Annotated in this window: 46 protein-coding genes (2 of these 46 only partly in view); 29 read left to right on the forward strand and 17 right to left on the reverse strand. The window is 47.7% G+C overall.

Features of this window, described 5'->3' with window-relative positions:
* The 4 genes in view from ABD014_RS17375 to ABD014_RS17390 are tightly spaced (at most 3 nt apart) and all read left to right on the forward strand, a layout consistent with a single transcriptional unit that may run on beyond the window.
* Positions 1 to 320 carry the 3' end of a glycosyltransferase family 4 protein gene (locus tag ABD014_RS17375; protein ID WP_343863108.1) on the forward strand. Its footprint begins 766 nt before the window's first position, so 320 of the gene's 1,086 nt are visible here — the last part of the coding sequence; the start codon falls outside the window, past its left edge; its stop codon occupies positions 318 to 320.
* On the forward strand, positions 317 to 1,594 hold the full coding sequence (locus tag ABD014_RS17380; protein WP_343863109.1) for an O-antigen ligase family protein: 1,278 nt from the start codon (positions 317 to 319) through the stop codon (positions 1,592 to 1,594). The genes ABD014_RS17375 and ABD014_RS17380 overlap by 4 nt, the downstream gene beginning before the upstream one ends.
* Complete coding sequence (locus tag ABD014_RS17385) at positions 1,560 to 2,678, forward strand: glycosyltransferase (RefSeq protein ID WP_343863110.1); 1,119 nt, start codon at positions 1,560 to 1,562, stop codon at positions 2,676 to 2,678. The genes ABD014_RS17380 and ABD014_RS17385 overlap by 35 nt, the downstream gene beginning before the upstream one ends.
* Before the next feature lie 3 nt (positions 2,679 to 2,681).
* On the forward strand, positions 2,682 to 4,100 hold the full coding sequence (locus tag ABD014_RS17390) for a sugar transferase (RefSeq protein ID WP_343863111.1): 1,419 nt from the start codon (positions 2,682 to 2,684) through the stop codon (positions 4,098 to 4,100).
* Positions 4,101 to 4,112: 12 nt separating this feature from the next.
* On the opposite strand, the gene ABD014_RS17395 is transcribed toward ABD014_RS17390, so the two are convergent.
* The 3 genes from ABD014_RS17395 to ABD014_RS17405 form a co-directional block, all read right to left on the reverse strand.
* On the reverse strand, positions 4,113 to 5,480 hold the full coding sequence (locus ABD014_RS17395; RefSeq protein ID WP_343863112.1) for a right-handed parallel beta-helix repeat-containing protein: 1,368 nt from the start codon (positions 5,478 to 5,480) through the stop codon (positions 4,113 to 4,115).
* Between the two features lie 3 nt (positions 5,481 to 5,483).
* Positions 5,484 to 6,494 (reverse strand): LCP family protein, encoded by a 1,011-nt coding sequence (locus ABD014_RS17400; RefSeq protein ID WP_343863113.1) that lies wholly within the window; start codon positions 6,492 to 6,494, stop codon positions 5,484 to 5,486.
* 123 nt (positions 6,495 to 6,617) lie between these two features.
* On the reverse strand, positions 6,618 to 9,320 hold the full coding sequence (locus ABD014_RS17405; RefSeq protein ID WP_343863114.1) for an EAL domain-containing protein: 2,703 nt from the start codon (positions 9,318 to 9,320) through the stop codon (positions 6,618 to 6,620).
* A gap of 223 nt (positions 9,321 to 9,543) precedes the next feature.
* Between ABD014_RS17405 and ABD014_RS17410 the strand changes: the two genes are divergently transcribed.
* The gene (locus tag ABD014_RS17410) at positions 9,544 to 10,491 is read left to right on the forward strand and encodes a 1,4-dihydroxy-2-naphthoate polyprenyltransferase (protein WP_343863115.1); all 948 of its coding nucleotides are present in this window, start codon (positions 9,544 to 9,546) and stop codon (positions 10,489 to 10,491) included.
* Positions 10,492 to 10,554: 63 nt separating this feature from the next.
* On the opposite strand, the gene ABD014_RS17415 is transcribed toward ABD014_RS17410, so the two are convergent.
* A complete protein-coding gene (locus tag ABD014_RS17415) occupies positions 10,555 to 11,058 on the reverse strand; it encodes a hypothetical protein (protein ID WP_127003551.1) in 504 nt (167 codons plus the stop codon).
* 482 nt (positions 11,059 to 11,540) lie between these two features.
* Here ABD014_RS17415 and ABD014_RS17420 point away from each other — a divergent pair, with 482 nt between their 5' ends.
* From ABD014_RS17420 to ABD014_RS17430, 3 genes are all read left to right on the forward strand, one after another.
* Complete coding sequence (locus ABD014_RS17420; RefSeq protein ID WP_285860447.1) at positions 11,541 to 12,407, forward strand: prenyltransferase; 867 nt, start codon at positions 11,541 to 11,543, stop codon at positions 12,405 to 12,407.
* Positions 12,408 to 12,435: 28 nt separating this feature from the next.
* Entirely contained in the window at positions 12,436 to 13,164 is a 729-nt protein-coding gene (locus ABD014_RS17425) for a DUF6081 family protein (RefSeq protein WP_343863116.1), read from the forward strand.
* A gap of 78 nt (positions 13,165 to 13,242) precedes the next feature.
* Positions 13,243 to 13,416 carry a hypothetical protein gene (locus ABD014_RS17430; protein ID WP_343863117.1) on the forward strand — a complete coding sequence of 58 codons (174 nt, stop codon included), beginning with the start codon at positions 13,243 to 13,245 and terminating at the stop codon, positions 13,414 to 13,416.
* Positions 13,417 to 13,483: 67 nt separating this feature from the next.
* Here the strand turns inward: ABD014_RS17430 and ABD014_RS17435 are convergent, their stop codons facing one another.
* From ABD014_RS17435 to ABD014_RS17445, 3 genes are all read right to left on the reverse strand, one after another.
* The gene (locus tag ABD014_RS17435) at positions 13,484 to 13,615 is read right to left on the reverse strand and encodes a DUF4023 domain-containing protein (RefSeq protein ID WP_343863118.1); all 132 of its coding nucleotides are present in this window, start codon (positions 13,613 to 13,615) and stop codon (positions 13,484 to 13,486) included.
* Positions 13,616 to 13,688: 73 nt separating this feature from the next.
* Positions 13,689 to 15,518, reverse strand: a complete 1,830-nt coding sequence (locus ABD014_RS17440; RefSeq protein ID WP_343863119.1) for an ABC transporter ATP-binding protein — start codon at positions 15,516 to 15,518, stop codon at positions 13,689 to 13,691.
* On the reverse strand, positions 15,515 to 17,305 hold the full coding sequence (locus tag ABD014_RS17445) for an ABC transporter ATP-binding protein (RefSeq protein WP_379339675.1): 1,791 nt from the start codon (positions 17,303 to 17,305) through the stop codon (positions 15,515 to 15,517). The genes ABD014_RS17440 and ABD014_RS17445 overlap by 4 nt, the downstream gene beginning before the upstream one ends.
* Positions 17,306 to 17,736: 431 nt before the next feature.
* Between ABD014_RS17445 and ABD014_RS17450 the strand changes: the two genes are divergently transcribed.
* The 11 genes from ABD014_RS17450 to cydC all read left to right on the forward strand — a co-directional run bounded on the left by ABD014_RS17450 (position 17,737) and on the right by cydC (position 32,185).
* Positions 17,737 to 18,744, forward strand: a complete 1,008-nt coding sequence (locus ABD014_RS17450) for a siderophore ABC transporter substrate-binding protein (RefSeq protein WP_343863120.1) — start codon at positions 17,737 to 17,739, stop codon at positions 18,742 to 18,744.
* Between the two features lie 20 nt (positions 18,745 to 18,764).
* Positions 18,765 to 19,772, forward strand: coding sequence for an ABC transporter permease (locus ABD014_RS17455; RefSeq protein WP_343863121.1), 1,008 nt, complete (start codon positions 18,765 to 18,767; stop codon positions 19,770 to 19,772).
* Positions 19,769 to 20,833, forward strand: a complete 1,065-nt coding sequence (locus ABD014_RS17460) for an iron chelate uptake ABC transporter family permease subunit (protein ID WP_343863122.1) — start codon at positions 19,769 to 19,771, stop codon at positions 20,831 to 20,833. Before ABD014_RS17455 ends, ABD014_RS17460 begins: the two co-directional genes overlap by 4 nt.
* Positions 20,830 to 21,582, forward strand: a complete 753-nt coding sequence (locus ABD014_RS17465; protein WP_343863124.1) for an iron ABC transporter ATP-binding protein — start codon at positions 20,830 to 20,832, stop codon at positions 21,580 to 21,582. The genes ABD014_RS17460 and ABD014_RS17465 overlap by 4 nt, the downstream gene beginning before the upstream one ends.
* A gap of 200 nt (positions 21,583 to 21,782) precedes the next feature.
* A complete protein-coding gene (locus tag ABD014_RS17470; protein ID WP_343863125.1) occupies positions 21,783 to 23,249 on the forward strand; it encodes a catalase in 1,467 nt (488 codons plus the stop codon).
* A gap of 228 nt (positions 23,250 to 23,477) precedes the next feature.
* Positions 23,478 to 24,272, forward strand: a complete 795-nt coding sequence (locus tag ABD014_RS17475; RefSeq protein ID WP_343863126.1) for an ABC transporter ATP-binding protein — start codon at positions 23,478 to 23,480, stop codon at positions 24,270 to 24,272.
* On the forward strand, positions 24,265 to 25,929 hold the full coding sequence (locus ABD014_RS17480) for a hypothetical protein (protein WP_343863127.1): 1,665 nt from the start codon (positions 24,265 to 24,267) through the stop codon (positions 25,927 to 25,929). The genes ABD014_RS17475 and ABD014_RS17480 overlap by 8 nt, the downstream gene beginning before the upstream one ends.
* A gap of 279 nt (positions 25,930 to 26,208) precedes the next feature.
* The gene (locus ABD014_RS17485) at positions 26,209 to 27,609 is read left to right on the forward strand and encodes a cytochrome ubiquinol oxidase subunit I (RefSeq protein ID WP_343863128.1); all 1,401 of its coding nucleotides are present in this window, start codon (positions 26,209 to 26,211) and stop codon (positions 27,607 to 27,609) included.
* On the forward strand, positions 27,599 to 28,612 hold the full coding sequence (gene cydB / locus ABD014_RS17490; protein ID WP_251413725.1) for a cytochrome d ubiquinol oxidase subunit II: 1,014 nt from the start codon (positions 27,599 to 27,601) through the stop codon (positions 28,610 to 28,612). The genes ABD014_RS17485 and cydB overlap by 11 nt, the downstream gene beginning before the upstream one ends.
* Positions 28,612 to 30,354, forward strand: a complete 1,743-nt coding sequence (cydD, locus tag ABD014_RS17495) for a thiol reductant ABC exporter subunit CydD (protein ID WP_343863129.1) — start codon at positions 28,612 to 28,614, stop codon at positions 30,352 to 30,354. The genes cydB and cydD overlap by 1 nt, the downstream gene beginning before the upstream one ends.
* Positions 30,341 to 32,185, forward strand: coding sequence for a thiol reductant ABC exporter subunit CydC (gene cydC / locus ABD014_RS17500; protein ID WP_379339687.1), 1,845 nt, complete (start codon positions 30,341 to 30,343; stop codon positions 32,183 to 32,185). Before cydD ends, cydC begins: the two co-directional genes overlap by 14 nt.
* A gap of 159 nt (positions 32,186 to 32,344) precedes the next feature.
* Here cydC and ABD014_RS17505 read toward each other — a convergent pair whose 3' ends face one another.
* On the reverse strand, positions 32,345 to 35,413 hold the full coding sequence (locus tag ABD014_RS17505; RefSeq protein WP_379339690.1) for a cellulose binding domain-containing protein: 3,069 nt from the start codon (positions 35,411 to 35,413) through the stop codon (positions 32,345 to 32,347).
* Between the two features lie 487 nt (positions 35,414 to 35,900).
* Here ABD014_RS17505 and gltC point away from each other — a divergent pair, with 487 nt between their 5' ends.
* The 3 genes from gltC (at position 35,901) to ABD014_RS17520 (ending at position 38,780) form a co-directional block, all read left to right on the forward strand.
* Entirely contained in the window at positions 35,901 to 36,812 is a 912-nt protein-coding gene (gene gltC, locus ABD014_RS17510) for a glutamate biosynthesis transcriptional regulator GltC (protein ID WP_343863130.1), read from the forward strand.
* A gap of 293 nt (positions 36,813 to 37,105) precedes the next feature.
* Complete coding sequence (locus ABD014_RS17515) at positions 37,106 to 37,543, forward strand: DUF1641 domain-containing protein (protein WP_251413712.1); 438 nt, start codon at positions 37,106 to 37,108, stop codon at positions 37,541 to 37,543.
* A 58-nt stretch (positions 37,544 to 37,601) separates the two neighbouring features.
* A complete protein-coding gene (locus tag ABD014_RS17520; RefSeq protein WP_343863131.1) occupies positions 37,602 to 38,780 on the forward strand; it encodes an NAD(P)/FAD-dependent oxidoreductase in 1,179 nt (392 codons plus the stop codon).
* A 196-nt stretch (positions 38,781 to 38,976) separates the two neighbouring features.
* Here ABD014_RS17520 and gdhA read toward each other — a convergent pair whose 3' ends face one another.
* From gdhA to ABD014_RS17535, 3 genes are all read right to left on the reverse strand, one after another.
* Positions 38,977 to 40,359, reverse strand: coding sequence for an NADP-specific glutamate dehydrogenase (gene gdhA / locus ABD014_RS17525; RefSeq protein WP_343863132.1), 1,383 nt, complete (start codon positions 40,357 to 40,359; stop codon positions 38,977 to 38,979).
* 397 nt (positions 40,360 to 40,756) lie between these two features.
* Complete coding sequence (locus ABD014_RS17530) at positions 40,757 to 41,437, reverse strand: CidB/LrgB family autolysis modulator (protein ID WP_343863238.1); 681 nt, start codon at positions 41,435 to 41,437, stop codon at positions 40,757 to 40,759.
* Entirely contained in the window at positions 41,437 to 41,817 is a 381-nt protein-coding gene (locus ABD014_RS17535; RefSeq protein WP_343863133.1) for a CidA/LrgA family protein, read from the reverse strand. The genes ABD014_RS17530 and ABD014_RS17535 overlap by 1 nt, the downstream gene beginning before the upstream one ends.
* 133 nt (positions 41,818 to 41,950) lie before the next feature.
* On the opposite strand from ABD014_RS17535, the gene cidR reads away from it, so the two are divergent.
* The 5 genes from cidR to ABD014_RS17560 all read left to right on the forward strand — a co-directional run bounded on the left by cidR (position 41,951) and on the right by ABD014_RS17560 (position 48,326).
* Positions 41,951 to 42,835, forward strand: coding sequence for a cidABC operon transcriptional activator CidR (gene cidR, locus ABD014_RS17540; RefSeq protein ID WP_343863134.1), 885 nt, complete (start codon positions 41,951 to 41,953; stop codon positions 42,833 to 42,835).
* 214 nt (positions 42,836 to 43,049) lie between these two features.
* Positions 43,050 to 43,871, forward strand: a complete 822-nt coding sequence (gene pdaA / locus ABD014_RS17545; RefSeq protein WP_343863135.1) for a delta-lactam-biosynthetic de-N-acetylase — start codon at positions 43,050 to 43,052, stop codon at positions 43,869 to 43,871.
* A gap of 164 nt (positions 43,872 to 44,035) precedes the next feature.
* On the forward strand, positions 44,036 to 44,497 hold the full coding sequence (locus ABD014_RS17550) for a MarR family winged helix-turn-helix transcriptional regulator (RefSeq protein WP_343863136.1): 462 nt from the start codon (positions 44,036 to 44,038) through the stop codon (positions 44,495 to 44,497).
* A 212-nt stretch (positions 44,498 to 44,709) separates the two neighbouring features.
* A complete protein-coding gene (locus tag ABD014_RS17555) occupies positions 44,710 to 46,440 on the forward strand; it encodes an ABC transporter ATP-binding protein (RefSeq protein WP_343863137.1) in 1,731 nt (576 codons plus the stop codon).
* Positions 46,437 to 48,326, forward strand: coding sequence for an ABC transporter ATP-binding protein (locus tag ABD014_RS17560; protein WP_343863138.1), 1,890 nt, complete (start codon positions 46,437 to 46,439; stop codon positions 48,324 to 48,326). The genes ABD014_RS17555 and ABD014_RS17560 overlap by 4 nt, the downstream gene beginning before the upstream one ends.
* Before the next feature lie 103 nt (positions 48,327 to 48,429).
* On the opposite strand, the gene ABD014_RS17565 is transcribed toward ABD014_RS17560, so the two are convergent.
* The 5 genes from ABD014_RS17565 to ABD014_RS17585 all read right to left on the reverse strand — a co-directional run bounded on the left by ABD014_RS17565 (position 48,430) and on the right by ABD014_RS17585 (position 55,141).
* Complete coding sequence (locus tag ABD014_RS17565) at positions 48,430 to 49,305, reverse strand: carbohydrate ABC transporter permease (RefSeq protein WP_343863139.1); 876 nt, start codon at positions 49,303 to 49,305, stop codon at positions 48,430 to 48,432.
* A gap of 17 nt (positions 49,306 to 49,322) precedes the next feature.
* Complete coding sequence (locus ABD014_RS17570) at positions 49,323 to 50,198, reverse strand: carbohydrate ABC transporter permease (RefSeq protein WP_343863140.1); 876 nt, start codon at positions 50,196 to 50,198, stop codon at positions 49,323 to 49,325.
* A gap of 93 nt (positions 50,199 to 50,291) precedes the next feature.
* Positions 50,292 to 51,611: an extracellular solute-binding protein gene (locus ABD014_RS17575; protein ID WP_343863240.1), complete on the reverse strand. Its 1,320-nt coding sequence runs from the start codon at positions 51,609 to 51,611 to the stop codon at positions 50,292 to 50,294.
* Between the two features lie 204 nt (positions 51,612 to 51,815).
* Positions 51,816 to 53,378 carry a helix-turn-helix domain-containing protein gene (locus ABD014_RS17580; RefSeq protein WP_343863141.1) on the reverse strand — a complete coding sequence of 521 codons (1,563 nt, stop codon included), beginning with the start codon at positions 53,376 to 53,378 and terminating at the stop codon, positions 51,816 to 51,818.
* Positions 53,375 to 55,141 carry a sensor histidine kinase gene (locus tag ABD014_RS17585; RefSeq protein WP_343863142.1) on the reverse strand — a complete coding sequence of 589 codons (1,767 nt, stop codon included), beginning with the start codon at positions 55,139 to 55,141 and terminating at the stop codon, positions 53,375 to 53,377. The genes ABD014_RS17580 and ABD014_RS17585 overlap by 4 nt, the downstream gene beginning before the upstream one ends.
* Positions 55,142 to 55,328: 187 nt before the next feature.
* On the opposite strand from ABD014_RS17585, the gene ABD014_RS17590 reads away from it, so the two are divergent.
* Both ABD014_RS17590 and ABD014_RS17595 read left to right on the forward strand, forming a co-directional pair.
* Positions 55,329 to 56,240: a hypothetical protein gene (locus ABD014_RS17590; RefSeq protein WP_343863143.1), complete on the forward strand. Its 912-nt coding sequence runs from the start codon at positions 55,329 to 55,331 to the stop codon at positions 56,238 to 56,240.
* A complete protein-coding gene (locus ABD014_RS17595) occupies positions 56,237 to 57,298 on the forward strand; it encodes a stalk domain-containing protein (RefSeq protein WP_343863144.1) in 1,062 nt (353 codons plus the stop codon). The genes ABD014_RS17590 and ABD014_RS17595 overlap by 4 nt, the downstream gene beginning before the upstream one ends.
* 77 nt (positions 57,299 to 57,375) lie before the next feature.
* Here the strand turns inward: ABD014_RS17595 and ABD014_RS17600 are convergent, their stop codons facing one another.
* Positions 57,376 to 57,671 carry the 3' portion of an EamA family transporter gene (locus ABD014_RS17600; protein WP_343863145.1) on the reverse strand. It continues 52 nt past the right edge of the window, so the window shows 296 of its 348 coding nt (coding positions 53-348); the start codon falls outside the window, past its right edge; it ends in the stop codon at positions 57,376 to 57,378.

A 57,671-nucleotide genomic window follows, 5' to 3' on the forward strand; every position in this document is an offset into this window, starting at 1 on the left:
CTATCGGAACATTGGCCTTATATCGCAAACGAATGGCTGAAGCCTCTCCGCTTAAAGTAAGAGAATATCTGGCATATGGGCTGCCCGTCATTATTGGCTATAAGGATACGGATTTCCCGGAACCAGTTCCTTTCATTCTTGAGTTGAAGAATGTGCCGGATAGCACAAGCCTGGATCAGGAACGAATCGAAGGTTTTATTGAGAAATGGCGTGGAAACAGGGTAGACCGAAGCTTGATCAAGCATCTGGACACAGCAGCGAAAGAAGCGGAAAGGGTGGACTATATGGAGCGGATTGCGAAGAAGGACGGCCCAAGATGAGTCTGCATATAGCATTGCTGTTAGTGCTGGCTGCGATAATCTTCCTCTTCCTGCTGCAATGCATCCTGTATTTTAAGCTGAAGATCGATGCTGCTTATGTGATCGGATTCTGTCTTTATTTTGATATGTTCGGGTATTTCTATAAGCAGGTGTTCCCCGGTAATGCTCTATTCTTGCTGCTAGCTATTCCCTTCGTACCTGCGGTCATTGCCTGGTTCAGTCGGGAGAGAGAGGCTCATGTGCTGCTTAAGGACCAAGGCGTGTGGTTATGGGGGATCTGGTTCTTCTATGGGTTGGCTAGTCTGGTCTGGACCGTACCAGGCTCGGCGGGGCTCAACAAGCTGGTTATTCTTGCCGTCCATGCCGTCATTCCTGGGCTGTACGCCTATATCATCTACAAGAAATATCGCAGGTTCTCCTGGACCGTGCTGGCGCTATTCGGCCTCGCTTTTGCGCTTGTTCATCTCCTGTTTGGAGAATACTCGGAGATGTATCCGGGTCGGTTGTCGCTGCCGAACAGCAATCCGATCTTTAATGCCCGCATGTCGCTGATCACGATAACCGTCTGTATATGGGGCAGGAGGATTCCGTGGCCAATTCGGATCGTTACAATCGCTGCAGCGGGCGTATCGGCATTTGCTACACAATCCCGTGGCCCGATTGCTGCATTTGTGATCGCTAACGGCTTGGCTGTTGCCTACATCTTATACGGAAAATATAAGCGCGGCGAACTTCGATATTTACGCAGATATATTACCGGAACGCTATTTGTGCTATGTATCGGCGGTCTAGTGGCGGCTCATTATGCAGATGAGCTTCAGACCTTGGTGAGTACAAGCAGATTTACTATATTTTTTGATCGTAGTCAGCTGGTGGGCGACGCCAATTATATCGGACGGCTTGATTTACAGTCCAAGGCGATGGATCAATGGAGCGCCCATCCCTTTATGGGTGCCGGTATAGGGAGCGTGACCCCTCCGCTGGCTCGCGATTTCCCTCATAACGTGGTGCTGGAGATCGCCTCCGAGCTGGGAATCATCGGGTTTGGCCTCTGGTTTCTGGCGTATGTCTTCTCACTAGTGTCAGCCCGCCATTCGCTTGCTCTGGCTGTATTGCTACTGCAGACACTGGGAACGGCGCTGCTTAGCGGAGATATGGGCTTTAACTTCGAATATCTGCTATTCGCTCTGCTGGCTTGTGCACTTGCCCCGGGCAAAGATAAGGAGGTCAGTCAGGATCATGCTCAAAATTATGTTCATACTCACCGGTCTTAATTATGCCGGGGCGGAGAATCAGGTGGTTCAGCTCTGCAGGGGATTCCTGAATAGGGGCCACCAGCCTATGATCGTCAGCATGATTAAGCCGGAAGCCTACCTGGATGAGCTTGGTGAACTTGGTGTAGAAGTTCGTACGCTTGGCATGACGAAGGGGATACCCGACCCGCGGGCAGTATTCCGATTGCGGCGGATTGTACAGGAATTTCGGCCGGATATCGTGCACAGTCATCTGGTTCATGCCAACATATTGGCGAGGGTGACTCGTCTATTCGTATCGATGCCGGTACTAATCTGCACCGCCCATAATGTCAATGAAGGGGGGAGAGCTCGCGAGTGGCTCTATCGTATTACGGATCCGCTCTGTGAGCTGACAACAAATGTGAGTGAAGAGGCAGTCAGACAGTATGTGGCGCGCAAGGTTGTTCCTGCACACAAGATCAGGTTCGTTCCGAACGGTATCACACTGGACAGCTTCGGTCAGGAACAAGCTAGTGAGTCATTGAACAAGGAGCTGGGGATTGAACCTGGCCAGTTCGTATGGTTGGCGGTCGGGCGGCTTGTTCCAGAGAAGGATTATCCGAATATGCTGGATGCCTTCACGGCCGTACTTGCAAGGCACCCCGATAGCGTACTGCTTATAGCTGGGACGGGACCGGAGCGGTCGGCGCTTGAGCAGTATAGCAGTGAACTGGGGATCGAACGGAATGTGAAGTTTCTCGGGATACGCAGAGATATCCCCGCTTTGATGAATTTTGCCGATGCCTATGTGATGTCCTCGAAATGGGAGGGCTTCCCTATGGTGCTACTGGAGGCATCCGCTAGCGGTCTTCCAATGGTTGTGACGGATGTAGGCGGCAATCGGGAAGCGGTGCAAGATGGCATCACAGGCTTGCTGGCTCCATCTGGGGACAGCCGTCAGTTAAGCGAACGTATGCTTACATTGATGTCGTCGTCCTTAGCCGAGCTTGAGGAGATGGGGGAACGGTCGCGGAAATATGTGAAGGAACGTTTTGATATAGAGGTTATTGTTACGCAGTGGACCAGTATATATGAACAAAAGGGTTTATCGCCGGGGGTATGAACCGTGATTAAGTTGATTCGGTTAAGCGGCTCGAAGGTCGTCGTGTTGATTTTGGATTGCTTATTTATTTATGTCAGCTATTTGCTGGCCTATAATCTGAAATTTCAGGGAAATGTTCCGCAGGAGCAATGGCAGTCCTTCTTCCACTATGCTCCTTGGTTAGGCTTGTTCACCGCCATTACATATTATTTCTTCAATCTATATGATTTTGCCGGTAGGCAGAAGCCGACCAAATGGCTGTTCAATTTGATCGTTGCCCATGTGGTCTTCGTCGTTGAGCTGATTGTATTGAACTATTGGGTTAGAACCTTCAGTCTGCCACGAAGCGTCGTCGTGATCGCTTTTCTTATTCAGCTCGTGCTGACATTCAGCCTGAGGCTGCTGTTGTTCTTCGTTCAGATTCGCGGCTTCGGCAAGAAGCGGGTGCTGCTCGTTGTTAATGCCGATCCGTCGTCCATCCATACGCTTCGTAAGGTGATAACCGGGGGGCAGATATGGTTCCGTATCCAGCGGGTGTTCATTGTAGGCAATGGAGAGAGGGAACTGAACTCTTCCTTCTGGGAGGAGATCGACGTGCTGATGTTTGGACCAGATATTCCGGATCAAGTAAAGACAGAGCTGATTCAGGCCGCAGGCCAGCGCAACATCGAGGTTCTGCTGATTCCTGATTTCTATGAGCTATATTTAATGAAAGCCGAGATGCAGCAGATTGACGATCTGATGGTCTATTCGATGATGCCGCCCGAGCTGACAATCTGGGAGCGGTTCGCCAAGCGCTGCATCGATCTCGTGATTTCTTCGCTGCTGTTATTGATAGCCTCACCGATCATGCTGCTGATGTGGGTGATCATCCCGATGACGTCGCAGGGCAAGGCGCTGTTCATGCAAGAGCGGGTCGGTCTGCATGGCCGGGAGTTCCGTGTATTTAAGTTCCGCAGCATGGTCGATAATGCGGAGCAGCATACAGGGCCGGTTCTGGCCGGGGCTGGAGACGCAAGAATTACCCGCTTCGGACAATTCATTCGCGCGACTCGGCTTGATGAGCTTCCGCAATTGATTAATGTGCTGCGTGGTGAAATGAGCCTAGTGGGTCCCAGGCCGGAACGGGCCTACTTCGTGGAGCAGTTCAAGCTAGAATTGCCTCATTATACGTACCGTTTAATGGTGAAGCCAGGACTTACCGGTCTGGCCCAGGTCATGGCCAATTACACGACGACACCATCGGATAAACTGCGGTATGACATGATGTATATCAAGAATTATTCACCGATCCTGGACTTGAAGATCCTGGTTCAGACGATTGGAGTGGTTCTACGCCGGGATCAGTCTAAGGGATTGGAGACCCCGGAAGCTTCGGCGCCCCTGGATGTGGCGCAGTATCTGCAGGACGCCGAGCTTGAGATTGCTGCAGTGGGGGAATAAGGTTGGTTCTGATTAATCCAGATTAGCGAGTGAGAGAATACGGTCCTGATTGGCCTTGATCTTATTATCTTTGACCTGTACCTTTGATTCGGTATAGGACATCGTAGGAGCGAGGAACAAAATGCCGTATTCCACATTAGTGATCGTATTATTCGATATAATGCCGCTCTGGCTCTGACTGATCGGTGAGAAGATTCCTGAGCGCATGTTGGAGATGGTATTATTGGCAATTTTGAAATTGCGGATGCTCCCCAAGCGTATGCCATTGGTGTCAGTAAGATCGGTGTTTGCACCATTGGATATTTTATTATTTTCAATTACGATGTCCGTCAAGCTCCCCATGTCTGCTTCGATTGCTGAGTAGTAGCTGCCTACGCCATCGACCGTATTGTTCGTGACCTGCACATGACTGGCATACACGGATATAGCAGCGAACATGTCCTGCGGAATTGGGTCCTGAACCGGGAAGAAGCGGTATGGATTATCTCCGTCATAGGAATTCGTGATGTGATTGTCCTTGACCGTAACGCCGGGGGCTGCAATCTTGATGCCTCTCTTGGCTACATGGTGAATACGATTTCCTTGGATCAACGAGTCTGACCGGCTGGCTCCCGCGGGAGTCTTGTCGAAGTAGATAGCGTCTGCATCTTCACGGGGAGTAATGTAGGAGAAGATGTTATTAATAATGTTCACGTTACGGGCAAAAGGCTGTCCAGGTTCGCTCCACACTAAAATCCCCCGGGCGATCGGATCGCTGTGAATCGCGGAGATACCGGTGATCGTCGACTGTTTTATTGTAATACGTTCGGTATTGCCATAGATCAGGATCCCAGAGATCAAGGCATTGTACTGCGGCAGCTTCGGATCATCCGACTGGGTAATGTTCTTAATAGAGGAATTGGTGATCGTCACATCCTTCGAGCCGGTGTGGACGCCAATTCCTCTTATTAATTTGTGATTCCCATCAATATGGATCCCATCGATGCGGATATGCTGTCCAGTGACCCAGAAGGCTTCATAACCAAAAGAAGCGGAGGAGGAGAACCTGGTAAATTTCAGTACTGGCTTGCCCTTGCCAATCACTTGGACATGGCTCTCTACACGGAGAGGCTCATCCAAATCAATAAGGTATGTTCCTTCGGGAACGAGGACCTTGCCTCCCCCAGGCTTGTTTGCCACGGTCTCCAACGCGACTAAGAAGGCTTCGGTATCATTAGCGATTCCATCCCCCTTGGCCCCTGCATCTTTTACGTTAATCGTAAATAGGGCTGTCTGCTCCGCGGCTAGAGCGCTTCCCGATGCGGGAATGAGATAACAGAAGGTCATGATGATCAACAATACGATAAAAGATTTAGAATTTCGCATTTCATGTCCTTTCATTTTTTAATCCTCCAATAAGTGCTGTGAAGATTCAGCCCATTCCTCCATATCGGGAATCCAATAGTACAGATTCGATTTGACGATCGGATCCATGGCTCTAGCGCTATGCCCGGGCAGCTGTACATACTGGAAGTCGTCTTCCTTCATGTCTTTGGCCATCCAGGCCAGGCTGATGATATCGCTGTCGCTTAAGTTTGTATCGAGAATATCCTCCCTAACCTGGCTGATCAGGGAAGGAAGCTTGGTAATGTTCTGAGGTCTGATGACCGTGCGAACAATTTCCTTCAACACCATCGCTTGATTGGCCTGTCTGCCGGAATCGCCTCCCGGTAGCGATTTGCGCTCACGTACGAGATCCAGCGCTTCAGCACCACTGAGGTGATTATCCCCTGCAGGGAAGGTCTTATGGCCATACGTCAACTTAACGGGTTTATCGAGATTGATATCAAGTCCGCCGATCGTATCAATGAAATGTTCAAAGCCTTCAAAGTCAGTCTTGATATAGTAGTTAATCGAACAGGAGAAGAGATTACTGACGGCCTGAATCGAAGCAATTGTACCGGTATGGGTATCGCCGTTCATCTCTCCGAGGATATGGGCGTGGTTAATCTTGGTGTAGCCGACCCCGGGAATGTTCACCTGGGTATCGCGGGGAATGGAGATTAGGCTAATCGTGTTCTTATCAGAATTCACGTGAGCGAGCATGATGACATCGGTTCGTGATGCTTCATTGTCTCTGGCATCGGTTCCGAGAATGAGAATATTGAAGCTGGTCTGTTTGGAATCAGTTGGGGTAGGATTCTGAGGTGAAGGGTCCGTCTGCCCTGTCTCGTTCTGTGTTGTTGGGGCGGCCGCCTCCTGCTCTGGTACAGCCAGTACTGGAATAGCGGCATTGCGGAAGTGGGCAGAGGGCTCGAACTTCCAATACGTATAGAGGCCTGCTCCTATGAGTAGAAGCAAGGCTGCGCTTAAATAAATATACATCTTCTTGACTTTCCAACTTCCTAATTTCATGCCGCTAAATAAGCCTCCCTTGGCCGAATAATAAGATGCCGAGCATAACGGCATGGGTTGCATGGCACATGAGATGCTTATCTAATCTGGATTGTAACTGATGGCAGCCCTATCCGTAAACTATTATCCTGCAGAGGCTGGTCCATCTGCTGGCATCGAGCTTCCATCCCACCGCAGCACGAATCGGGAGAACTCCAACTCTGGCAGAGGCTTGCTGAACAGATAACCCTGAAATTGATCGCATTCCAGATCGGTCAAATATTTAAGCTCATCCGGCGATTCGATTCCTTCGGCAACAACCCGCAGATCCATATGATGCCCGAGTTCAATAACAGCACGTACGATCGAGGATTTCCGGCTGTCTTCGGTAATGCCTTGAATGAAGGAGCGATCCAGCTTCATCTCGCTGATCGGCAGGCGGTCCAACTGACTGAGCGAGGAATAACCGGTTCCGAAATCGTCCATAGAAATATGGATCCCCATCTGCTTCAGATCCTCCATCATCCGCACGCCATACTCTACATTTCTAATCAGCGTCCCCTCGGTAATTTCAAGCAAGAGGTACTGTGGCTCCAAGCCGGTCTCATGGAGAATCCGGGTAATTGTTGGAATCAAGTTGCTCTGGTAGAAATGCCGGGCGGAAATATTGACGGCGACCGGGAAGCGAGGCATTCCTTCCAGCTGCCAGATCTTGTTCTGTCGGCAGGCTTCCTGTAGCACCCATTCGTCGATATCAAGTATGACCCCGGAATTCTCCGCGAGCGGGATGAACTTGGCCGGAGACACCATGCCGTATTCCGGATGGAGCCAACGAATCAAGGCTTCCGCTCCGATTACTTCGCCTGAAGAGGCATCGATCTTAGGCTGGTAATAAAGCTTGAATTGACCTTCCAGAAGAGCAGCCTTCAGCTCATTCTCGAGCCGCATATTCTCCTCGCGCTGGTTCTCAATCAGACTATCGTAGAAATGATATAGACCGTCGCCTTGCTCCTTGGCTACATACATTGCGATATCGGCGTTGCGCATGACGGCATCGATATCGTCTCCATCGTAAGGGTATACGCTGATGCCGACGCTGACTGACATATAGAGCGCCCGTCCATTAATTTCGAACGGTTCCTCGCATATATCGCAGATGGTCTGGGCGATTTGCTGAACATCGGAAATATGCTCGTAATGAAGAATGAACAAGAACTCATCTCCACTAAGTCGGAACACCTTACATTGCTCCGAAATAATTCGGGAGAAGCGCTGGGCTATGTCATGCAGCAGTTCATTACCAATGGCATGTCCGAGCGTGTCGTTGACCTGTTTGAAACGGTTCAAGTCGGCGAACATAATAGCAAAGGCGGGCGAATCCTCCGAGGTGTCGTCGATCGGTTTATCGAGCCCCAGCGTCTTGATGTATTCCTGGAAGTGAAGACGATTAGGCAGTCCAGTCAATTCATCATAGTACGCCAAATGATGCAGCTTCTTCTCTGATTTCATGAGTCGGGTCGTCTGTTCCTCCAACAGTCTAGTATTCTTAAGGGAGTTCTGGAACATATGAATCAAATTGCCGGACATATATTTGAAGTTGTGGATCAGTGAGCGGATCTCGTAGATCGAGCTCTCCGGCCACTTGATCTTCTGGACGGTATACAGCTTGTCGGGCAGATCTGTCGTCAGGGTAGCGAGCTGTGTCAATCCGCGCAGCAGGCGATGGTTCAGCCATTGGCCGATCGTTGAGCCGCAGATGACGAACAGCAGCAGGCTCAGAAACTGAATTAGAAATTGTTTATAGATCAGTTCCTGGTCATGCGTCATCGGAACATAAACGAATAATTGCAGTGCTTCTGAGGACTGAATCTCCAGCGGTATTTTATACACATAAGATGCTTCGTTCCACCCTTGAATCGGGAAGATCCGGGTTTCATAGGCAGGAACGTTCATATAGAACTCATGTTTGCTTGATGTGTGAGGTGGATCGATATCGTAGTGATGGGAGCCTTCTGATGGAATCGGAGTATGACTGGAAGCGATGATGGAGTTGTTATGGTCGATGATGGCGATCTGATAATATCCGTCCGACACTGGCTGCTGAGTAAGCTCCTGAATATAAATTCGGTAATCCTCTGTGGACAGCGGCTCGCTTTTCATTTGCTCCAAGGCGGATAATTCTTTGGAAATCGAGCTAGCTACACTGGTTGCCAGCTTGTAAGAATACTGCGATACTGAAGCATAGCTGCTCCAGCTGTTATTTAAGATAAAGATGAGAAACGGCAGTGCAATAGATACAATGATGATATGGAACAACACTTTACTGAAAAATAACGGCTCGATCCGGAATGAAATTCCCGGCTTAAGCCAGCGCTTGGGCAAGTATTTCCATATGATGTCGGCGAACATCACATTGAACAGCCCGTTGGTTGCAGAAATCGTGATCAGCAGCCATAGCTCCATGGAGACGGTGTGGTACATCGTCCAATAAACCAGGAAAACAGCTGGGATCCCGATCACCATCCAGAACAATGCATCCGTGCGCAGCATCCGGTCTCTCTTGCTCCACTTTAGTGAAAGGCCGATAGCGATGATCTCAAGCAGAGACAGCAGTACAATATAAGGTCTGCCCCACATGAATATGGACACGCCATAGACAAGAATGGCCGCAGCAAGACCATATATATTGCCATAGCAACGAAGCAATAGCAGCAGGATGACGTTTGTGAACGACAATGAGATGCTGAAAATAAGGTGCAGCTCATGCGACTCGCAATAGAAGGCGAGCGCTAGGCCGGCCAGATAAGCCACGGCGAGCAGCAGGTTTCGTGATCTCCTTTGCATCATTTAGTGCCCCCCATGGAACAGAGAATTATTGGAAATATAGGAGATTAGTGTATCAAACACACCTCATTTAATTTCTACATGTTTACAGAATTATCCTCCATCATCATCAAATTACTCGGAAAAAATAGAAAAAAGTATGGATGGAAAACTGGATTCATGTCGAAAAGTGTGTAATTATTATGAATTGTTATGGATATTTAGAATAGAGGGAATGACACTAAGTATGGCGATTAAGAAATTTTTGCAGCTAGTAGAGATCAAGACGAAGACGGCGAGTATGATACCCTTCCTGTTCGGAACGGTATATGCGATATTTCGTTTTCAGGAATTCAAGCTAGAGCATTTTTTGTTCATGCTGTTCTCATTGCTCAGCTTCGACATGGCCACAACGGCCTTGAACAATTTTTACGACTATAAAAAAGCAGCCCGGAAGCATGGCTATGGCTATGAGATCCATAATCCGATCGTGAGCCATCATATGAAGCCAGCTCGGGTCGTATTGCTGATTGGTATATTGCTGCTAATTGCGGTAAGCGCAGGTCTCGCTTTAGTGTTACAGACAGATCTGCTAATCCTGCTGCTGGGCGGACTTTCCTTCGCGGTAGGGATTCTCTATTCGTTCGGGCCGATCCCAATTTCAAGAATGCCGCTGGGGGAGATCTTCTCGGGTTTGTTCATGGGCTTTGTCATTATGTTCATATCTGCTTATATTCAGGCCGGGGATCGATTGGCCTCTCTGACGCTGGAGGGGGGAGTGGCTGTACTTCAGGTGCATCTTTTGGAGGTCGTGCTTCTCTTCCTCGTATCGGTTCCGGCGATTCTCGGTATAGCGAACATTATGCTGGCCAACAACATCTGTGATATCGAAGAGGATATTGAGAACAAGAGATATACACTTCCAGTCTATATTGGCAGAGCGAATGCTTTAATGCTGTTCAGACTGATGTATTACGCGGCCTTCATCGATCTGATCGTCCTGATCTTCCTGGGGGTTAACCCGCTGCTCTGTCTGCTGACTTTAGTAACCTTGATTCCCATCAATAAAAATATTAGACGTTTCACCAAGCTTCAGACGAAGAAGGATACGTTTGGACTCGCGGTCAAGAACTTCATGATGATGAATGGAGCGAGGATAATCATCCTTATTGCAGCCATCCTTATATCCCTATAAAGGGGTATTCAAGCTGAAAACAGGTCTATTTGAACACATAGCTGAAATAAAAAAGCGGATCGTTTAGATCCGCTTTTTTGGTGCAATCATAATTCCGGCGCCGATGACCACGAGGGCAATGGCTAACACAGGTTGTCCGAAGATCATACGATTGTACAGCGCTCCGAGCGAGAATACAGCGAAGAACAGCAAGGAGAGACCGGCCAGAATGTTAATCGGGATGAGCAGGTACTTGTTACGGTTGCCGAACCAGTAGAATTCGAACAGTCCGACTGCAGGAGCCAGGATGAAGCCTGGCCATAAATACTGCCAGCTATCGAACAGGGTGGAGATTTGGCAGACAAGTCCTACGGTGAACAAAATGCCGCCAGGGATTAATAGTCCGATTGCTCTGCGGCTGGTTACAGAGAAGTACATCCAGTGGAAGAATAGACCGAGGGGCAACACGAACATCGTCGGCCAGAATTGCCCGAACAGGGTGCCAGCACTAATCGCTTCTCTGCGGAAGAAGAGCAGGTACAAGCCGAGTAGAATGAGCACCGGGCCAAACCATGATTTCTTATTCATTTATTTCCGTCCTTTCAAGAGGTAGTTCAAAAAGTCCGCTTTTGATCACGAAGTGAATCAGGGAGTGAACTCGGCGTCGAATCTTGAATTCAGCCGGGTCAAGCAGATGCTTACGAAGTCATGTTTCCTGCGGAAACATCTTAGGTGCTCACGTACCCAAAACGTACGCTCCGCTCCTCAGACCCTAGCTTCATTCAACCTTCTCGGTGCTGAAAACCGCACTTTTTGAACACACACTTCAAATATTATCTGGTAGTATCGTACCATAAAAGTCCATGCCTCACTTCGGTCTCGGGGGAAGAAAAAATCTAGACTTTAGTCCAGTTGCTAGGTGAACTATTTTTCCACTATCCCTCTCCATGAAAAGGTGTATAATTAAAAGTGATAAATATCACATTCACAACTATGAAAGGAGCGTGGAGTAGCTGGTTAGCGTATGGACAAGATTCAAAAAGGCTTCACGGTTCAAAGTCATTCCCGTCATGCTGGTTCCTGTATTCCTCGGAGCACTTGGGGCCTACGTGTGGAAGGGCATATTTCATCCGGTGCTTTTTATAATTACATTAATCGGTGCAGGTGCGGCGCATTTGTTCTCGAATATGATCAATGATCTATGGGATTACCGCAGTGGTGCAGATACGGCAGCCAATAACACTCCAGAGGTGATCTCGACCAATTCGGGTTATCTGGATAACGGTACAATGTCTGAGAGAACCTTTGCCATCATCACCTGGTCATTGCTCGGCTTGGCTGTACTCTGCGGCGTCGTGCTTAGTATATTCAGCGGCTGGCCTATTCTCGTCTTCTCGGCACTGGGAGGACTGATCGCGTATTACTATGTGGCGCCTCCTATCCAGTTTGGATACAGGGGTAAAGGCCTTAGTGAACTGGCAATCCTGCTCTCTTTTGGCGTTCTGCCTATTATGGGATCATATTACGTGCAGACAGGCGATTTGAGCTTTCGCTCAGCCCTGTTGTCGCTACCGATCGGGATTCTGACGACACTGCTCTTGTTTAATCACCATTTCCTACACTGGCAAGCGGACAAGCAGGCCGGCAAAAATACATTGGTCGTCGTATGGGGAGAGAAACGGGCCTTGGCCTTCTCCAAAATGTTACTGCTGCTTGCTTATGCTTCACTGGTACTCTGTGTAGTACTACGAATCCTGCCGTTCTATTCCTTGATTGGGCTAATAACGGCGATTCCGTTATATCGAGTATATGGCAGATTGAAGGAGCATAATCCTTCTACGGCATATTTGCCGTTAATGGGGGCTTCACAGAAGGCATCGGTCCGCTGTGGCCTGATTATGATCGTAACATTGTTGATCCAAGGTATTATTCAATAATTTCTAAGAGAAAGAGAGACGAACCTACATGGAAGAGCAAAAAATATTCGGAGATTTTCATACGATTTTAAATGAAGGACAAGTCTGGAAAATGGGCGGTTTTCCGCTGCCCGACGGTTCGTTCTGGGAATACCGTGAGCCTGAGGCGGTTGTCATTGTACGCAATGGAATTCTGTATGTCCGTGCACCATTAAGCCGTCAGAACAATCAAATTCAAATTCTCGACAATGCCAAGCATATGTATTATTCCGTTGAGGATGTCGTTGTTCCAGAAGAGGGCGAGGTCAGCTTCGAATTGCAAATTCGTGCCCGTACACAGAATACGGTGCCTGGCGATCTATACGATGGTTATGTGTCGCTGAACCTGCTTGACTTCACGACGGGTGCGGCGCTGGATTTCTTCGCAGGTAATGATAAATACGCGAGTGTCTACGCAGTATTGCCATTCCCGGGTGTGAAGGTGCCGGACAGTGACAAGACGAAGTACTTTTGCGTGTTCAAGGAGGATACGGACTTCAAAGCCCGTGAATTCAATACTTATAAAATCACTTATAATCGTGCTGAAGATGAGGTTATCTTCTATCTCAACGGGAAAGAAGTGCGCCGGGAGAGTGGTGTTCCGATTAAGTTCAACCGCTTTACAATTGCCTTGGGCATCATGACTGAGAAGGATATTTCACCAGAAGGCAGTGTATCCGTTCACGGTCAAACCGTAATCGCTGAATATTCACCAGTGACAGTGACGATTAAGGAATAGGCTTTGTAAGAATAAAAACCGCTGCCGGAGCAGACGCTAATTAGCGATTCCATTCATTATATGGAGGTGAACCGTAACATGGCAAAGCGTGAGCGGAAAGCTGGCAATGGCAGCAGCAATGGGCAGAATGCTTCAACCGGGAATGGCGGAGAAGGCGGGGCTGGACGTCTTAGCCAGATGAAGAACCATTCCAAGCGCGGAAATGGAACTGTTGACGATTTTATATCAGGGACAGATAAGTTTCGCGGTTAATGATTAAGAATGAAGGAGCCGTTCTTGCTGCTTAGCTGCAAGGCGGCTCCTCGTTACTTTCCATCAATTATTTTTGTGTACCGTGTCTTTTAGTGGGAAGCTGCCCGGCAGGATTTCCCTTACCTTGGCGCCGTTTATTAGCCTCGTCTTTGGCTTGTTTATCATGCAGCTTCTCGACAAATTCATGCGTATTATCCATCTGAAAGATCCTCCCTAATTCGCGTATTCGAAAGATCAGTATCAGACGTTACTATGCCTCAATTAGCTGCTTTTCATCCCGAATGGTTCTTCGTAATTATGTCTTGTTCCGTATTCTCGCCGTACCAGAGTTCACGGAAGCTCTGACTGGTTTCAAGCAGGAGATCAACAGTGCCTTCCGCTTCGATTGTTCCATCCTTAAGCACGATGATGTGATCGGCATGTGTGAGCGCCGCTTTGCGATGGGATACGACTAAATAGGTGGCATCGCTGCGTTCACTAAATATCCGCTCCCATAGGATCCGTTCTGTCTCGACATCGAGCGCGCTGGATAGGTCATCGAACACATAGAGCTGTGCATCACGTGCAAGCATGCGTGCGGTCGCTGTCCGTTGAGCCTGACCACCCGACAGCTTGACGCCGCGTGGACCAACCATCGTATCCAGGCCATCCTGCAGGTTGCTGATATCGTCCTCCATGACAGCGGTATAAATAGACTGCTCTAATTTATCTGCGGTCTCCGGTTCGCCAAGCAAAATGTTATGTTTCAACTTGTCGCTATACAAGCGCGGAATTTGCGAAGTATACGCGCTATGCGGAGGGACGAAGAAGTCGGCTGGGTTGGATACGGTCTGTCCGTTCCAGATGATCTCACCGGATTCAGCCGGTAACAGTCCAAGCAGGGAGCGGACCAATGTCGTCTTACCTGAACCGATCATGCCGGTGATGACCGTAAATGAACCGCGGGTCAAGTTAAGATCAATGTTATGGATACCACGTCCGGTCTCAGGATAGCGGTAAGTCAGCGAACGTGTCTGCAAATGCTCTAGCGGCTTGAATTCAACTTGGTTCTTTTCATTAATCGGCCCATTCTGAATATAGTTAGATGCTTCAGCATCTTTCTCATGGTCCTTGCCAATGCCGATATAAGCTGGCTTAGTTAGCGCAGAAGCATGAGTACCTTGCAGCATATTCTTCAAACGTCCAAAGCTGATAGTCATCTGCTTGTAGTATGTCATGAAGTTACCTACATTACCAATGAGCTGAGTAACGAAGGTTAAATAATATATAAATAGGGACAAGTCGCCTACTGTAAAAGCTCCGCTGCGCATTTTGTAACCCGCCAAGATGAGGATCAGGCCAGTTCCAAGATTGACAGAATTAGTAAAAATAGAGGACAAAGCTTCTGTAATCAGTTTATCCTTAACCATCGTCTTTCTGCGCTGATCGCTAAGCTTGACAAACCGCCCAACGATGCGCGCTTCTGCACCAGCCACTTGAATGGCCTGAACATTGCCGAACATTTCACTGATCGAACCGGTGACTTTCGCTGTAGCTTCCCTGCTGGCGGCACGATACTTCTGAATTCGCGAGGTTGCGAATTGGGCCGTACAGACGACCAGAATCAGTGGAACAAATACGAAGAAGGTCATCTGTGCATCGATCGATATAAGAATAAAGCTAGCGACGATCGCGAAACCAGCCAAGCCCAATCCATCTACTGACCAGCTTACCGCTTCCTCCGTTTGATCGATATCATCACGGAAGTTACTAATTCCTTCGCCCGGTGAGCAAGGAATGGCCCTGGCTCCAGGCTGTTTCAATACGTGCGCCAGCAGGTTGCGGCGCATCAACATGCTGATGCGAAACCGGAACCGTGCATCAGTCAGAAATCCTAGTGCAATGAACATGATTCTTGCCAGTGTGGCACTAATCAGCAGGGCGACGATTCCCCATACCCCATATGGAAAGGTAATATTACCTTCCAACTGATCGAAAAAGGCTTTAGTAGCTAGCCCTGGCAGCAACGGAATCATATGCACGATCGTCCACATCAATAGGTTCGTCAGGTAGAGGATAGGACGATAGGTTAGCAATCTCCAGAAAAAGTGACGTGTCTTCATGCCAGCACCTCCTCTAATCCAACAGCCAACATGCGGCTGAACCGGGAATCTGGATCCGCGGCCAGTTCTTTCCGCTCGCCCTTCTCCAATATTCGGCCATTCTCAAGAATAAGGATTTGATCGGCGCGCTGCACGGTAGATAAGCGATGTGCGATTATGATGCAGGTTCGCTCCTCAAGCAGCTTGCTGATCGCCGCTTCAATTCGATTCTCCGTTAACGGATCAAGCCGGGATGAAGCTTCATCTAGGATGACCAGTCCGGGATTTGTAAGAAATACCCGGGCGAAGGCGAGCAGTTGAGCTTCTCCTGCTGATAAGCTACCGCCGCCAGAAGCCAGTATGGTATCAAGGCCATCCGGCAGCGCTGCGTACCATTCCTTAAGGCCCAGCTCTTCTAGAACGGACACAATGGTCTCATCCTGAATATCAGTATCGAACAGGGTTAGATTGTCCCTCACGGTTCCTTCCATGATCTCAATATTTTGTGTCACCATCGCGACTCCCTGTCTTAATTCATGCAGCTTGCAATCTCTAATATCGATACCGGACAGCTTGATGCGTCCTTCCTGCGGATCATAGAAGCGCAGCAGAAGGCGGGCAATGGTAGTCTTGCCGCTCCCCGTTCTTCCGAGCAGGCCCATCGTTTGGCCAGGTTTCAAATCGAAGCTGAGCCTATGTAATGTAGGATCTCCGTCCTCTTCATAGGAGAAGGTGAGACTATCAAATTCGACGCTTAGCGGGGCCTGCGGTAGAGGTGCACCTGGGCCGTCGATAATCTTCGATTTTGTATTTAGCAGCTCGCGGACACGGACTAGGCTGGCATCAGCTTTTTGCAGGTCTTCGAGTTGGGTACGAATCTTCTCAATCGGCTTGGCCAGTAGCTCGGTATAGTAGAACACAAGATATACGGAACCGATGGTCAGTTCTCCTCGTTTCCATAAGTAATAACAGATTATAAAGGCGGCAGCGTTTCCAAGTGTGAACACGAGTATGGTTGTGCTCCACATCATGCAGAACCCCATAAAGGCACGAACCCGCACGGGCAGCATCCGACGGGAGAGATTATAGAAGCGATTCATTACATAGCCCGCCGCACCGTTGGCCCGTGTATCCTCAGTGCCTTCGAGCTGCTCGCCGATGAAACCGTAGAACTCTGCGTTTAAGCTCCTCCAGCGTGTCCAGACAGGGACTGTGAATTTGCGGATCTTCTGAATCACGAACATGGCACTTACGACGAACAGGCACATTGCCATGCCAATCCAAATATTCTCGCGGAACAGGAGCAGCAGGATTCCCAGCATCAGCACGATATTGCCCAGTAGGTGAATGATGAAGCTGGAGAAGAAGTTCGCCAGCGCGTTCACGTCGCCATCGACCCGCTCTATAAGCGAACCTGAAGTGTGTGTCTTATGAAACGACATATCGAGCCCGAGGCAGTGTTCCACTAGATCGGCTCTAAGTTGGTTAGTTGTCGTCCAGCCCAGATTCTCACTGAAATACGCGGCGCATACTGACACGATCTGCTGAAATAACGAGAAGCCGATAAATAGAGCTGCGGCATAGTACAGATTGTACAAGCTTCCCTGTCCTTGGGCAGCATCAATGAAATAGCGGATAATTTGTGGATTAATAAGTTGGAGTCCGATCGAAAAGATCAGCAGCAGGGTGAGCCAGAACATAAGTTTGCGGTGCGGTAGTACATATTTTCCTAACATCTCGTAATAATCTCCCCAAGCACGCCGTTTGCGTCCTGTGATTGAAGCAGGGGAGGATTGAATCTCGGCCATCGCGACGCTCCTCTCAAATATAGACATCATGGTAGGAGCGTTATCTGATATTCAGCACGTCCCTTTTTTTACCTATTAGAATTGTAATAGAAAACATACGTTCCCACAATAGATCTGAAAAATTTTAAATGGTTGACAATGTAAAAAAGGTGACAGTATAATTTGATTAATTGATAATGATTATCATTATTGATTTATCGGATCCGTCTGTCTTGCCGGCAGCATCAACTTTGACTTCCTCCAGGCCAGGGGAAGGAAAGTAAGGGTTAAATACTTACCACCATAAGACGTTGGTCTTCGGCGCTGCCTTGATCAGTTTAATCGCTCTCGTCAGCGGCCAACTGAATAAGCACATAAAAATATAACATAGATATTAATTTCATTAATTCAATAATTTGCTTGCCTATTAAGCTTATATCTTAGGAGGATATATGAGAAAATCTAATTACTTTAAATTAACGGTTGCCATGCTTGCCATTTTTGCTTTGGTCTTATCAGCTTGCTCGAATTCAAATAATCAACCTGCCGCATCGAATCAATCTGAGAAACCTTCCACGGTTGAAATCACTGATGCTTATGGAACTGTTACTGTTCCTGTAAACCCAAAAAATGTAATTTCTTTGGATAGTAGGACTTTTGAAACTTTATCTGATTGGGGAATTAAATTAGCGGCTGCTCCAAAGGATGTAATGCCTGCGGATTCACCATATGTAAAGGATGATTCGGTTCAAAATATTGGAAATCATCGTGAACCAAATCTTGAAATTTTAGCTGCGGCAGACCCTGAACTTGTAATTATCGGTCAAAGATTTGCTAGCTACTATGAAGAGATAAAAAAATTAGTGCCAAATGCAGCTGTTATTGATCTTAATTTTGATGTTTCTGAGAAAGCTGCTACACCGGGAGAAAACTTAATAAATGGACTTAAGGATTCTACAATCTCTTTGGGGAAAATTTTTGATAAAAATGAAGAGGCTAAACAATTGGTAGCTGATTTTGATAAAGCTGTTGAAGGTGCTAAGTCTGCATATAATGGAACAGATACAGTTATGAGTGTTGTAGTTTCTGGTGGAAATATTGGTTTTTCAGCTCCTCATTCTGGACGTGTTTGGGGACCAATGTATGAAATCTTCGGATGGGTTCCAGCATTAGAAGTTGACGGTTCCTCTTCAGATCATCAAGGTGATGAAGTTTCTGTTGAAGCTATTGCGCAAAGTAATCCTGATTGGCTTTTCGTACTAGATCGTGATGCTGCAGTATCTTCTACAACGGATGCCGTTCCGGCTCAGGATGTTATTGATCATTCACCTGCTCTTAAAAACGTAACGGCTGTTTCTAAAGGGCAGATTGTTTATGCACCAAATGACACTTACACAAATGAATCCATCCAAACTTTTATAGAGGTATTTGAAAACCTTGCAAATACTTTAGCTAAGTAGTTTAAAGGAGCATAACCATAGTGCCGAAAAATATAATTGTCGGGGTTGAGAATAATTCTCAGCCCCAGCTTTATAACCACAATAAAATATGGACAAAGCCTTTTATATTAGCGATTATAGTTGTTATTATTTTAGGAATTATATCACTGTTTACTGGAGCTTATGATATAAAGGGACAAGAGGATGGAATGGATATGTTCTTCATAACTCGTGTTCCAAGAACAGCTGCACTAATGCTTACTGGAGCTGCCATGTCCATGGCAGGACTCGTAATGCAGCTTATTACACAGAATCGTTTAGTCGAACCTACCACAACAGGAACAATTGAATGGTCAGGTTTGGGACTTCTTCTTGTTTATATATTATTTCCTGCCCCATCTTTAGTTCTAAGAATGACAGGTGCAATCCTCTTTTCTTTTGTAGGAACGATGATTTTCTTTTTGTTTTTAAGAAGAGTTAGACTTCGTTCGTCTTTAATTGTTCCGATTATTGGGATGATGCTTGGAGCAATTATTTCTGCAGTTTCCACTTTTGTTGGCCTCGTTTTTAAAATGACGCAAAATATTGAAACTTGGTTTGTAGGTTCTTTTGCACCAGTCCAAGTTGGGAGATATGAATATTTATGGTTCATTATTATCATTACTTTTCTTATTTTTATGTTTGCTGATCGGTTGACTATAGCTGGACTAGGGGAAGATGTTTCAACAAGTCTTGGAGTAAATTATAATAGGATCGTTCTTCTAGGTACGGGTCTCATTTCTTTTGCAGTTGGAATTGTTGCAGCTGTTATTGGGAATCTACCTTTTTTAGGGCTAATTGTACCCAATATTGTTTCAATGTATAGAGGAGATGATCTGAGGAGTAATTTGCCTTGGGTATGTGTGTTAGGAATGGGTACTATAACGGTTTGTGACATTATTTCTCGAACAATTATAATGCCTTTTGAAGTACCTGTCTCTTTAATTCTTGGAACAGTTGGAGCAGTCGTATTTATTGTTATTTTATTGAGACAACGGAGGCTAAGATGAGCACATTAGAATATAGCAATAAAGAAAATGTCAAAATCAATCCTAGCCTTCATCATAAAAATAGATCAGCTAGAGCTTTTCGTTCTAAGAAGGAAGAAAAACGTTATTGGATTTTGCTGATAGCATTGATTGCTTTGGGCATTCTTTCAGCGTATGGACTTTTGGTTTATAACAATCCAGTCCCAGTAGATTCTCCTTCTTTCATTCCAGTTGTTAAAAGAAGGATGGTAGCTGTTGGTGCAATGATTATTGCAGCAATTTGTCAGAGTTTGGCGACCGTTGCTTTCCAATCAATTACGAATAATAGGATTATAACTCCTTCACTTTTAGGTTTTGAATCACTTTACTCAGCAATTCATACTAGTACCATGTTTTTCTTTGGTGTTAGTGCATTTATAAGTTTTACTGGTGTTGGATCATTCGTATTTCAAGTTGTGCTTATGGTTTTGCTTTCTTTGATACTATATGGATGGTTGCTTTCTGGAAAGTATGGAAATTTACAAATTATGCTTTTGGTCGGAATTATTATTGGAATTGGGCTGAAGTCTGTATCATCTTTTATGAGAAGACTTCTTGCGCCGTCTGAGTTTGATATTTTACAGGCAAGATTGTTTGCTTCTGTCAATAATGCGGATGCTGGCTATTTTCCTATTGCAATTCCGATTGTAATCATTGTAGCATTCCTTATTTTTGCTTATTCCAAGAAATTAAATGTATTGTCACTTGGGAAAGATGTCTCCCCTTCTTTGGGAGTTAATCATAGATTTGGCGTAATTTATACTCTTGTATTAGTTGCTATTTTGATGTCCATTTCAACGGCTTTAGTTGGACCACTTACTTTCTATGGATTTTTAGTTGCAACTTTGAGTTATCTAGCAGCACCAACGTATGATCACAAATATATTTTTCCAATGGCTTTTGCTATCGGATTTCTGATAATCACAGCTGCATACTTTTTTATGTACCATATATTCAATGCTCAAGGTGTGGTTTCAGTTATTATTGAACTGTTTGGTGGAATAACATTTCTAATTGTAGTCTTAAGGAAGAGGGCTCTATGATAAAAATTGATAATGTTAGAAAGTTGTATAATAATGAGGTAAACATAGGACCTTTGAATATTGAAATACCAAAAGCGGGTCTTACTTCGTTAATTGGGCCAAATGGCGCTGGAAAGTCCACGACACTTCTGATGATCGGAAGACTTTTGGGTATGGATGAGGGCCAAATTAAAGTGGCCAACATGGATGTTTCTAAATCGAAATCAGAAGACTTAGCAAAGATCGTGACTATATTGCGACAAGAAAATCATTTTGTAACGAAGCTTACTGTTAGACAACTAGCTGGGTTTGGACGTTTTCCTTATTCAAAGGGAAGACTAACTAAAGAGGATGAGGCTATTATTTCTAAATATATCGATTTTTTAGACTTGACTGATCTGGAGAATAGATATTTAGATGAGCTTTCTGGTGGTCAAAGGCAAAGGGCATATGTAGCAATGGTGTTGTGCCAAGAGACGGAATACGTCCTTTTAGATGAGCCTCTGAACAATCTTGATGTTGCCCGCTCTGTTCAAATGATGGAGCATTTGAGGCTTGCTGCTAATGAATTTGGAAGAACAATTCTGACGGTTATGCATGATATCAATTTTGCAGCCAAATATTCTGATAGAATTTGTGCTATGAAAGATGGACAAATTGCCGCTTTTGGAACAGTAGAAGAGGTTATGGATCCAAAAGTTTTGACAGATATTTTTGAAACGAAAATAGAAATTATCGATGGTCCTTATGGGCCAATAGCGATTTATTAGTGGATACACAAATGTAGGGCGGAGCCAGGGGCTTCGCTCTTTTTTTTATAAATAGAATTTATAAATCTTCATGGATCTTCATCTGACCTACATATGAATTACATATGATCTACACGCAAAATTTCAGGTGAAAATGTTAGAATTTATTTTAGAACTTAGAATAAGTCTAAATATAGAAAATCTGAAAGGATGAATTATATATGAATAACCGATTAACGACAAATCAAGGCGCTCCGGTTGGCGATAATCAGAACTCACGTACAGCAGGACAGAGAGGGCCGACATTGCTCGAGGATTATCACCTGCTGGAGAAGCTGGGACATTTCGATCGTGAACGAATTCCAGAGCGTGTCGTTCATGCCCGGGGCGCGGGGGCGCACGGCGTATTTGTGACGGAACAGAGCATGTCGGAGTATACGAAGGCTCATTTCCTGCAAGAGGCTGGCCGTGAGACTCCAGTATTCGTCCGTTTCTCTACAGTCATTCATGGAACAGGCTCACCGGAGACGGCCCGTGATCCACGGGGCTTCGCAGTCAAGTTCTATACGGAGGAGGGCAACTACGATCTGGTCGGGAACCATCTTCCTGTCTTCTTCATCCGCGACGCGATCAAATTCCCGGATATGGTACACTCGCTGAAGCCGGCCCCGAATACGAATATTCAGGATCCGGCTCGCTACTGGGACTTCATGACTTTATCTACGGAATCGACGCATATGATGACCTGGTTATTCTCGGATAACGGCACTCCTGCTAATTACCGGCAAATGGACGGCTTTGGTGTTCACGCTTTTAAATGGATCAATGCTGAGGGCAAGATGACGTATGTGAAGTATACGTGGAGATCAAAGCAAGGTGTAAGAAATCTGTCGGCTGCGCAGGTACAGGAGGTACAGGGGCGTGATTTCAACCATGCGACCCGTGATCTGCACGATCATATTGAACAAGGGGATTTCCCGCAATGGGAGCTAAATGTGCAGTTGATGCCGGTGGAGGATCTGGACCGCTGGGGCTTCGATCCGCTTGATCCTACCAAGGTATGGCCGGAGGATCATTACCCGCTCGTTAAGGTTGGCGCGATGACGTTGAACCGGAATCCAGTCAATTATTTTGCTGAAGTCGAACAGGTTGCCTTCTCACCGAGCGTACTCGTGCCGGGAATTGAGCCCTCTGAGGATAAGCTGCTGCAAGGGCGTCTGTTCTCTTATCCGGATACACAGCGCTACCGTCTTGGAGCTAACTATTTGCAGATTCCGGTGAATTGCCCATATGCTCCAGTACGCAATCATCAGCGTGACGGCTTGATGAATGTGAAGCAGGACCCTTCACCTGTCAACTACGAACCGAATAGCTTCGAGGACAGTCCTAAGGAAGCGCCAGAGTATCAGGATAGTGTAGCGCCGCTGAGTGGTCAGGCGAGCCGTGAACGGATTGCCAAGACAGACGATTTCACGCAGGCAGGGGAACTGTACCGCAGCTTCACAGCCGAGGAACGAGACCACCTGTTCTCTAATCTGGTGAGTGACCTGCGCCAGACAAATGAGCAGATTCAATTGCGGGCGATCTGCAATTTCTTCCGCGCTGACAATGGATATGGCATGCGATTGGCCCAAGAGCTTGGCGTTGACATTAGTGGATTTATGCCTCAAGGGAAAAGATACAGGTAGAATATATTGAATTAATAAATCGATATTAGAATCGAGAAGAACCGCCGATAATTCTCGGCGGTTCTTTGCTGTATATCCTCCTATCGGTAACTGAATTATCCTAATTCGATCCTACGAAACTATCTGAAGTCATGATATAGTGAAGCAAGATTGAACCAAGAACGTATAATCTAACATAATGATCCAAATGGAACTATCCCTCCAATTCGATTTAAAGGAGATGAAGCGATGAACAGTGTAATGCCAATCATAACCATTCGTGATTTGCGTAAGCGCTACGGGGATCGTTACGTACTTAACGGGGTCGATCTGGATGTCTACCCTGGACAAATTATCGGGTACATTGGACCGAATGGGGCTGGGAAGAGCACGACTGTGAAGATCATGCTCGGCCTTGTGGGTGAATATTCAGGTGAAGTCAGCATAATAGGCCAGAGCCCTGACGCTGGAGACATAGAGTATAAACGCAGAATCGGTTATGTACCGGAGGTTGCTGAGATGTACGATACACTAACACCTCGAGAGTACTTGACCTTCATTGGAGAGTTGTATGGTCTATCTATGGAAGAAGCGGAGTATAAGGCGCAAAAATTGATGAATCGTTTCGGGCTGGAACAGGTGTTCAATCAGCGCATTGCATCCTTCTCCAAAGGGATGAAGCAGAAGGTGCTGATCATATCCAGCCTGCTGCATAATCCGGATATTCTGTTTCTGGATGAGCCGCTTAGCGGCCTTGACGCTAACAGCGTTATGGTAGTGAAGGAGATATTGGCGTTGCTGGCTGCGTCGGGCAAGACGATCTTTTATTCCTCGCACATGATGGATGTAGTGGAGAAGATTAGCAACCGCATTATTCTGCTCGATGGGGGACGAGTTGTCGCGGATGGCAGCTTCGAAGAGCTGAAGGGAAAGAGTCAGGAGGGATCACTGGAGCAGATATTCAATCAGTTGACAGGCTTCAATGAGCATAAACAGATTGCTGAGCAATTCGTAGCCATTGTGAGAGGTGAGGCGGATGTATGAGCCAAGGTCCCTGAAGCTTCTTGATCGGCTTCAAGGCTTATTCTCTCGGCTAGGCATCGATTATCCTGTCATGCGGCGCATTCTACAAGTGAAGCTGACGATGGATGCTCGGAGAGTACCTACGATAGTAGGCAAGTCGAAGCAATCAAGCGATAGTTCGACCATGAACGAGCGGAATCAATTTGTGCGCTCTTTATGGGTTTACGCCATTTATGGCGCACTATGCTCTGTTTTCATGTGGGTGGGAGATAACTACTTTTTTCAGATGAGCCTGACCTTCGGCATCCTGATGTTTATCATTATGACTTCGCTCATTTCCGACTTTTCATCCGTACTGCTGGATATTCGTGATCGCAACATACTGGCCACGAAACCGGTGCATCGTCGGACATTGGCGATGGCCAAGGCGCTGCATATATGTATTTACTTGATCATGCTGACAGGGGCGATTGCTTCTATACCACTTGCTACGGCATTAATTAAGTATGGGATCGTATTTTTTCTAATATTTGTGGTTGAGCTTATTCTTATGAATCTGCTCATTGTAGCTCTCACTGCATTGATCTATTTAACCGTACTTAAATTTTTTGATGGCGAGAAGCTGAAGGATATTATCAACTATGTCCAAATTGGACTTACGATCGCCATGACGATAGGGTACCAGTTGCTGTCGCGAATGTTTAATCTTATCGATATTCAGGTCACTATCCAGCCTAAGTGGTATCAATTCTATATCATACCGGTATGGTTCGCGGCACCGTTCGAGAGCGTGCTTCATCGCAACGGGAATTTAATATTCACTGTATTCTCCCTGCTCGGTCTCGTTATACCGATCCTGGCCTTTATGATCTATATCCGGCTGATGCCTTCGATGGAACGCCACCTGCAGAAGCTGGCCGATCCAGGAGGGCGACCTTCCAGAGGAAGAGGGAGGCTGCCTTATTGGTTGTCCCGCATATTCTGTTCTAGCCCGCAGGAGCAAGGGTTCTTCCGCTTGGCCTGGTCGATGATGGGAAATGAACGGGATTTCAAGCTTAAAGTGTATCCCATCCTCGGATTCTCGATTATATTCCCGTTTATCTTTCTATTTGGCTCCGGGCTGGGAGGCGGTATCTCAGAGCTCAGGGGAACCGGGAAATACTTGTTCATTTATTTCTCCGGGGCGATGATCTCTACAATTATCATGATGCTTCAGTATTCCAGCAAATATAAAGCCTCCTGGATATATAAAGCACTGCCGATCAGCGATAAGGTGCAAATATACAGGGGGACGTTAGTAGCTGCATTTGTCCGCTTGATCATGCCGCTGTTCATTTTACAGGGCATTATATTTTGCTTCTTGTTCGGGGTCGTCATTATTCCGGATTTGATTACTGCAGGATTAGGAATGCTACTGTATACAGCGGTTTGTCACTTCCTCCTGCATAATAATCTACCTTTTTCCCGGCCGTTCGAGGCTGTACAGCAGAGTGCGGGGATAAAGACTCTCCCCTTAATGCTGCTGCTTGGAGGTTTTGGAGTTCTGCATTTAGTTATGACCCGAATCCATTATGGGGTTTATGCATACACACTGCTGCTGATTGTGCTTAATTTCTTTGTATGGCACCCGAACCGTAAGTTGTTTGGCAAATTAACTCGAAGGGTCGGCCAAGAATAACCACTTGAAAATGATAAAAATGAGTCGGGTGAAGAGAGCCAAAAATAGGCTGGATTCACCTGTTTTTATTTACGACTCTGAGTCAGACAAAAAAGTTTCACAATTTGGAAGAGAGTCCCAAACCCGCGTCATCACAGCGTTTATGTGATAAAAATCCCTTTGTGATATTTATCATGTGATTCTCGTCACAAAATTATTAAATTTTGAACGTTCACTTTCATTTTTCCGTGATAGAATTCACATTAGTTAATAAATGAATGAAAGTAGGGAAGAAAAATTATGGATCCGTTAGTGCTTGCACGACTTCAGTTTGCGGTGACGACAATTTTTCACTTCTTCTTCGTTCCGTTGTCTATCGGTCTGGCTCTTCTGATCGCAATCATGGAGACGATGTACGTAGTCAAGGGCAAAGAAGAATACAAGCGCATGGCAAAATTCTGGGGCAAGCTGTTCCTCATTAACTTTGCTGTAGGTGTTGTTACCGGGATTATTCAGGAGTTCCAGTTCGGAATGAACTGGTCCGATTATTCACGCTTTGTCGGTGACGTATTTGGCGCTCCGCTCGCGGTGGAGGCTCTGTTTGCCTTCTTTATGGAGTCGACCTTCATCGGATTATGGATTTTTGGGTGGGAGAGATTGTCAAAGCGAGTTCATTTGCTATGCATCTGGCTCGTCGCTATTGGAACGACTGTATCAGCCTTCTGGATTCTGGCAGCAAACTCATTTATGCAACGTCCGGTTGGTTTTGAAATAAACAATGGGCGAGCAGAAATGAATGACTTTTTCGCTTTGATCGGTAACGGCCAGCTATGGGTTGAATTCCCTCATACTGTGCTGGGTGCATTCTCAACAGGTGCATTCATGATCGCAGGGATCAGTGCTTATAAGCTGCTGCGTCGTAAAGATATGGAGTTCTTCAAGAAATCGTTCAAGATCGGCGTAATCGTCGGTTTGATCGCTTCCTTCGGGACAGCTCTCTATGGTCACCAACAGGCTCAGTACTTGGTTAAGACTCAGCCGATGAAGATGGCCGCAACTGAAGGATTGTGGGGAAAGAGCGGTGATCCGGCTCCGTGGACGGTTTATGCACATATTAACCCAGAGACGGGTAAGAATTCTTTTGAGATCAAAATTCCGTATATGCTCAGCTTCCTGTCTTACAGCAGCTTCTCCGGTGAAGTTAAGGGGATGAACGAACTACAGGCGGAGTATGAACAAACCTACGGTCCTGGGGATTATATTCCACCGGTGCGCACTACATTCTGGAGCTTCCGCATCATGGTAGCGGCTGGGTCGCTAATGATCGTGCTATCGCTATACGGGGCATATCTGGCATGGCGCAAGAAACTGGATAACAAGAATACATGGTTCTATAGAATTATGCTATGGTCAATTTCACTTCCGTTCATCGCGAACACGGCAGGTTGGATCATGACGGAGATCGGTCGTCAGCCGTGGACGGTATTCGGGTTAATGCAGACGAAGGACAGTGTATCGCCAAGTGTAACATCAGGGCAGCTCCTGTTCTCACTGATTGCATTTACCGCTATTTTCACTGTGCTTGCAATTTCGATGGTCTATCTATTCGTCAAAACGATTAAAAAAGGCCCTTATGCTGAGGGTACCGATGATAGCCATTCGATCGATCCATTCTCTAAGGAGGGATACCATGTCTCTTAATGAGCTTTGGTTTGTATTGGTCGCCGTATTGTTTATCGGCTTTTTCTTCCTGGAGGGCTTTGACTTCGGTATTGGTATGAGTACGCGTTTTCTGGCTAAGAATGATATGGAACGCCGGGTGCTGATTAACTCGATTGGCCCGTTCTGGGACGCTAACGAAGTCTGGCTGCTTACAGCCGGTGGTGCAATGTTCGCGGCATTTCCGAACTGGTATGCGACGATGTTCAGTGGCTACTATACTCCGCTGGTCGTATTGCTGCTCGCACTCATTGCCCGCGGCGTAGCGTTTGAATTCCGCGGCAAGGTCGATAACACCAAGTGGAAGGCAGCCTGGGATTTGTCAATCTTCTGTGGCAGTCTACTGCCACCGTTCCTGCTCGGCGTTGTGTTCTCCGGCTTGCTCAAGGGCTTGCCGATCGACGGAGATATGGAGATGAAGGCCGGATTATTCGATATGGTCAACCTGTATACATTGGTTGGCGGAATTACGGTAGTTGTGTTATGTTTGGTGCATGGTCTGCTGTTCGCCTCGCTGCGGACAACAGGAGATCTACAGAAGCGGGCTCGCAAGCTGGCCAAGACCATGTTGATTCCGCTGGCTGCATTGTTCGTGATCTTTGCAGTTATGACTTACTTCCAGACCGATGTATTTGAAGTTCGAGGCTTGCCGCTTACCTTGCTCGCTGTCGTTGGCCTCGTTGCCTTCCTCTTGGCTGGATGGTTCATTTCCAAGCAGAGAGATGGCTGGGCGTTCGGCATGACAGGGACATTGATCGCTCTCTCGATCTCTGGCGTGTTCGTTGGTTTATTCCCACGCGTTATGGTGAGTTCGATTAGCGAGACTTTCTCACTGACGGTCTATAATGCATCTTCCGGGAACTATTCGCTGAAGGTCATGACGATCGTGGCATTGTCGCTGCTTCCATTCGTATTGGGGTATCAAATTTGGAGTTATTTCGTTTTCCATAAGCGTGTTCATGAGAAGGAGCATTTGGAATACTAATGGGTAAGGGACTAATGAAGTTCAAAGGAATCAAGCCGGTCTTATGCTTAATGGCCGGCTTGACCTTTATTCAGACGATAGCGATTATATTGCAGGCAAAATGGCTTGCGGAAGCGGTATCCGCTCTGTTTGCCGGCGCCAAGCTACAGGAACAGGCCGGAACAGTTGGCTTGTTCCTGTTTGCTTTTCTTGTTCGGCAGCTATGTGGACTGGCTGAGCAGAAGCTTGCCTTTCGCTTCGCCGAGCAGACGGGGAGCGCTCTTCGGGAGCGCGTGCTGTCCAAGCTGTTCGAGCTTGGGCCGAGGTTCGCCGGCCGTGAAGGAACAGGCAACTTGGTAACGCTGATTCTTGAAGGGGTTGCCAAGTTCCGCAAATATTTGGAGCTGTTCCTGCCGCGGATGCTGGCTACAGGAGTTACACCGATTCTGATTCTAGCCTATGTATTTACACTGGATGTGACCTCCGGGGTTATCCTGACGGTGACGATGCCGATCCTGATCATCTTTATGATTCTGATTGGGCTTGCGGCTCGTAAACAGATGGATCGTCAATGGGAGTCGTACCGGATGTTATCGAATCATTTCGTAGATTCGCTGCGCGGATTGGAGACGCTCAAGTTCCTTGGGCGCAGCCGCACACATATCGAATCGATAGACCGGGTCAGCAACTCTTATCGTTCGGCCACGATGCGGACGCTTCGCGTTGCGTTTCTGTCTTCGTTCGCGCTCGATTTCTTCACGATGCTGTCAGTCGCTTCGGTTGCCGTCAGCCTTGGCCTAAGGCTTATCGATGGGCGAATGACATTGCTTACTGGTTTGACGGTGCTGATTCTAGCTCCGGAATATTTCCTGCCGGTGCGCATGGTCGGTGCGGATTATCATGCGACGCTTGACGGCAAGGAAGCTGGAGAAGCGATGGAGAGCATTATTAATGAAGCAGAGAAGGAATCTGCGAAAGCAGCGGTTGTTCCTGCAGATGCCGATTTTAGCTGGAAGCCGGAGAGCAAGCTGATGCTTCATACGGTTGGCATGAAGCATGAAGAAGCAGGGCGCGCATCTCTGGAGGATGTGAACCTGACCTTTAGTGGTATTGAAAAGATAGGAATTATCGGCGAGAGCGGAGCCGGCAAGTCAACACTGATCGATGTGCTGGGCGGATTCCTGCGCCCTACTTCCGGGACTTTTGAGCTTAATGGTCATGCATTAGGTGATCTCAGCGCCTCCGGATGGAGGGATCTGATCACGTATATTCCGCAGAAGCCGTATATATTCAGCAGTAGCTTGGCGGACAATATCCGCTTCAACAGGCCGGAAGCCTCGATGGAGGAAGTAGCAAGCGCGGCGAAGGCTGCCGGGTTGGAGAGCTTGATGGATAGTCTACCGCTTGGGCTTGACGAGCCAATTGGCGGCGGAGGAAGGCCGCTTAGCGGCGGTCAGGAGCAGCGCGTAGCATTGGCCCGGGCTTTGCTCAGCGAACGGCCGATTATTCTGCTTGATGAGCCAACGGCGCATCTAGATATCGAGACGGAATATGAACTGAAGGAGACGATGCTCCCTCTGTTTGAACATAAATTGGTCATTTTAGCCACACATCGCCTGCACTGGATGCAGGATATGGACCGAGTTGTCGTAATGGAGCAGGGTCGTGTGGCAGAGTACGGCACACCAGAACAGTTAATAGAAGGCAAGGGAGCTTTCTATCACCTGATGGTTTCGCAGCAGGAGGGATATGATGAAGGATAATCTTACGGATCAGGGTTGGATCACACCATATTTTCGCCTCTATAGCGGCCGTTTTGCTCTGTACTTGATTCTGGGTGTACTGACTCTATTGTCCGCTTCGATGCTGATGTTCACTTCGGGTTATCTCATTACCAAGTCGTCTACGATGCCTTACAATATACTGCTGGTATATGTGCCTATCGTTGGGGTTCGGGCGTTCGGCATTGGCCGGTCTGTCATCCATTATGTGGAGCGATTAGTTGGCCATGATGCAGTGCTACGCATATTGTCGCGGATGCGGGTTCGCCTGTACCGTGTACTGGAGCCGCAAGCCCTATTCATCCGTTCGCGCTACCGGACAGGAGATATTCTCGGTGCGCTCGCCGATGACATTGAACAGCTTCAGAATGTATATATTCGTACTGTGTTCCCAAGCCTGGTGGCCATCGTGTTATATGCAACCGTCGTTGTGGCTCTAGGGATGTTCGATGTGGTGTTTGCTCTCTTGGTTGCGCTGTATATTTTAATCCTAGTCGCTGTGCTACCTTATATTTCTCTGAGACTGACAAGAAGGACAAATGCTGAGGTAAAACGCGAGCGCAACGGACTCTATCAGCAGCTGACGGATGCGGTTATGGGGATCGGCGATTGGGTGATCAGCGGACGGCATCATGATTTTCTAACCGATTATGAACGGGCTGAGGCGATCGTTGCCAATAAGGAGCGCAAGCTGCACGTCTGGTCCAGATGGAGAGGGTTGATCGGCCAGCTTGTCATTGGCTTGGCCGCAGTTGCAATGATCTATTGGTCAACCGGACAGGCAGCAGCCGGACATATCGATCCTACTTTGATCGCAGCCTTCGTGCTGGTTGTGTTCCCGCTGGCGGATGCCTTTCTGCCTGTGGCAGATGCAGTAGAGCGAATTCCGGAGTATAAGGAGTCGCTGGATCGTCTGGTACGGATGGAGGGCCAAAGTGGCGAAGGTCCAGGGGATAATTCTCTGGATAAGCCGAGTCGCAGATCTGCTGATGGTTCCGATTCTGCTCAAGTACCTGTGATTAAGGAGGCATCCGCGCAGAATAGTGCTGAGAGTTCTTCGGGGTCTGCTCTGCAAGCCCACTTGAAGCTGGAGCATGTTAAATTTGCTTACGAAGAAGAGGGAGCGAATTCAGTGGATGGCGTATCCATTGATATTCCTCAAGGCAAGCGAATCGCCGTGATCGGGCGCAGCGGTGCAGGCAAGTCGACGCTGCTTAAGCTGATTCAGGGGGCTCTCGAGCCTGTGGAAGGCTCGGTGACGATTAATGATCGGGCTGCCGTCGATTATGGTGAGGAGATCCCGAGACTGATCTCCGTATTGAATCAGAGCCCTCATCTGTTCGATACAACCGTTGCAAACAATATTTTGCTTGGCCGCCCGGAGGCCAATGAGGAAGAGATTCTACAAGCTGCCGAACAAGCCCGTATGGGCGAGCTGATCGCCTCGCTTCCGGAAGGGCTGAACACGCCGATGCGTGAGACGGGACAGCGCTTCTCAGGCGGGGAGCAGCAGCGTATCGCACTAGCTCGAGTGCTGCTGCAGAATACGCCAGTCCTTATTCTTGATGAGCCTACGGTAGGGCTTGACCCTCGGACGGAACGGGCACTGTTGTCTACGATTTTCCAAGCAACATCCGGCAAATCGTTAATCTGGGTGACGCATCATCTGGTTGGTGCAGAACATATGGACGAGATTATATTCATGGAGCATGGCCGCATTATCATGCGCGGTACTCATGCTGAATTGATGGAGCGCGAGCCGCGCTACCGCAACCTGTATAATCTGGATCGGCCGGTTCGTCTTGGCGAATAGGGCTTCTATATGACCCAATAAAGCTTGTAGTTTCCGTTAGAAACGACAGTATAGAAAAGGTCGAGTTGCTGGGCATTCAAGCCCGCACTCGACCTTTTTTTCATCCCAAAATAGTAACTTACGGTACCTGTTCAAAAAGCGGACTTTTTGAAGAATCTCTTACGGCTCTACTCCCCAGACAAGCTGTCCACGGATGTATCCAGTGAGCTTCGGGCTGTCTTGATAAGCGGATGCCACTGAATTGAAGGAGTAATCATCGCTTTGATTGTAGTTCGTCCAATCTGATTTGGAGAGACGGATCTGCAGGTCGATGCTCTGTCCAGCGGCTAGGTTGCCCGCACTGCCGGTAAATCCGAATTCAGCATAGTAATCAGCACCGGTCTTGGCAGTTGATAATTTCACGAAGCTGCCGGTAACATTGCTACTCCCGACTTGAGACCAGTCGCAGAAGAAATTTTGCGGCTTCTCACCGTCAATGGTGTAGTAGTAACGGAGCTTAACATCGGACAGTGTTAAGGCTTCCGTTCCCGTGTTGGCCAATCGGATTCGCGGACTAATCGTATTTACATGGGCAGTCAAAGTACCGTTATACATCTGAACTTGAATGTCGCCATCCGTCACTTCTGTAGTATCCGTGATCTGAATGCGAAGAGTCTTTGCCTCTCCAGCGCTAAAATGGAAGGTCAGGTTAGTTGTGCCGAGCGGCTGGCCAGCCAGATAGCTGCTCAAGATAGTAATGGTATTACCTGACCCTGATAGGGTATAATCGATTCCCTCCGCCAGCGTGGTGGAGCCATTCGTTATACCATTGAATACGTTGCCATTCAAAGTCATAGTTACCAGAATGGCATCCTGGTTTCCGGGCTTCTTGTCAAAGACAGCCTTGGTTGGTGAAATTGCTGAATTTACGCCCGGATTCGGTTCACTTAGAGCATCACCGTATACGATACCCAGTCCGTTAGTTCCAATGTAGACGCGGCCGTAAATTCTTGGATCTCCAGTGATAGCCGAGTTGGTGGATGCATATTGATGCTGATCATCATTGATTCTGACCCAGCTTGCTCCGCCGTCATTTGAGCGGAAGATGCCGCGTATTCCATCGATTTTGGCGCTGGTGTACAGCGCCAAGTAGCTGCTTCCAGGCGCGGCCTTGCCGAAGCCAATAACATTAGCCTCCTGTACATTAGCGAGCTTGGAGAAGGTTGTGCCGGAATCGGTCGAATGCCACAAACCGTAGATTCCACTCCCCGTATTGCCTCCAGCCAGCCAAATGTCGCCTTCTACTCCCGGCATGGCTTTGAAGTCCAGATCCCCTTCTACAGGAAGCCCGGTGGCAGAAGTCTGAATGAAGGAAGCACCGCCGTTTGTGCTGCTATAGAATTTCCCGGCTGACCAAGCGTAGAATTTGTTCGAATTTACACGGTCGGAGACGATCTTGGCGCCTGCGGGTATCCCGGTGCTTGCCGTCCAGGAGTTGCCGTTATTTTTAGAGTAAAATACGCCTTTATCGGAAGTACTCCAGACGAGGGAGTCACCGCTGGCCGATAGAGCGACCTTTCCGCCGCCAGCCGTTCCGGATGGCTCACTGTTGCCTGCAAACCAATTGCTTCCGCCGTCCCGGGAATAGCCAATGGATTTGGCGTTCGGGTCTGCTGATTTATCGGCAGTGCCAACTCGAACGATATAGCTTGGATCAAGCTCGGCGTAATCGATGTCGGTTGTGCTGTTCGGGTGGGTCATCATTTTAGCCGGGGCTTGGGTCAGATCATCGTGCCGGAATCCGGTAACGTCACCAAGCCCGCTGATCAAATGGGCTCCAGAAGGAGGGCTAATCAAATCGATGACAGCCGTTTCCTCGATTCCTTTGGCCATAACGCTCAGATTAATCTTCTTCCCCTGATCCCAATCGGTCAGATTGTTCGTGCCGTAGATGGTAGCTCCAGTTCCATACATCATCCGGTTGGAATTGAATGGATCGATCTCCAGATCACCGATCATCCAGCCCAATTTTGGCGTAATCTCAGGTGGTGCCGGATTGGTGCCAAAAGTTAGCCAAGGAGCGGCAGATATATCCTGTGTATATCTAAGTGTACGATCCGGATAACCGTTCCAGTCCCAAATCCGGGTCCAAGTCGAACCGCCGTCGGTGCTGCGGAAGATGATCGCATCCGGCCACCAGGAATTCAGTGTAGCCACCATAATTGTATCCGGATGCTGAGCATCAACAGCCAGCCCACCGTACCCATAGTAGTTGTCATCGCTAGTGCTTGACACTGGACTAATATCTGTCCAGATTCCCGTTGAGAGGTTCAGCTTCCAGACCTGCCCTTTAGTCCCGTCATAGGGTCCTGCCCCATTGCTGTAAGAAATGTATAAATGCCCGTTATCTGAAATGACACCATGGTGGGGGAGATAGCCATTAGGCTGTCCGGGTACAGCTGACCAAGTAACACCACCGTCGGAACTGTGGTATACGCTTTCATTTTTGTCGGCGACCCCAACATAAATGCTCTGGGTTGCCTGGTTAGCAGCTCCAGTGGAAGGATCAAAGGCAATCCAGGCAAGACCAACGATGTCGCTCTGATATTCGTTGCTGGGATCCTCGACATAGGTCCCTGGATTCGGGAAGCTGGTCACTTTGCTCCAAGTAGCTCCGTAATCGACGCTCCGCCATAGTCCGTTGCCGCTTCTTGCACCGAAATAGAGAATGCTGTTCTTATTTGGGTCAATGACGAGCCGCTCTCCCATCGAACGTCCAGGCATATTGCCGCCAACCTTGAAGGGCAAACTTGTGCTTTCCCATGTCTCACCACGGTCGGTAGAACGTAATATGCTGCCGTTGTTAGGGTCCCAGCTATTCGTATAGGTCCCCACGGCTAAATAGAGGCGGTCCGGGTCAACGGGGTCTGTAGCCAGAGCGTCGACGCCAGTCTTGCCCCATTCCTCGAAGCCTACCCAATCCAACAGCTGGACCCAGCTATTATCGACCGGGTTCCAGCGATAGGCGCCCCCGATATCCGTTCTGGCGTAGATCAGATCAGGTTCGGATGAATTAAAGATGATACCAGGTACAAATCCGCCGCCTCCCCCAGTCACAGCCTTATTCCACACATAGGCCTCGTCAGGTGCGGCTTGTGCTTTTAAGGGTACTTCAATAAAGGAAGCTCCCGCTAAGATGATCGTAAGCAGTATAATATGAAAACCTTTGAGCAATCTGTTATTCCCCAACTTGAAAACCTCCCGACTCGATTATTTTGGAAGATAGATGGTATTTGATTCTCATAAGGCCGATGAACAACGGTTCTTTCTATCACCTTCTTTCATTGAAATACTAGTCTGTCTCACTGGTGAGGTGGATTGTGGAAAGGCCCGAGCCTTTGCGGTGGGATCAGCCTGAACTTACAAGCTCACGTTAGAATAACGGACCCTTTGCCAACAGACTAACTGAACATGATAAAAGGATCAATAATTTGTAATAAACACCACTAATTTCTATATGAAAAAATTCAGAAATCAGGTAATTATTAGTGGTTTTATTTTGTAAGAGCAAGGCCGTTCCTAACGGGTTCTCTTATATTACTTTCACTCCTAGCGGATAGCCGATATAATGGGGATTAATATACTCAAGGGATATCAACACTTCATGAGGCCTGAGACTAATCGGGAGTCATGATATCAATATGAATGACCGCCAGAAATTTGGAGGTGAAGGGCTTTGGAACTGAGACAGATTCAATATTTCATTGAGGTAGCGAAGCTTGAACATGTAACAGAAGCGTCCTATGTGCTGCATGTATCGCAGTCTGCGGTAAGCCGGCAAATCTTCAAGCTGGAATCGGAATTGGGAGTTAATCTGTTCATCCATGAGGGACGCAAAGTAAAGCTGACGCCAATCGGACGGTTATTTCTGTCCCATATGGAACAATTAATGAAGGTCATTGACAATGCCCAGCAGGAGATTAACGAGTTCCTGGATCCGGAACGCGGTACGGTTCGCATCGGATTTCCCAGTAGCTTGGCGGCGCAGATGATTCCGAAGGTTGTCTCGGCCTTCCGTGAACGCTATCCTGCAGTTCATTTCCAATTGCAGCATGGTTCCTACAAGGAGCTTGTGGAGTCGGTAATTCAGGGCGACATGAATCTGGCGATTATGGGGCCTGTCCCACAGCATGAGCCGCAGATTAAGAGCGAGATTCTATTTCAGGAGAAATTCGTGGCTATGATGCCGGCAAATCATCGATTGGTCGAGAAAAGCGCGATTCGTCTTAGTGAATTGAAGGACGATTACTTCGTACTATTCCCGGAAGGATTCATTCTAAGAGAGATTGTGGTGGATGCTTGCTCGAATCTGGGCTTCAAGCCGAAGGTCGCTTTTGAGGGTGATGATCTCGATGCGATCAAGGGCTTGGTAGGCGCGGGGATGGGACTGACCATTCTACCAGAGATCGCTTTGAACGAGCATCTCGCCTCCACAATTATTACTTTACCGGTCATTGAACCCGTCGTTACAAGGGATGTCGGGGTCATTATTCCTGCTAATCGTGAGCTGCCGCCGACAGAGAAGCTGTTCTATGAGTTTCTGAAGAATAATTCGGATATGTTCGGATTCGATAGCAGTTTTGATTAGAAATAAGCATGATAGTAGGCTCCGGCGCCATGCATAAATGATACCTGAGTTTCCTGATATTAGGGATAAATATATGCCGAGTTTGTTAACTTGAAATAAGTGCTGTGATATTTGTCATTAAGTTCATAACTTAATGACTTTTTTTATTGAAAATGTGGTAAAATTAATTATGGGTGTTCAAGTGTGAGGAATTGTTCAGTTTTTCACTAACTTTTATTAAGCGAGAAAGGCTATGGGGGCCTCTAACTCTCCCAAATTCAAGCATTGTTGCTTATCGCAAAGGAGAATCAGCTATGTCAGAAGCGATCACAGAAACGAAGTCTGAGCAAGAGACAGTATCGTCCAATCAAGGTGGACGGGATATTATTGATCAACTGTTAACCCCTGAAGTTCAGGAATCATTGACAGCCCTGGTACAGCAGCTTCCGAAGTTGACCGAGCTCGTAAATGTGATGACGAAATCTTATGATTTTGCTAAATCTGTATCTACAGACGAGATCCTCAAGAACGATACGATTGGGGCTATCACAGAGATCGCGGGACCGGTTAAGGACAAGGTGAAGCATATCGCTGCCAATGTGATCGAAGCCAAGGATCGTGCAGATGCGAGCCAAGAGGTTATCGGTCTTTTTGGTCTGCTCAAAATGCTTAAGGATCCTGAAGCACAGAAGATCTTCCGTTTCTTTAACGCTTATCTACAAGTGGCCGGAGAACGTAATAATCGCAAATAGTGATTTATATAAGTGGGAGTCCAAAATATTAACTAATGCATGAACGGAGGACGGAGTCATGTCAAAACATATTGTCATCTTAGGTGCCGGTTATGGCGGTGTTCTTAGCGCCTTGACCGTTCGCAAATATTTGCAAAAATCAGAAGCACGGATCACTGTAATCAATCAATTCCCTACTCATCAGATTATTACTGAACTGCATCGTCTGGCAGCGGGTAATATCTCTGAACGCGCAGTTGCATTGCCTCTGGAGAAGGTATTCAAAGGAAAAGATATCGATCTTCGCATCGCCAAGGTTGATAAATTCTCCGTAGATAATAAAGAAGTGAAGCTGTCTGACGGAACTACACTAAGCTATGATGCACTTGTAGTTGGTCTGGGCAGTGTCACCGCTTATTTCGGAATTCCTGGTCTGGAGAAGTACAGCATGGTATTGAAATCTGCGGAAGATGCTAACCGTATTCACCGTCATATCGAAGGTAAGATTGCGGAATACGCGAAGACGAATAACGAAGCTGATGCAACGATTCTGATCGGTGGTGGCGGTCTGACTGGTGTTGAACTGGTTGGCGAGATTGCTGACGGCATCCCTGCACTTGCTAAGAAATACGGAGTTGATCCGAAGAAGATCAATCTGTTCCTCGTTGAAGCAGGTCCTAAGATCCTTCCGGTATTGCCTGATGTACTGATCCAGCGCGCTACAGCTAGCCTCGAAGCACGCGGCGTGAAGTTCCTTACTGGCCTTCCTGTTACCAATGTAGAAGGCAATGTAATCGACCTGAAAGACGGTTCGAAGATTACTGCCAACACCTTTGTATGGACTGGCGGAGTTCAAGGCAACCCACTCGTAGGAGAATCGGGACTTGAAGTGAACCGTGGCCGCGCTACCGTTAATGAATTCTTGCAATCTACTTCCCATCCAGATGTATTCGTCGTTGGCGACAGCGCTGTAAGCTTTGGCCCTGATGGACGTCCATATGCTCCTACGGCTCAGAACGCATGGCAAATGGGCGAATTGGTTGGCTACAACCTCTATGCGACGATCATCGGTAAGCATCTTGAAGAATTCCATCCAGTGAACTCCGGTACGCTGGCTAGCTTGGGTCGTAAGGATGCTGTTGCTACGATCGGCGGCAACAACACCGAGTTGCGCGGATTACCGGCTACTTTGATGAAGGAAGCCAGCAACATGCGTTACTTGGCTCATATTAAATCTCTAGATGCTTTGGCTTATTAATTGCAAGGCATAGATCTGACTAATATAAATGAAGCTCTGATATAGACTTGAGTCTGTGTCAGAGCTTTTTCTTGCTGGACATGTTATTGATGCGCTTAGGCTCTTATAGAAAAATCCCTGATCTCTTTGACAGATGTCTTGAAATCAGGGATGCACAGGCACTTCGTGATCAAAGGCGGACTTTTTGAACTACCTATTAAACTACGCCGTGGGCGATCATTGTGTCGGCTACCTTCAGGAAACCAGCGATGTTGGAGCCGACTACAAGGTTGCCTTCATGGCCGTATTCAATAGCTGCATTTACACTATTGTCGTAGATGTCCTTCATAATATTCTGCAGCTTGGCGTCTACCTCTTCGAATGTCCAAGCCAATCTTGCACTGTTCTGCGCCATCTCCAATGCGGATACGGCTACGCCGCCTGCGTTGGCAGCTTTGGCTGGTCCGAAGTAGACTCCGTTGTTCAGATACACTTCGATTGCTTCGAGGGTAGAAGGCATATTCGCCCCTTCAGCTACATACTTAACGCCATTGGCTACGAGCTTCTTAGCTGCTGCCTCATCGATTTCATTCTGTGTGGCGCAAGGAAGTGCGATATCACAAGGGATATCCCAAATATTTTGGCAGCCCTCTACATATTCAGCGGAAGGATGAACTTCTGTATATTCCTTAATCCGTTTTCTTTCCACTTCTTTAAGACGTTTTACTGTCTCCAGATCAATTCCGTTCTCGTCATAAATATATCCGTTGGAGTCGCTGCAGGCTACGACCTTGGCACCGAACTGGGTCGCTTTCTCAATGGCATAGATCGCAACGTTACCAGATCCGGATACGACAACGGTCTTGCCTTCAAAGCTCTCGCCCTTGGACTTCAGCATCTCGGCTGTGAAGTAGACAAGGCCATAGCCAGTTGCTTCAGTACGAGCCAAGCTGCCGCCATAAGTTAAGCCTTTGCCGGTCAGAACACCAGCTTCATTGCCGCCGCAGAGGCGCTTATATTGTCCGAACATATAGCCGATCTCTCTCGCTCCGACACCGATATCACCAGCAGGAACGTCTGTATCTGGGCCGATATATCTGGATAGCTCAGTCATGAAGCTTTGTGTGAAGCGCATAACTTCGTTATCGGATTTGCCCTTAGGATCGAAGTCAGAACCACCTTTGCCGCCGCCGATCGGTTGGCCAGTCAAGGAGTTCTTGAAGATTTGTTCAAAGCCAAGGAACTTGATGATGCTGGCATTTACGGATGGGTGGAAGCGAAGTCCGCCTTTGTAAGGGCCGATAGCACTATTGAATTGAACCCGGAAGCCGCGGTTAACTTGAACTTTGCCTTGGTCATCTATCCATGGTACGCGGAAAGTGATTAGACGTTCCGGCTCAACGATTCTCTCGAGAATAGCGTTGTTACGGTATTTTTCATGCTTCGCAAATACTGGTGCCAGGGAATCAAGAATTTCTTTAACAGCTTGATGAAATTCATTCTCTCCCGGATTGCGCTTCTTCACCGTTTCATACACTTCGTTGACATACTGTTTTGCTGATTCCAATCCTGGCTCAGCTTTCTCTTGCATGATAGCCATGAATGATTCCACCTTTCTTTTTCAGAGGTAGTTCAAAAAGTCCGCTTTTCATAAGAAAAGCTGAGTGTTCCTAAAGCCGACCTTCTTGAACGTACACTTGTCTAATTCACGATAATGATCTAACTCAATTGTAATGTTTAAACTATATAACAAACAAAGCTTTATTTAGATGAAGTATATGACTAAATGAGATGAACTTGGGTGTCTCTTAAAATTATCAGGAATAAAAAACCATGTATGCGATTTCAAAAGGAGCCTATGACCAATATTCAATATATTGAGTTTGCATCCAAATGGTCATAGATAAAATGCGAAGATATGCCAAAATGAAAAAGGACCTTACCATTCGGAAAGGTCAACAAAGAGAGATCTATATAAAACTTGGGAGGAACCTGAATTAGTGGAACAATAAAGCGATTAATAATGGAGCCGTTGTCAGTGTGAACAGTGCGGCCAGAATCATCGATATACTCGAAATCGTTCCCGTAAGGGAGCTAAGCTCGAATGCCTTGGAAGTACCTGTACCGTGTGCACTTGTACCGAGCAGAACACCACGGGCTACTTCGCCATCGATGCGCAGCGCTCTTACGACCATCGGCCCGATCATGGAGCCTAGCAAACCGGTAATAATGACGAATACCGCTGTAATATTCGGTACGCCACCGATGACCTGCGAGACGCTCATTGCGATTGGAGTCGTAACTGAACGAGGCACAAGACTGCTAATTAACTGATGATCCAGATGCAGCCATTCGGCAAACAGAGCGGAAGAGAAGATGGCTACGATAGAACCGGTCAGTACACTGGCTAATATCTCAATCGCGTGCTTCTTCAGTACATCGTAATATTTGTATAGAGGAATAGCGAAAGCGACCGTCGCCGGTTGCAACATTAAGCTCAGCCATTTGCCTCCTCCGTTATAGGTATCAAAAGAGACATTTGTAAGCATCAACCCTATAATTAACGCAAGGGGCGTAATCAGAAGCGGTGAGAAATACACTTTCGGATAAGCCCAATATAATTTTTTGGATAGACCATAAATCAACAAAGTAATAATAAGCCACAGAATTCCTAACATCATTGTACTCTCTGCTCCTTCCTTTTGGAGATTCGCGATGCGACCAGGCCGGAGCTTGCCATCACGACTATTGTGCTGGAGATGACGACGAGCAGAATCCGGATCCCGTCGCGTTCCAGTAGGGACATATAGTTCATCACGCCTACAGCTGCAGGAATGAAGAATAGTAGTAATTCAGCTAGCAGCCAATTCGCTCCCTGTTCAATCCAGCTTAGCTTAATTACCTTCGTCTTCAGCAGGATGAATAGAACAATGATGCCCAGAATCGTACCAGGAATCGGCAGGTGCAACCATTTCGCTATATAATTCATCGCTAGGGAGATAAAAAATAGAGCCGCGATCTGAAGAATGATGATACTTAAATTTTTTATCTTACCCATGGATATGCATTTCCTTTCTAATAATAAATCTCATGTAATTGTTAATGAAAATATTACAACATTCACTTTCATGAGTAAAATGAATATAAAGAATGATTCGCATTCCATTTGTCTATGATAGGAGTAGATTTATTTGGATATAAGACAGATGCAATATCTCGTTGAAGTCGCCAGACATCAGAGCTTCACAAAGGCAGCCGATGCATTGTTTATTACGCAGCCCACCATCAGCAAGGCGATTAAATCGCTAGAGGAGGAACTGGGGGTTATCCTGTTCAACCGCAATGGCAAAAAAATAGAGCTAACAGATGCGGGCCAGATTATCGTCAGTCAGGCGCAGCAAATCGTTGCTTCCTTTCAGAATTTAACAGCCGAGCTCGATGATTTGCGCAATCTAAAGCGTGGGCATATTCGTATCGGACTGCCGCCTATGGTGGGTGCGAACTTCTTCCCAAGGGTGATTGGACAATTTCACGAACGCTATCCTGATATTACGATTCAACTCTTTGAGGATGGGGCGAAGAAGGTGGAGTATGATGTTGCCAATGGCACGCTAGATGTCGGGGTTGTTGTATTGCCAGCTACACAGGAGGGATTGACAGTTCTCCCGTTTTTGGAGGAGAAGCTGAATCTCGTTGTACACCCTTCCCATCCACTGGCAGGCCGACAGGAGGTGAGTCTAAATGAACTGGTCGAGGATTCCTTCGTATTGTTCCGTGAGGACTTCACGCTTCATGACCGGATTATCGCCGAGTGTGCCAAAGTAGGCTTTCAGCCGCATGTGATTTATGAGAGCTCGCAGTGGGACTTAATCAGTGAGATGGTAGCTGCCGGGCTTGGTATTACACTGCTGCCGGAGACGATCTGCCGTGAGATTGACCAGAGGCGAGTAAGAATCATTGGATTAGTCAATCCAGTTATCCCATGGTATCTTGGCGTTGTCTGGCGTGAAGATCGCTATTTATCCTTCTCGGCGCGGGAATGGATCCGTTTTGCGAAGAAGGTGCTTGTTCAATAAAAAAGAAGATAGGTCTCTTGAAAACAAGTGTAGTTTCTGAAAGTTTCATAAATATGGACACAATAATCTAACCAACTTTCTATGCCGTGAACATGGAATTTTATTAAAATTATAATCCTGAAGAAGCAGAAATAAACAGGGTGAATATTGTTAAGGAAAAAGGCAGAAATTAATGGGGAGTCGCAACAACTTATGATGAGGGAGAGAACGAACCATGAAATTTGCCCTGATGGTGGCGATGCTGGCCTGTTTTCTCTTCGGTCCCGTACCGTGGGGGGATAATGGTGCCGCTGCGAGCGCCTTCTCGGATAAGGCTTTTCATTTCGGATTTAAGAAGAGTGTTGGCGGTGGGCTTCCTTCTATTAATGAAGAGGGCTTCAAGGAAGTGGTTGATAAGCACGGAGCTATATTCCTTGGAGATACTTCCCGCAAGGAACTGTTTCTAACGTTTGATAACGGGTATGAGAACGGATATACCGCCAAAATATTGGACACGCTTAAAGCCAAGAAAGTGCCAGCGATTTTCTTCGTAACCGGTCACTATGTTCAAAGTCAGCCAGAGCTTATGAAGCGAATGGTGGCCGAGGGACACTTAGTCGGCAATCATTCTTGGAGCCATCCCGATATGACGACGATCTCCAATTCGGAGATCAAGCAGGAGTTGGATCAGGTTAAAGAAGCAGCGGGACGTGTTACGGGCGAGAAAGAGATGAACTATCTGCGCCCGCCGCGCGGAATATTCAATGAACGGACTCTGGCTGTGTCAAAAAGCTTGGGGTATACAAATGTCTTCTGGTCTATCGCTTATAAAGATTGGGATGTCAATGACCAGAAGGGCGAAGCCTACGCATATAAAAATGTCGTATCCCAGCTTCACCCCGGTGCGGTTATCCTCCTGCACTCCATTTCCAGTGATAACACAGCGGCCTTAGGGGCTATTATTGATGAGGCCAGGCGGCAGGGATACGAATTCAAGAGTCTGGATACATTGCAGATCGCACCGGATATGGATCCATTCAGACCACCGCTATCTTAGTAAAGAATGGATTATCAGAAGTATAAAGGGCCAGTCTGGGAAGTTCCGGACGGGCCTTATTTGTGTCTGCTTGACATTGCAATTTGACGCTAATATAATTAGGCATGCAAATAAATAGTATACCTAATTATTAAACCATATAAACAATTTGAAGGAGGTGTTGAATGGTGGGCGAGACTCCTAAAACCCAACGTCTAATGGAGGTGTTCAACCGCTTCAGAAGAGCCGGATGGCATAAGCCTCCATTGGAAGGTCTGAAGCCCAGCGAGATCAAAGTATTGTTTTTTATTCATAGGGGAAGCCGTAATGATCCGCGCGGCGTTATGATCTCAGCGATTAGCAGCATGATGGAAGTAACCTCTCCGACAGTTACACCACTTGTACGCAGTCTAGAGAAGAGGGGGCTAGTAGTTCGCTATCCCGATGAAGAGGATCGCAGGGCGGTTCGCATTAAGCTTACCGAACAGGGTGAAGCTGTGACTCGTAAGGCACAGGAGGCCTATACCCGTCGATTCACCGGATTGATTAATTATTTAGGAGAAGAGAAAAGTGGTCAGTTGGCCGAGCTGTTGGAACAAGTATATGAATATTTGGACCAGCAGCATCGCTCCCAGCAAGACCAATGATTTTTATTAAATGTTTGTTCAAAAAAGGCCGGTTTTCAGCACCAAGAAGGTTGGATGAAGCTAGGGCGTGAGGAGCGGAGCGTACGTAGTTTGTACGTGAGCACCGGAAGGCCCGGGTGAGTTCAAGATTCGATGCCGAGTTACTTCTTGAATTACTTCGTGATCAAAAGCGGAATTTTTGAACAACCTTATTAAGTGGAGATGATCAAGGAATGATAAAACTTTTCAGACATTTGAAACCATACAAATGGCTAGTCATCGCATCGATGGCGCTAGTGTTCTTCCAATCGCTCGCCGAATTGTATTTGCCGACGCTGATGTCCGACATTGTGAACACGGGCGTCGTCAAAGGTGATACGGCATATATTTGGAAGATTGGCGGCTATATGCTGCTTGTCGCGATCGGCGGGATGGCCTGCGCGATCGGCGGCAGCTTCTTCTCATCGAAAGCAGCAATGGGCTTCGGTAAATCGATGCGTGGCAAGGTATTTAGTCATGTATCGAATTTCTCGCTGGAGGAATTCGACAAGATCGGTACCGCTTCGATGATTACACGGACGACAAATGACATTACTCAGGTTCAGCAAGTATTAATTATGATGCTCCGTATGATGATGATGGCGCCGATGATGTGTATCGGCGGCGTAATTATGGCAGTATCCAAGGACGCTACTTTGACACTTGTCCTCGTTGTAATCATTCCCGTATTAGCAGCTATTATTTTCGGGATTGTAAGAAAGGGTATTCCGCTGTTCAAATCGATTCAGAAGAAGATTGACAGATTGAATCTGGTTATGCGCGAAGGATTGACAGGAATCCGCGTCATCCGTTCTTTCAATCGGATCGAACATGAGACACAGCGCTTTGATGAAGCGAACCGGGATTTAACCAACACCATGATCAAAGTGAACAAGCTAATGGCCTATTTGATGCCGGTTGTCATGCTGATCATGAATCTCTCCTCCGTAGCCATCATCTGGTTCGGCGGACTGCGGATTGATGCAGGACATATGGCGGTCGGGGACTTGATGGCCTTCCTGCAATATGCTATGCAGATCATGTTCTCGCTCGTCATGGTATCCATGATGTTCGTATTGATTCCACGTGCTTCCGCATCGGCTGTACGGATCAATGAAGTGCTGGATATGGAGCCTGTCATTGAAGATCCGGTGAAGTCGAATGTTAAGAGCAGCAGCATGAGAGGCCATATTGAATTCCAAGATGTGACCTTCAGCTATCCGGGCGCAGAGCAGCCAGCGGTGCAGAATATCTCGTTCATCGCAAACCCGGGTGAGACAACTGCAATTATCGGCGGCACAGGTTCAGGTAAATCGACGATGATTAACCTGATTCCGAGGTTCTACGATGTAGAGAGCGGCCGAGTGCTCGTGGACGGCATAGACGTTCGGGATATTCCGCAGCATGAGTTGCGTCAGAAGATCGGCTTCGTACCGCAGAAGGCGGTGCTGTTCACCGGGACGATCGCCGACAATATCCGTTATGGTAAGGAAGATGCAACGGATGAGGAAGTGCAGCATGCGGCTGAGATTGCCCAGGCTGCCGGATTTATATCGAGAATGGATGATGGCTATGATTCGCAGATCGCTCAGGGCGGAACGAATGTATCCGGCGGGCAGAAGCAGCGCCTCTCCATTGCTCGTGCATTGGTACGAGATGCCGAGATTTACATTTTTGATGACAGCTTCTCGGCGCTTGATTTCAAGACCGATGCCAAGCTGCGTGCTGCATTGAAGAATGAGACGAAGGAGTCCACCGTCTTGATCGTGGCACAGCGGGTCAGCACAGTTATGAATGCTGACCGGATTATCGTATTGAACGAGAGCAAGGTTGCTGGAGTCGGCACGCATCATGAATTAATGGAGACTTGCGATGTATACCGTGAGATCGTGTATTCGCAGCTATCGGAGGAGGAGATCGCATGAGCCAAGCGCAGACAAAAGGAAAGATCGGTGGCGGTCATAGAGGCCCCGGCCCTGGCGGTGGACATGGAGCGATGGGTCGTCCGGTAGAGAAAGCGAAGGACTTCAAGGGTACGCTGAAACGTCTTATTTACTATTTAGCACCGCATAAAGTACAACTGCTTGCTGTGCTGATCATGGCTATTCTGAGTACCGTGTTCAGTGTATTAAGCCCGAAAGTTATGGGGCACGCAACAACGAAGCTGTTTGAAGGCATTATGGGGAAAATAAAGGGTGTACCTGGCGCATCTATTGATTTTCAATATGTAGGGCAAATCATCTTAATTCTTATTGGACTCTATCTATTAAGTGCCGCTTTTGGTTATGTACAACAGTATCTTATGGCCGGCGTGGCCCAGAAGACAGTCTATGATCTGCGTAGAGAGGTCAATGACAAGCTGAACCGCCTGCCGTTAAAATACTTTGATGCCCGTACCCACGGTGAAATTCTGAGCCGCGTGACGAATGACGTTGATAATATCAGCTCTACACTACAGCAGAGCTTGACCCAGTTAATTACCTCGGTGCTTACGATCATCGGCGTTATCGTGATGATGCTCTCGATCAGCCCTTTAATGACGTTGATTGCTGTGTTGACCTTGCCGCTTAGCGTAATGGCAATCACTTCGATTGCCAAGAAGTCGCAGAAGCAGTTTCTACGGCAACAGAAAGAGCTTGGCGAGCTGAATGGTCATGTTGAGGAAATGTATACGGGGCACAACGTGGTGAAGGTATTCGGCCGTGAGCAAAGATCGTTGGATGAATTCAATGAGGTTAACGAACGTTTGTATCAAGCTGGCTGGAAGGCGCAATTCATCTCTGGCGTGATCATGCCGATCATGAATTTCATTGGTAATATTGGTTATGTGCTCGTATCCGTCGTTGGTGGTATTTTGGTGACAAAGGGCAGAATCGACATTGGGGATGTTCAGGCATTTATTCAATATGCCAGACAGTTCACACAACCAATTGCCCAGACCGCTAATATCGCTAATATTATTCAATCCACGGTAGCTTCAGCCGAACGTGTCTTTGAGATTCTTGATGAAGATGAGGAAGTCGCGGAAGCGGTTAAGCCAGTGGCATTGCCGCAAGCGAAGGGGAATGTATCCTTCGATCATGTGAAGTTCGGTTATGATCCAGACAAAATCTTGATCGAGGATATGAATATCGATGTGTCCAAAGGCCAGACGATCGCGATTGTCGGACCGACGGGTGCGGGTAAGACCACGCTCATTAACTTGCTAATGCGTTTCTATGAAGTGACGGATGGCAAGATTACGGTCGACGGCGTGAATATCACCGATATGAAACGCGGGGATCTGCGCAGTCTGTTCGGGATGGTGCTGCAGGATACCTGGCTGTTCAATGGAACGATCCGCGATAACATTGCATATGGACGTGAAGGAGCGACGGAGGAAGAGATTATCCAGGCAGCCAAGACCGCTCATGCGGATCATTTCATTCGTACACTGCCAGGAGGCTACGATACCATTCTGAATGAGGAAGCCTCTAATATTTCTCAAGGTCAGAAGCAACTGCTGACAATTGCCCGTGCAATTCTGGCTGATCCAGCGATCCTGATTCTGGATGAAGCGACAAGCAGCGTCGATACTCGAACAGAGGTTTACATCCAGAGAGCAATGAATGAGCTCATGAAGGGCAGAACGAGCTTCGTTATTGCCCACCGTCTGTCAACGATCAAGGATGCCGATCTGATTCTTGTCATGAATCACGGAACTGTGATCGAGAAGGGAACGCATGCCGAGCTGTTGGCCGAAGGTGGATTTTACGCCGATCTGTATAATAGCCAGTTTACTGGTGGCGGCATAGGTCAGGAAGTTAGCTAATTTTAGATGTAGTTCGAAACACTTACTTCAGCGAGCGAAAATAGGGCAGCCCGCAGGTCGATAATGATGACCTGCGGGCTGCTTTATGCTGTTTTCTTATAGATTAGCCTTTGACAGCACCGGCGACCATTCCCTTCATGACCTGTTCCTGGAACAGCAGGTACACGACAATCGTTGGAATGACGGCCAGCGACAGTGCAGCGAAGGTGAGACGGTAGTCTGTCATATAGCCGGTGGCGAACATGGACAGGCTAAGCGGCAGGGTCTGCAATGCGGGCTTGCTGATGAAGACGAGCGCGAAGGCGAAGTCATTCCAGAAGCGCAAGAAAGCGAGAATGCCAACCGTTGCTAGAGCCGGTGCGGAGAGCGGCAGCATGACGCGGAAGAAGAAGCCCCAGTAGCCGGTTCCATCAATTAATGCGGCTTCCTCCATCTCCTTCGGGATCGAAGACATATATGCGATCGTAACGAAGATAGCTAGAGACAGCTCAAAGGCGGTATATGGGAAAATAAGCGCTCCGTAAGTGTCGAGCAGATGTATTTTCTTCATCATAATGAATAAAGGGACGAGCGTACTATGGATTGGAATCAGCATGCCCAGTAGGAAGAGCCCCATAGCAGCTGCCTTGCCACGAAATTTGAAGCGTGACAACACGAAGGCGGCCATTGCGCCAAACACCAAAGTAAGAATCAGGGCGGCGATCGTAACAATGAAGGAGTTCTTGAAGGAGACTCCCATTCTGGCCACGTTCCAGGCATCGGCGAAGTTCTCCAAATGCCATTCCTTTGGCAGACCAAACGGAAATTCATAAAATTCCGGATTTGACTTGAATGCGCTAAGAAACAGCCAAACCAGTGGATAGAGTGTTACAAAGCCGTAGATCGACAACAGGACATTGAGAATTCCGCGCGACAGTTTGATCTTAGGAGCAGGCCGGTGCTCCGGCAATGCATTTTTTAGTTCAACCGGGGTTTGCATAATCGGCTCAGGCCTCCTTATCGAGTATTTCTTCTCATGAGAAGTTGGCTGCCGGCGATTAAGACCATACTAATGATAATTATCGAAGTCGAGATTGCACTGCCGTAGCCGAAGCGGTAGATGCTGAATGTATTGTTGTACATATAAGAGGCGAGCAATTCCGTTGAATGAGCCGGTCCGCCGCCTGTCATGACATAGATCAGATCGAATGTCTTCAGACTGCCGGATATACACAGCACTACAGTGACCTTGATCGTATCCCAGATCATGGGTAGTCGGATGGAGAACAGCATCCGCATCGGTTTCGCCCCGTCTATGGCAGAAGCGTCTTCGATCTCCGACGGAATATTCTGCAGGGCAGCGATATACATGATCATGTAGGGACCAATGAAATTCCAAATAATCGGAATCGCTAGCATGTACATCGATATGTTGGGATTGGACAACCAGGCCTGCTTCCACGTGCCAAGTCCGATCCAGTCCAGCAGGGAGTTAAGAATCCCGATCTGCGGATGATAAATGTATCCCCAGATGATACCGATAACGACGGAAGACAGCACCATTGGCAGAAACACGACCGAACGGATAATCCGTTGATATAAGGTGCTCTGCCGTAGCACTAACGCCAGGGCTAGAGCGATAGGGACCTGTCCGAATACAGATGCGGCCACCACGATGAGATTGTTGCGCAGAGATGTCGCGAAGACAGGGTCTTGGATAATCTCCGCATAATTGCCAAAGCCGATGAACTTCATCGCTCCGATGCCTTTCCAATCATAGAATCCGTACCAAGCGGACCATATAATCGGAACGATCACGAAGAAACAAAATATGAACAATGCCGGCAACAGGCCGACAATGATGACTCCCCGGATACGGGCCTTTGCTGTCATAATCATCCTCCTAAACAATTTCGGAAAGCGCCAAGGTTATACGCTTTCCGAATCGAGCTAAGGAACTTGATAGGTGATTAGTAGTCGTCCTATTTATTGCAGGGACGTTGCCTGAGCATCTTGAATCTTCTGTGCGATCTTCTGCGGATCTCCGCCCATTAACAGCTCCTGCAGGCCGTTATTTACAGCGTCCGAACCGGCGGAAGTCATAACGCCATCGTATACCGGAGTCCGTTCGACACTGTTAACCAGCTTGTAAACCTCGCTGAATATCGAAGATACCTTGCTCTCATCCAATTCAGCCTTATAGCTGACCAGGTTGCTGCTGTCGAGCGTCATCTTCTGTACCTCTGGTCCAGACAAGGCATAGATCAGATCATATGCGGCTTGCAGTCGGTTGCCCTCAACCTTGCTGCTCAGTCCAAAGGCTGATCCGAGCGCGCCGGAGAGGGAGTTCGGGTTGCCTTTGCCGCCAGGGATCGAAGGCAGAACCGTAGCGCCCATATCCTTCAATTGCTCAGGCGTTGCGTTGGCAGCCAAGTTGGAGAGTGCCCATCCGCCGTTGATCATCATTGCAGCTTGCCCTTGGGCGAACATGACTTCCATTTGTGTGTTGTCGATGCTGTTGAAGCCTTCCTGGAAGGCGCCAGCTTTCCAGAGATCCTGTAGATAAGTTAGCGCTTCCACAAATTCCGGATCTGTAAACTTAGCCCCGTCTTGCGCGGCTGCCTTCAGGAACCATTCCGTTCCGGTTACACGGTCGGCCAGCGAGCTGATGATACTGGACTGTGCGAGCCAAGCAGCCTTATTGCCGAGAGCGATCGGCGTCAATCCGCCTTCTTTGATTACCTTGACCGCATTCAACAGTTCATCCCAGGTTTTTGGAACTTCAAGATTATATTGATTAAGAATGGCTTTGTTATAGAAAAGAATCGATGTTGGCGTCAGCCCGAGCGTAGCGCTATAGATATTGCCGTCGATGGTGAAGGAATCGAAGGAACCTGGCAAATATCCGTCTCTCCATTCCGGCTTGCTATCCAGCAGGGCGTTGATCGGCTGAATCAGGCCGCCGTCATGGAATTCCTTCGTCATCGCTCCCGGCCACATCATGAACACATCCGGCATTTCATTGGCCGCTGCTACAGTCTTCAGACGTGTCTTATATCCGTCCGGCGGGATGGCCTGTATATCGAGCTCGATATTCGGATGATCCTTTTGGAATTTATCGATTTGATCCCGCATCATCGTGGCACGAAGGTCATTTCCGGTGAAGTTATGCCATAAGGACAGCTTCACTTTCTCTTCGTTCTTCTTGGCTGAATTTCCGTTGCTGGCCGCCGGGGTTTTCTCAGAATTGGCGGTTTTATTATTCCCGCTAGAGCAACCGATCAATGAAACCGTAAATACGAACATCAACGTGAGTAACAATAATTTCTTCACGACTTCCCCTCCTTTGTATATTAGGTTCAGTATAAGAGCAGGCGCTGCCGGGAAGAAGGGGACAATATACAGCACAAGGGGAGAAAAAATTCAGATATTCAAAGGGTTCAAAAATTCTATTTTTAATCACGAAGCAAATCAGGAAGCGATCTCGGCCTCGACTCTTGAATCCAACTATTACATTTTGCTGCGGAATTCAGAGGGCGTCTTGCCTGTATGCTTCTTGAACAGTTGACCGAAGTATTTAATATCTTCATATCCTACGCGCTTGGCGATATCGCTAATCTTGGCGGGGGATTGGGTAAGCAGTTCCTCAGCTCTTCGCATTCGCTCCCGTGTTACGAACTCCAAATAGTTCATTCCCATCTCCCGTTTGAATACTTCACTAAAATGGTGGGGATGCAGATGCACGGAACCAGCCACCTGATGCAGTGAAATATTGCAATCGAGGTGCTCTTGAATATAAGCAACGGATTGCTGTATGTAAGAGGATGGGCCAGCTGCGGCGGACTTGTGGTAAGCGTCGCGAATCACGATCAAATGCTGGAACAGGGTCTCGGCTGGCTCGGTGACCAGACGGAATGATTCTGGCAGTTCTTTTGCGGATATAAGCGAGGGGAGATCGCTTTTACCGATCGCCCGCATTACTCGTTCAAGCCAACGATGGCCGGATACGACAATCGAGATAAGAAATGCGCGCAGAGAATCGGGTGTAAGCTCCGGGTCCTGAAGCTGCCTGCTAACGGTATTCGTTACCCACGCCTTTAGCTCGACCGAACCATCGCTTTGCAGCAGACGGGCCAACTCGGCTTCCTCTTCCAGCGAGCATACGGTTCGTCCTCCGCTGCGGTCTTGTACCTGCTCATATGTAATAAGGTCATGCATATCGATCAATCCCTGGAAGGAAGAAGCGTAGATCGCTTGATTGTAGGACTTATGCAAGTCTCTGACATGGCTGGCCTCCATACCGATGGCGGCGGACATTTCGCATTTCAGAATCTGGCGGATTTGCGAAGCCGCTTGCTTGAGCAGGGTCCGACCTTCCGCAGCGGTTGTACTCCTCAGCACCAGAGCAATATCATCACTCCGTAGTAGGGTTTCGCAATCCAATAAATTGTTCAGACAGTTATCTACAGCGAAGAGCAGGCGGCTTCGAATATGTGCTTGAGGTCCCCAGCCGTTCGTGGTCACAATGACGACTTGCAGCGAACAGGCTGTTGGAGGACTGAGCTGAATCTGCGGCAGGTGCCGAGCGCATTCGTCGATCAGGGAATCCTCGCCGACTTGATCTGTCAGCAGACGCTCCAGCAGGCGGTTGCGGTAGGTCAGGCGGTGAGTATAGTCCTGCCGGGCATTCTCGTGACGCTGCAATATATGTTGCTTCGCCTTCATCACCGTCCGAATGATCTCCTCCGGTCGGCTCGTCTTCAGTAAATAATCACTGACCCCCAAGCGGATAGCCTGCTGTGCATACTTGAAATCATCGTAGCCGGTCAGGATGATCGTCTCAATCTGCGGGTTGATCAGATGCGCTTCTTGGGCGAGATCAAGTCCGCTCTTGCCAGCCATACGGATGTCTGTCAGAATCACATGCGGCTTCTCCTCTACGATCCGATCCAGAGCTTCCTCGGCAGATGCGGCCGGGGTCAGTAAAGTGAACCCAAGCCCCTGCCAGTCAATGACGGTGCTTAATCCATTCCGGATGATAACTTCATCGTCTACGATTAATAATCGAATCATTTCCTTGCCTCCTTGACCGGTATCATAAATGTCGCTTTGGTGCCTTGTCCCGGTACGCTGTCTATCGTTAAGCGGGAATCCATACCATAATGAAGCACGAGCCTGCGTTGGACATTCCTCAGCCCGTAGCTGCCGGACGTATCGTCCCGGTATAGTGCAGAATCAAGCTGCTCTCGCAGCGCTCTTAGCGTCTCCTTCTCCATGCCGATGCCCGTATCCTCAACCGTAAATTTCATATAGCCGTCGATATAATCGGCAATAACATGGATCGTGCCTGGCTGCTGTTGCTTCTGGATGCCATGGATCAGCGCATTCTCGATTAGAGGCTGCAGCAGAAGCTTCAGCATCCTCTGTTGATCCAGGGCAGGATGAATGATGAAGTGGATCTCGAATTGGTCAGGGAAGCGGATCGATTGGATCTGTGTATAATGCCGGGCATGGGCAATCTCTTGTGAGACGGCGCAGAACTCCTCTCCGCTGTTCAGACTGAATCTAAGAAAATCGCTCAGCGACCCAACCATTTCTGCAATCCGTTCATCTTTGTTCATTAAGGCCATCCAGTGGACCGATGACAATGTGTTGTATAAGAAGTGGGGATTGATCTGGGCCTGCAAAGCCCTCATATCGGCCTCCTTCTTCCGTGCTTCATTCTCTCTTACCTGTTCGGTCAAATGAGCGATTCGGTTGCTGAATTTATTATAGGTATGCATCAGCTGGCCGATCTCATCCGTCGTCGTTACCGGGAATCTTGGCATCTCTCCGTCCGGGTTGGCGCTCTTAAGTACGGCGGATAAGCGAGAGAGAGGTCTTGTTACACGATGTACAAGATAGAGTACAAGTCCGACCAGCAGAATGATTGAGATCGTCAGGGCGATCGCTGTCAGCGAGAGTACGAAGCGGTTCTGGGCCTTATACTCGCTGTAAGGAATGACGCCCATCAAGGTCCAATTAACGCCTGGGATCTGGTCAAATAGAATCGTCTTCTTGTCCTCGCCTTGACCGTAACCGCTTACAACGCTGCCATCGCGAGAGATCGTTAAACCAGGAAACAGATCAGTCGCTTTGTGCCTCAGCCAGTTTGGTTCGCCCCCCGAGATGATAACGCCGTCAGAGTCGAGCAGCAGGACGTACCCGTTACTGACTAGGCCTGATGTCTTCAGATAGGTAGAGATAACCTCTTCATTCAGGCTGATCGTCAGAGTCCCAAGGGTCCTGAAGTTGTTGATATTCCGAACCGGCCGCATCAGTGAAATGACTCGTTCCGGACCATTTATCGTCTCATTCTCATATAAGGATGTCCAATACTTAGGACGATCGGCATAGTAGTCGGGATCTGCCTTTAACGGATCAGGGGCCCCGGAATGGGTTACGGTATAGTTGAAGAAGGTGGACAGGGTGGGCCTTGTACCATCCGGCTGGATCGTAATGTCGGATATGTATTTCTTAGAGAAGGCCAGGTTAGTGAGGAAGCCAATCATCTTCAAATATTCGTTGGCATCATTATCTTTACGGGTAAGATAGTTCTGAGTATCGCTGTGTCCGATCAGGAATACCGACATATTCTCCGCGTCCAGGACGATGAATTCCAGATTGGTACGGATCTGCCGCAGCGTGTTCATACCGGATTGCTTAGCCTTCTCTTCAGTGACCGATGAGGCCAACTGATAAGAGACGACACCTAGTAGCAGCAGCGGAATCAGCAGCGAGCAGACGAGCATAAATGACAGTTTGTGCTTGAGTGAGCTAGCTAGCCAGCGCTTCATTGTAACCCCTCTTTTTGTCTTAAAATTACATCTATTATATCTGAATCCATCCAGATGGAAAGGGGGAAATGAACGATCGACATTTTAGGTATTTGTTGAATATAGGAAGGATTGGGGCTTTCTACCCTCGAAGTAAAGGAAGTGGGCTATATCGATCTATCGATCTTAGAAAGAAGGAGCAAAGGCAATGAGAAAAACGTTGAGTTGGATTGTCTCAATCAGCTTGATTCTTGGAATCGGACAAGGAACTTGGGGAAATGGGACGGCAAGCGCTAACGGAGAAATGAAAATTAAAGACATCATCCGAGAAAATGCGATACTGATGGACAACGGCACAATTTGGTCTACGATCGATGGTGAACGGTTGATTCGGACGCAGGGTCATGTTGATGCGTTTACTTCCAGCAATGTCTATTCCGGTTTAGGCGTAACATCAGACGGGAAGCTTGTGGAATGGGATATAGGAACCGCTCCGCATGCGGTAGAGGGTCAATCGGGAGTGAAGCAGGCTGCGGGTCCTTATTGGCTGAAAAGCGACGGAACGGTCTGGGATAGTGCAGGAAAAGTTAAAAATCTCGAAAACATCGCGCTTATTGGTTATGGCAGCAAGCAGATGGCGGCCCTAAGTCAAAATGGGGAATTGCTTTTTGAAGATCCGTATAAACTAGGGGTCTTTAAGAAACTGGCAACCCTTCCCGATGCTTCTTCCGTAACAGCAATGGCTGTATATGATAGCCGCGTTGCCTTGTTGTACGGTAGCGGAAAGGTTGTCCTATATCAAACCTACGAATTCGATGATAAAGGCAACTTTATCCCTTATACCGTCACCGAGGATGCACTGAATATCGAGTTTGCCGCAATGACAGCGGAACATCCTACAGATGCACTTTTAGTAACTCGCAAGGATGGCACGGTATGGACAACGGGAAATTACAAAGACCGGGTCAAGCTCACTGACCAGGTATCCGGGTTAAGCAAAGTCGTTAAGACAAGAGTGCTTACTGATATGGACCATTTTTACGCTCAACTGAGCGACGGCAGTTGGCTGTTGTATGCCAGAGGAGAGGTCAAACCAGTTGAGGTGCCACGCCACGGGTGAGTAAATTAACTGTGGCTATATCCGAGTTAAAGCCTTTTGTGGGTGATACTGTTGATGTGAATATTCAAGAAACCTACACGAACGGCGCAAATATCAAAGTTGTCCCCACCGCCGCTAACGTAACGGTTGATAAACCTCATCTGCTCCGTATCGAACCGGACGGCAGTCTTAAGGTGCTAGGCGTAGGCATATCGAAGGTGACGATCGCCTCAAATGGTATCTCAGAAACGGTTACGATTTCCGCGAGTCTTCGCAGCAATCTGAAATATGCCAAGATGATCGGCGGCGTAGTCTACGTGCCTGCTAAATCAGTATTCCAAGCTTTGGGCGGCACGGCTGCTGCATCGAATGGAGGACTTGACGTCAAACTTGGCGATACATCGCTGTTCTTCAAGGCAAAGGATAAGAATGCCAAACTGAATGGGGAAAATATCATATTAAAAACGGCGCCTGTTACGGAAAAGGGCGAAATGCTGATCCCTGCTTCGCTGTTTACGGATAAGCTTGGCGCGACCGTGAAGTGGGATAACAAATGGAGGCAGGCGAATATTTCTTTTGGTGATGCCGAAATGACCATCGTATCGCCCGAAACCGCCTCCCTGGTCAAAAAAGCCATGCAAGGCAGTTTGGCCAAATATATCGGCAAAAGCTATTGGGTCAACGATTTTCTGGGATGGGATCGCTTCTCCAAGGTTACGGTCACGGATATTTTGCCTGACGACTCCAGCGGCTTTGTGGTTGTCTTCAAATCTGCTTCCGGTAAAACGCTGAAAAGCGACGTGTTGTCCTCCGCCAGTGTCTCACAGTTGTTCAGTGACGGGTACAGCTTCTTGAATTATGATCCATATAAGAAATATAAATGGTCGGCTTCGGTCTGGAATAAAATCAAGGCAGGGAAAATTGACTATGGGATGACAAAGGAGCAAGTATTGTTTTCTTGGGGCGAGCCTGCCGGAAAAAGTACGGTAACGGAAAGTGGCAAGACGATAGAAACATGGGTTTATGCCAACTTCGATACAGTGGCTTTCATCAATGGGAAGGTATCGATCATCATTTAAGGTTATGAAAAGACATAGATCTAAAAAATCCCTGGGGGTCCATGAAATCACCCAGGGATTTTTTTGAATAAATAGATTTAAGATTTCGCCAGTAAATAGACGCCGATTAGAATGACTGCAACGCCAGCCAGCTTCAGCGGTGAGATCGTCTCCTTGAAAATATAATATGCCGGGACCATAGCGAGAACGTAAGCGAAAGCCTGCATCGGATAGGCAACGCTTAATGGAAGTCGGGTCAGCACGGCGAACCAGAGCAAGGTGGCAATGCCGTACAGGGCAACGCCGCCGACGATGGCTGGGGAAGTGACGAGCTTGCCCCAATGGAGTCCACCGGAGCGGCCGAGTCCGATCTTGAACAGAACTTGGCCTGTGA

Source organism: Paenibacillus motobuensis (assembly GCF_039521865.1).
In the GTDB taxonomy this organism is placed as follows: Bacteria; Bacillota; Bacilli; order Paenibacillales; family Paenibacillaceae; genus Fontibacillus; species Fontibacillus motobuensis.

Coding starts and splice junctions, on each gene's coding strand:
- ABD014_RS17380 (WP_343863109.1), top strand. CDS start 317: ATGAGTCTGCATATAGCATTGCTGTTAGTGCTGGCTGCGATAATCTTC.
- ABD014_RS17415 (WP_127003551.1), bottom strand. CDS start 11,058: ATGAATAAGAAATCATGGTTTGGCCCGGTGCTCATTCTACTCGGCTTG.
- ABD014_RS17385 (WP_343863110.1), top strand. CDS start 1,560: ATGCTCAAAATTATGTTCATACTCACCGGTCTTAATTATGCCGGGGCG.
- ABD014_RS17555 (WP_343863137.1), top strand. CDS start 44,710: ATGATAAAACTTTTCAGACATTTGAAACCATACAAATGGCTAGTCATC.
- ABD014_RS17565 (WP_343863139.1), bottom strand. CDS start 49,305: ATGCAAACCCCGGTTGAACTAAAAAATGCATTGCCGGAGCACCGGCCT.
- cydD (WP_343863129.1), top strand. CDS start 28,612: ATGGGTAAGGGACTAATGAAGTTCAAAGGAATCAAGCCGGTCTTATGC.
- ABD014_RS17480 (WP_343863127.1), top strand. CDS start 24,265: ATGTATGAGCCAAGGTCCCTGAAGCTTCTTGATCGGCTTCAAGGCTTA.
- ABD014_RS17485 (WP_343863128.1), top strand. CDS start 26,209: ATGGATCCGTTAGTGCTTGCACGACTTCAGTTTGCGGTGACGACAATT.
- ABD014_RS17410 (WP_343863115.1), top strand. CDS start 9,544: ATGGCGATTAAGAAATTTTTGCAGCTAGTAGAGATCAAGACGAAGACG.
- ABD014_RS17475 (WP_343863126.1), top strand. CDS start 23,478: ATGAACAGTGTAATGCCAATCATAACCATTCGTGATTTGCGTAAGCGC.
- ABD014_RS17440 (WP_343863119.1), bottom strand. CDS start 15,518: ATGAAGACACGTCACTTTTTCTGGAGATTGCTAACCTATCGTCCTATC.
- ABD014_RS17450 (WP_343863120.1), top strand. CDS start 17,737: ATGAGAAAATCTAATTACTTTAAATTAACGGTTGCCATGCTTGCCATT.
- ABD014_RS17520 (WP_343863131.1), top strand. CDS start 37,602: ATGTCAAAACATATTGTCATCTTAGGTGCCGGTTATGGCGGTGTTCTT.
- ABD014_RS17405 (WP_343863114.1), bottom strand. CDS start 9,320: ATGATGCAAAGGAGATCACGAAACCTGCTGCTCGCCGTGGCTTATCTG.
- ABD014_RS17550 (WP_343863136.1), top strand. CDS start 44,036: ATGGTGGGCGAGACTCCTAAAACCCAACGTCTAATGGAGGTGTTCAAC.
- ABD014_RS17445 (WP_379339675.1), bottom strand. CDS start 17,305: ATGGCCGAGATTCAATCCTCCCCTGCTTCAATCACAGGACGCAAACGG.
- ABD014_RS17395 (WP_343863112.1), bottom strand. CDS start 5,480: ATGAAAGGACATGAAATGCGAAATTCTAAATCTTTTATCGTATTGTTG.
- ABD014_RS17430 (WP_343863117.1), top strand. CDS start 13,243: ATGGCAAAGCGTGAGCGGAAAGCTGGCAATGGCAGCAGCAATGGGCAG.
- ABD014_RS17585 (WP_343863142.1), bottom strand. CDS start 55,141: ATGAAGCGCTGGCTAGCTAGCTCACTCAAGCACAAACTGTCATTTATG.
- ABD014_RS17560 (WP_343863138.1), top strand. CDS start 46,437: ATGAGCCAAGCGCAGACAAAAGGAAAGATCGGTGGCGGTCATAGAGGC.
- ABD014_RS17420 (WP_285860447.1), top strand. CDS start 11,541: ATGCTGGTTCCTGTATTCCTCGGAGCACTTGGGGCCTACGTGTGGAAG.
- ABD014_RS17590 (WP_343863143.1), top strand. CDS start 55,329: ATGAGAAAAACGTTGAGTTGGATTGTCTCAATCAGCTTGATTCTTGGA.
- ABD014_RS17535 (WP_343863133.1), bottom strand. CDS start 41,817: ATGGGTAAGATAAAAAATTTAAGTATCATCATTCTTCAGATCGCGGCT.
- ABD014_RS17460 (WP_343863122.1), top strand. CDS start 19,769: ATGAGCACATTAGAATATAGCAATAAAGAAAATGTCAAAATCAATCCT.
- ABD014_RS17465 (WP_343863124.1), top strand. CDS start 20,830: ATGATAAAAATTGATAATGTTAGAAAGTTGTATAATAATGAGGTAAAC.
- ABD014_RS17575 (WP_343863240.1), bottom strand. CDS start 51,611: ATGTTCGTATTTACGGTTTCATTGATCGGTTGCTCTAGCGGGAATAAT.
- ABD014_RS17425 (WP_343863116.1), top strand. CDS start 12,436: ATGGAAGAGCAAAAAATATTCGGAGATTTTCATACGATTTTAAATGAA.
- ABD014_RS17570 (WP_343863140.1), bottom strand. CDS start 50,198: ATGACAGCAAAGGCCCGTATCCGGGGAGTCATCATTGTCGGCCTGTTG.
- ABD014_RS17515 (WP_251413712.1), top strand. CDS start 37,106: ATGTCAGAAGCGATCACAGAAACGAAGTCTGAGCAAGAGACAGTATCG.
- ABD014_RS17435 (WP_343863118.1), bottom strand. CDS start 13,615: ATGGATAATACGCATGAATTTGTCGAGAAGCTGCATGATAAACAAGCC.
- pdaA (WP_343863135.1), top strand. CDS start 43,050: ATGAAATTTGCCCTGATGGTGGCGATGCTGGCCTGTTTTCTCTTCGGT.
- gdhA (WP_343863132.1), bottom strand. CDS start 40,359: ATGGCTATCATGCAAGAGAAAGCTGAGCCAGGATTGGAATCAGCAAAA.
- cydB (WP_251413725.1), top strand. CDS start 27,599: ATGTCTCTTAATGAGCTTTGGTTTGTATTGGTCGCCGTATTGTTTATC.
- ABD014_RS17400 (WP_343863113.1), bottom strand. CDS start 6,494: ATGAAATTAGGAAGTTGGAAAGTCAAGAAGATGTATATTTATTTAAGC.
- ABD014_RS17580 (WP_343863141.1), bottom strand. CDS start 53,378: ATGATTCGATTATTAATCGTAGACGATGAAGTTATCATCCGGAATGGA.
- ABD014_RS17530 (WP_343863238.1), bottom strand. CDS start 41,437: ATGTTAGGAATTCTGTGGCTTATTATTACTTTGTTGATTTATGGTCTA.
- cydC (WP_379339687.1), top strand. CDS start 30,341: ATGATGAAGGATAATCTTACGGATCAGGGTTGGATCACACCATATTTT.
- ABD014_RS17470 (WP_343863125.1), top strand. CDS start 21,783: ATGAATAACCGATTAACGACAAATCAAGGCGCTCCGGTTGGCGATAAT.